This window comes from Blautia wexlerae DSM 19850 (genome assembly GCF_025148125.1).
Classification (GTDB): Bacteria; Bacillota; Clostridia; order Lachnospirales; family Lachnospiraceae; genus Blautia_A; species Blautia_A wexlerae.
This window is the reverse complement of the sequence record NZ_CP102267.1, coordinates 2,868,564-2,926,234: the sequence shown is the minus strand read 5'-3', so window position 1 is coordinate 2,926,234 and position 57,671 is coordinate 2,868,564. Positions and strand designations below refer to the sequence as shown.

General features: G+C 42.4%; 52 protein-coding genes and 1 pseudogene (2 of these 53 cut by a window edge). 50 read left to right on the top strand and 3 right to left on the bottom strand.

Annotation, left to right across the window (positions count from 1 at the left end; all coding sequences use genetic code 11):
• The 8 genes from NQ550_RS13610 to pgeF form a co-directional block, all read left to right on the top strand.
• On the top strand, positions 1-414 hold the 3' portion of the coding sequence (locus tag NQ550_RS13610) for an OmpA family protein (protein ID WP_025577075.1). Its footprint begins 519 nt before the window's first position; 414 of the gene's 933 nt are visible here — the last part of the coding sequence; the start codon falls outside the window, past its left edge; its stop codon occupies positions 412-414.
• 208 nt (positions 415-622) lie between these two features.
• The gene (locus tag NQ550_RS13605; RefSeq protein WP_008703912.1) at positions 623-1,498 is read left to right on the top strand and encodes a methionyl aminopeptidase; all 876 of its coding nucleotides are present in this window, start codon (positions 623-625) and stop codon (positions 1,496-1,498) included.
• Between the two features lie 127 nt (positions 1,499-1,625).
• Entirely contained in the window at positions 1,626-1,973 is a 348-nt protein-coding gene (rplS, locus tag NQ550_RS13600) for a 50S ribosomal protein L19 (RefSeq protein ID WP_008703911.1), read from the top strand.
• 73 nt (positions 1,974-2,046) lie between these two features.
• Entirely contained in the window at positions 2,047-2,652 is a 606-nt protein-coding gene (lepB, locus tag NQ550_RS13595) for a signal peptidase I (RefSeq protein ID WP_025577074.1), read from the top strand.
• Positions 2,653-2,658: 6 nt separating this feature from the next.
• Complete coding sequence (gene ylqF, locus NQ550_RS13590; RefSeq protein ID WP_020994042.1) at positions 2,659-3,504, top strand: ribosome biogenesis GTPase YlqF; 846 nt, start codon at positions 2,659-2,661, stop codon at positions 3,502-3,504.
• On the top strand, positions 3,501-4,256 hold the full coding sequence (locus NQ550_RS13585) for a ribonuclease HII (RefSeq protein WP_008703905.1): 756 nt from the start codon (positions 3,501-3,503) through the stop codon (positions 4,254-4,256). Before ylqF ends, NQ550_RS13585 begins: the two co-directional genes overlap by 4 nt.
• 70 nt (positions 4,257-4,326) lie before the next feature.
• Positions 4,327-4,731 (top strand): YraN family protein, encoded by a 405-nt coding sequence (locus NQ550_RS13580; protein WP_044996115.1) that lies wholly within the window; start codon positions 4,327-4,329, stop codon positions 4,729-4,731.
• 60 nt (positions 4,732-4,791) lie between these two features.
• On the top strand, positions 4,792-5,643 hold the full coding sequence (gene pgeF / locus NQ550_RS13575; RefSeq protein ID WP_008703902.1) for a peptidoglycan editing factor PgeF: 852 nt from the start codon (positions 4,792-4,794) through the stop codon (positions 5,641-5,643).
• 126 nt (positions 5,644-5,769) lie between these two features.
• Here the strand turns inward: pgeF and NQ550_RS13570 are convergent, their stop codons facing one another.
• Positions 5,770-6,939 carry a ribose-phosphate pyrophosphokinase gene (locus NQ550_RS13570; protein ID WP_020994041.1) on the bottom strand — a complete coding sequence of 390 codons (1,170 nt, stop codon included), beginning with the start codon at positions 6,937-6,939 and terminating at the stop codon, positions 5,770-5,772.
• A gap of 315 nt (positions 6,940-7,254) precedes the next feature.
• On the opposite strand from NQ550_RS13570, the gene NQ550_RS13565 reads away from it, so the two are divergent.
• The 4 genes from NQ550_RS13565 to NQ550_RS13550 are packed head-to-tail and all read left to right on the top strand — an operon-like array spanning position 7,255 to position 11,615.
• A complete protein-coding gene (locus NQ550_RS13565; protein WP_025577072.1) occupies positions 7,255-8,637 on the top strand; it encodes a DUF512 domain-containing protein in 1,383 nt (460 codons plus the stop codon).
• Complete coding sequence (gene der / locus NQ550_RS13560) at positions 8,600-9,925, top strand: ribosome biogenesis GTPase Der (protein WP_025577071.1); 1,326 nt, start codon at positions 8,600-8,602, stop codon at positions 9,923-9,925. The genes NQ550_RS13565 and der overlap by 38 nt, the downstream gene beginning before the upstream one ends.
• Positions 9,926-9,927: 2 nt before the next feature.
• Positions 9,928-10,572, top strand: coding sequence for a glycerol-3-phosphate 1-O-acyltransferase PlsY (gene plsY / locus NQ550_RS13555; RefSeq protein ID WP_029676806.1), 645 nt, complete (start codon positions 9,928-9,930; stop codon positions 10,570-10,572).
• 14 nt (positions 10,573-10,586) lie between these two features.
• Positions 10,587-11,615: an NAD(P)H-dependent glycerol-3-phosphate dehydrogenase gene (locus NQ550_RS13550; RefSeq protein WP_025577069.1), complete on the top strand. Its 1,029-nt coding sequence runs from the start codon at positions 10,587-10,589 to the stop codon at positions 11,613-11,615.
• A 195-nt stretch (positions 11,616-11,810) separates the two neighbouring features.
• Here NQ550_RS13550 and NQ550_RS13545 read toward each other — a convergent pair whose 3' ends face one another.
• Complete coding sequence (locus NQ550_RS13545) at positions 11,811-12,638, bottom strand: aldo/keto reductase (protein ID WP_025577068.1); 828 nt, start codon at positions 12,636-12,638, stop codon at positions 11,811-11,813.
• A 345-nt stretch (positions 12,639-12,983) separates the two neighbouring features.
• On the opposite strand from NQ550_RS13545, the gene NQ550_RS13540 reads away from it, so the two are divergent.
• The 28 genes and pseudogenes from NQ550_RS13540 (at position 12,984) to NQ550_RS13405 (ending at position 43,444) form a co-directional block, all read left to right on the top strand.
• Positions 12,984-13,391, top strand: coding sequence for a DUF8180 domain-containing protein (locus NQ550_RS13540; protein ID WP_025577067.1), 408 nt, complete (start codon positions 12,984-12,986; stop codon positions 13,389-13,391).
• A gap of 13 nt (positions 13,392-13,404) precedes the next feature.
• A complete protein-coding gene (locus tag NQ550_RS13535; RefSeq protein WP_008703891.1) occupies positions 13,405-13,587 on the top strand; it encodes a CooT family nickel-binding protein in 183 nt (60 codons plus the stop codon).
• Positions 13,588-13,679: 92 nt separating this feature from the next.
• Positions 13,680-14,450 carry an ATP-binding protein gene (locus NQ550_RS13530; RefSeq protein ID WP_008703890.1) on the top strand — a complete coding sequence of 257 codons (771 nt, stop codon included), beginning with the start codon at positions 13,680-13,682 and terminating at the stop codon, positions 14,448-14,450.
• Positions 14,451-14,733: 283 nt separating this feature from the next.
• Positions 14,734-16,626 (top strand): anaerobic carbon-monoxide dehydrogenase catalytic subunit, encoded by a 1,893-nt coding sequence (gene cooS, locus NQ550_RS13525; protein WP_008703889.1) that lies wholly within the window; start codon positions 14,734-14,736, stop codon positions 16,624-16,626.
• A gap of 43 nt (positions 16,627-16,669) precedes the next feature.
• Positions 16,670-17,434, top strand: a complete 765-nt coding sequence (locus NQ550_RS13520) for an ATP-binding protein (RefSeq protein WP_019161837.1) — start codon at positions 16,670-16,672, stop codon at positions 17,432-17,434.
• 23 nt (positions 17,435-17,457) lie between these two features.
• Positions 17,458-19,584: an acetyl-CoA decarbonylase/synthase complex subunit alpha/beta gene (gene acsB / locus NQ550_RS13515; protein WP_022380764.1), complete on the top strand. Its 2,127-nt coding sequence runs from the start codon at positions 17,458-17,460 to the stop codon at positions 19,582-19,584.
• 124 nt (positions 19,585-19,708) lie between these two features.
• Positions 19,709-21,844 (top strand): acetyl-CoA decarbonylase/synthase complex subunit alpha/beta, encoded by a 2,136-nt coding sequence (acsB, locus tag NQ550_RS13510; protein WP_029676805.1) that lies wholly within the window; start codon positions 19,709-19,711, stop codon positions 21,842-21,844.
• A gap of 76 nt (positions 21,845-21,920) precedes the next feature.
• Positions 21,921-22,865 carry an acetyl-CoA decarbonylase/synthase complex subunit delta gene (gene acsD / locus NQ550_RS13505; protein WP_022380766.1) on the top strand — a complete coding sequence of 315 codons (945 nt, stop codon included), beginning with the start codon at positions 21,921-21,923 and terminating at the stop codon, positions 22,863-22,865.
• Positions 22,866-22,887: 22 nt separating this feature from the next.
• The gene (gene acsC / locus NQ550_RS13500; protein WP_025577065.1) at positions 22,888-24,246 is read left to right on the top strand and encodes an acetyl-CoA decarbonylase/synthase complex subunit gamma; all 1,359 of its coding nucleotides are present in this window, start codon (positions 22,888-22,890) and stop codon (positions 24,244-24,246) included.
• 117 nt (positions 24,247-24,363) lie between these two features.
• Complete coding sequence (gene acsE, locus NQ550_RS13495) at positions 24,364-25,149, top strand: carbon monoxide dehydrogenase/acetyl-CoA synthase methytransferase subunit (RefSeq protein ID WP_022380768.1); 786 nt, start codon at positions 24,364-24,366, stop codon at positions 25,147-25,149.
• A 106-nt stretch (positions 25,150-25,255) separates the two neighbouring features.
• Positions 25,256-27,196 (top strand): corrinoid activation/regeneration protein AcsV, encoded by a 1,941-nt coding sequence (gene acsV / locus NQ550_RS13490; RefSeq protein WP_025577064.1) that lies wholly within the window; start codon positions 25,256-25,258, stop codon positions 27,194-27,196.
• Positions 27,197-27,301: 105 nt separating this feature from the next.
• Positions 27,302-27,970, top strand: a complete 669-nt coding sequence (locus NQ550_RS13485; RefSeq protein WP_025577063.1) for a DUF3786 domain-containing protein — start codon at positions 27,302-27,304, stop codon at positions 27,968-27,970.
• Between the two features lie 88 nt (positions 27,971-28,058).
• Positions 28,059-28,688: a cyclodeaminase/cyclohydrolase family protein gene (locus tag NQ550_RS13480; RefSeq protein ID WP_019161830.1), complete on the top strand. Its 630-nt coding sequence runs from the start codon at positions 28,059-28,061 to the stop codon at positions 28,686-28,688.
• A gap of 171 nt (positions 28,689-28,859) precedes the next feature.
• Entirely contained in the window at positions 28,860-29,714 is an 855-nt protein-coding gene (locus NQ550_RS13475) for a bifunctional 5,10-methylenetetrahydrofolate dehydrogenase/5,10-methenyltetrahydrofolate cyclohydrolase (protein ID WP_008703871.1), read from the top strand.
• Position 29,715: 1 nt separating this feature from the next.
• The gene (locus tag NQ550_RS13470) at positions 29,716-30,564 is read left to right on the top strand and encodes a glucosaminidase domain-containing protein (RefSeq protein ID WP_029676804.1); all 849 of its coding nucleotides are present in this window, start codon (positions 29,716-29,718) and stop codon (positions 30,562-30,564) included.
• A 90-nt stretch (positions 30,565-30,654) separates the two neighbouring features.
• Positions 30,655-31,629 carry an ABC transporter substrate-binding protein gene (locus NQ550_RS13465; protein ID WP_025577061.1) on the top strand — a complete coding sequence of 325 codons (975 nt, stop codon included), beginning with the start codon at positions 30,655-30,657 and terminating at the stop codon, positions 31,627-31,629.
• Positions 31,607-32,395 carry an ABC transporter permease gene (locus tag NQ550_RS13460; RefSeq protein ID WP_008703865.1) on the top strand — a complete coding sequence of 263 codons (789 nt, stop codon included), beginning with the start codon at positions 31,607-31,609 and terminating at the stop codon, positions 32,393-32,395. Before NQ550_RS13465 ends, NQ550_RS13460 begins: the two co-directional genes overlap by 23 nt.
• Positions 32,396-32,466: 71 nt before the next feature.
• On the top strand, positions 32,467-33,054 hold the full coding sequence (locus NQ550_RS13455) for an ATP-binding cassette domain-containing protein (RefSeq protein ID WP_025577060.1): 588 nt from the start codon (positions 32,467-32,469) through the stop codon (positions 33,052-33,054).
• 100 nt (positions 33,055-33,154) lie between these two features.
• The gene (locus NQ550_RS13450; RefSeq protein ID WP_022380776.1) at positions 33,155-34,144 is read left to right on the top strand and encodes a nucleotidyltransferase family protein; all 990 of its coding nucleotides are present in this window, start codon (positions 33,155-33,157) and stop codon (positions 34,142-34,144) included.
• A 137-nt stretch (positions 34,145-34,281) separates the two neighbouring features.
• Positions 34,282-35,802, top strand: coding sequence for a putative basic amino acid antiporter YfcC (gene yfcC / locus NQ550_RS13445; protein ID WP_022380777.1), 1,521 nt, complete (start codon positions 34,282-34,284; stop codon positions 35,800-35,802).
• 32 nt (positions 35,803-35,834) lie between these two features.
• Entirely contained in the window at positions 35,835-36,983 is a 1,149-nt protein-coding gene (iadA, locus tag NQ550_RS13440; RefSeq protein WP_025577058.1) for a beta-aspartyl-peptidase, read from the top strand.
• A gap of 141 nt (positions 36,984-37,124) precedes the next feature.
• A complete protein-coding gene (locus tag NQ550_RS13435) occupies positions 37,125-38,075 on the top strand; it encodes an alpha/beta hydrolase (protein ID WP_020994037.1) in 951 nt (316 codons plus the stop codon).
• On the top strand, positions 38,072-39,889 hold the full coding sequence (locus tag NQ550_RS13430) for a DUF6320 domain-containing protein (RefSeq protein ID WP_025577057.1): 1,818 nt from the start codon (positions 38,072-38,074) through the stop codon (positions 39,887-39,889). Before NQ550_RS13435 ends, NQ550_RS13430 begins: the two co-directional genes overlap by 4 nt.
• Before the next feature lie 106 nt (positions 39,890-39,995).
• Positions 39,996-40,316, top strand: coding sequence for a nucleotide pyrophosphohydrolase (locus NQ550_RS13425; protein ID WP_008703857.1), 321 nt, complete (start codon positions 39,996-39,998; stop codon positions 40,314-40,316).
• A gap of 221 nt (positions 40,317-40,537) precedes the next feature.
• On the top strand, positions 40,538-41,416 hold the full coding sequence (locus NQ550_RS13420) for a LysR family transcriptional regulator (protein WP_008703856.1): 879 nt from the start codon (positions 40,538-40,540) through the stop codon (positions 41,414-41,416).
• A 126-nt stretch (positions 41,417-41,542) separates the two neighbouring features.
• Positions 41,543-42,013: a flavodoxin gene (locus NQ550_RS13415; protein WP_025577056.1), complete on the top strand. Its 471-nt coding sequence runs from the start codon at positions 41,543-41,545 to the stop codon at positions 42,011-42,013.
• Between the two features lie 28 nt (positions 42,014-42,041).
• Positions 42,042-42,539 (top strand): annotated as a pseudogene (locus NQ550_RS13410) (carboxymuconolactone decarboxylase family protein); the annotation flags it as partial.
• A gap of 296 nt (positions 42,540-42,835) precedes the next feature.
• On the top strand, positions 42,836-43,444 hold the full coding sequence (locus NQ550_RS13405; protein ID WP_025577054.1) for a DUF6664 family protein: 609 nt from the start codon (positions 42,836-42,838) through the stop codon (positions 43,442-43,444).
• 51 nt (positions 43,445-43,495) lie between these two features.
• On the opposite strand, the gene NQ550_RS13400 is transcribed toward NQ550_RS13405, so the two are convergent.
• Positions 43,496-43,747 (bottom strand): helix-turn-helix domain-containing protein, encoded by a 252-nt coding sequence (locus NQ550_RS13400; protein WP_019162211.1) that lies wholly within the window; start codon positions 43,745-43,747, stop codon positions 43,496-43,498.
• A gap of 131 nt (positions 43,748-43,878) precedes the next feature.
• Between NQ550_RS13400 and NQ550_RS13395 the strand changes: the two genes are divergently transcribed.
• The 10 genes from NQ550_RS13395 to NQ550_RS13350 all read left to right on the top strand — a co-directional run.
• A complete protein-coding gene (locus NQ550_RS13395; RefSeq protein ID WP_025577053.1) occupies positions 43,879-44,223 on the top strand; it encodes a hypothetical protein in 345 nt (114 codons plus the stop codon).
• A 102-nt stretch (positions 44,224-44,325) separates the two neighbouring features.
• Positions 44,326-45,654 carry a HEPN/Toprim-associated domain-containing protein gene (locus NQ550_RS13390; RefSeq protein WP_172730311.1) on the top strand — a complete coding sequence of 443 codons (1,329 nt, stop codon included), beginning with the start codon at positions 44,326-44,328 and terminating at the stop codon, positions 45,652-45,654.
• Between the two features lie 127 nt (positions 45,655-45,781).
• Complete coding sequence (locus tag NQ550_RS13385; RefSeq protein ID WP_025577051.1) at positions 45,782-46,690, top strand: ParM/StbA family protein; 909 nt, start codon at positions 45,782-45,784, stop codon at positions 46,688-46,690.
• Positions 46,678-46,971 carry a hypothetical protein gene (locus NQ550_RS13380; RefSeq protein ID WP_025577050.1) on the top strand — a complete coding sequence of 98 codons (294 nt, stop codon included), beginning with the start codon at positions 46,678-46,680 and terminating at the stop codon, positions 46,969-46,971. Before NQ550_RS13385 ends, NQ550_RS13380 begins: the two co-directional genes overlap by 13 nt.
• Before the next feature lie 224 nt (positions 46,972-47,195).
• Positions 47,196-47,837, top strand: coding sequence for a hypothetical protein (locus NQ550_RS13375; RefSeq protein WP_330366310.1), 642 nt, complete (start codon positions 47,196-47,198; stop codon positions 47,835-47,837).
• A 75-nt stretch (positions 47,838-47,912) separates the two neighbouring features.
• Positions 47,913-49,214, top strand: a complete 1,302-nt coding sequence (gene dcm, locus NQ550_RS13370; protein ID WP_025577048.1) for a DNA (cytosine-5-)-methyltransferase — start codon at positions 47,913-47,915, stop codon at positions 49,212-49,214.
• Between the two features lie 44 nt (positions 49,215-49,258).
• The gene (locus NQ550_RS13365; protein WP_044996121.1) at positions 49,259-50,170 is read left to right on the top strand and encodes an amidoligase family protein; all 912 of its coding nucleotides are present in this window, start codon (positions 49,259-49,261) and stop codon (positions 50,168-50,170) included.
• 85 nt (positions 50,171-50,255) lie between these two features.
• Positions 50,256-56,600, top strand: coding sequence for an LPXTG cell wall anchor domain-containing protein (locus NQ550_RS13360; RefSeq protein ID WP_025577046.1), 6,345 nt, complete (start codon positions 50,256-50,258; stop codon positions 56,598-56,600).
• A gap of 34 nt (positions 56,601-56,634) precedes the next feature.
• Positions 56,635-57,099 (top strand): gamma-glutamylcyclotransferase family protein, encoded by a 465-nt coding sequence (locus NQ550_RS13355; protein WP_008400055.1) that lies wholly within the window; start codon positions 56,635-56,637, stop codon positions 57,097-57,099.
• Positions 57,096-57,671: the 5' portion of a class B sortase gene (locus NQ550_RS13350; protein ID WP_008400054.1), read on the top strand. The gene runs 240 nt beyond the window's last position; 576 of the gene's 816 nt are visible here — the first part of the coding sequence; its start codon is at positions 57,096-57,098; the stop codon falls past the right edge of the window. The genes NQ550_RS13355 and NQ550_RS13350 overlap by 4 nt, the downstream gene beginning before the upstream one ends.

The window sequence follows — 57,671 nt, the reverse complement described above, 5'->3', positions numbered from 1 at the left end:
GGCAAACAGGAACTTGCAGATATCCTTCCGATTTACTGTAAGGTGCTTCTTCAGAAAGATTATAAGAAGTATCTGGCTGAGATCATCATTGACGGTTATACAGACACAGACGGAGACTATGATTATAATCTGGAGCTTTCTCAGAAACGTTCTCTCGCAGTTGCACAGTATCTGACGGAAATCAGGGAGAACTTCCTGAGTTCTGATGAGGTTTCAGAACTTCAGAATTATCTGACCGTAAATGGTCATGGTTCAGCCAATCCGGTTCTGGATTCCGATGGGAATGTAGATAAGGATGCATCCAGACGAGTGGAAGTAAAGTTTCGTCTGAAAGATGATGAGATGATAAATGAACTTAATCAGATTATGAATACAGATAAGACTTCTGATTCTGAAAAATCCGGTAGCAATTAAACTGCCGGATTTTTCAATTCCGGAGTGTGTTTGAAAAATGCTTTGATGCAGATGCTTTATCTTACAATTCACGAAAGATAACGAGTAATTTTACCAATAACAGTTCACATTTCCGAGAGAAAATGTGGTATGATAAAACAGTACACAGTTTCCTGTAATGGTGATGATGCGCTGTACCCTACATAAGAAAAAAGAAAGAGGAATTATCATGTCTTTGAAAATTGGAAGAAACGATCCATGCTGGTGTGGAAGCGGAAAAAAATATAAAAAATGCCATGAGGCATTTGATGAAAAAATGGAAATAATGAAGCAGAAAGGATATGCAGTGATCGATCATGATCTGATCAAAACACCCGAACAGATCGCGAAAATAAAAGAAAGCTGCAAAATCAATATCGCAGTTCTTGATTATGTGGAAGAGCATATTAAACCAGGTGTATCCACTGAAGAGATTGACAGATGGGTACATGAAGAGACTGTACGGCATGGGGGAATCCCGGCACCGTTAAATTACGAAGGATTTCCAAAGAGCGTGTGTACTTCTGTAAATGAAGTGGTATGCCATGGAATCCCGGATGAAGAGCAGATTCTGAAAGAGGGAGATATTATCAATGTTGATGTATCTACAATATATAATGGTTATTATTCTGACTCGTCCAGAATGTTCTGCATCGGTAAAGTGAGTCCGGAGAAAGAAAAACTTGTCAAGGTCACAAAAGAATGTGTTGAGATTGGTATTTCCCAGGTGAAACCATGGACTCCGATCGGAAATATGGGAAGTGCAGTTCATAAACATGCAGTAGAAAACGGATATTCTGTAGTCAGAGAAATCGGTGGACATGGTGTGGGAGTTGAGTTCCATGAAGATCCATGGGTAAGCTTTGTTTCTGAAGAGAATACAGGTGTCCTGATGGTTCCGGGTATGATGTTTACCATAGAGCCGATGGTAAATATGGGAAGCGATGAAATTTATACGGATGAGATTGACGAGTGGACAGTCCGTACAGAGGACGGACTTCCTTCAGCCCAGTGGGAAGTAACTGTTCTGGTTACGGAAACAGGATGTGAAGTAATCTGCTGGTAAAAAATTTGCAAAAAGTATTGCAATACATCAGGCTATATAGTATAATCACAACTGTTGTGAAAAAAGATGGTCCTCTGTTACAGGATATGTATTAAGAACATCCATATAAGAATAGGAGAAAAATACAATGAACGAAATTATCAAAAACATCGAAGCAGCTCAGTTAAAAGCTGAAGTACCGGCATTCAACACAGGTGATACTGTAAGAGTACACGCACTGATCAAAGAAGGAAACCGTGAACGTGTTCAGGTTTTTGAAGGAACAGTTCTCAAGAAACAGGGCGGAAGCAACAGAGCTACATTTACTGTAAGAAAGAGCTCTAACGGAGTAGGCGTTGAGAAAACATGGCCGCTTCATTCCCCACATGTAGTAAAAGTAGAAGTTATCCGTCGTGGTAAAGTACGTCGTGCGAAACTGAACTACTTAAGAGATCGTGTAGGTAAAGCAGCTAAGGTTAAAGAGCTTGTTAAATAATTTCATGAATTAGCAGAAGAAGGGACAATAACTTGTGTATTGTCCCTCTTTTTCCATCTGTCAGGAGATTTGGATGAATATCAGAAAATGGAAAGATAGTCCGGCACTGAAAGAGACCAGAGATATGCTGGAAACAAAACTTGAAGATAAAAAAGTCCGGGGAATCCTTAACTGGATATTTCAGATAGCGGTAGTGCTCATTTTTGGCATTCTGGCGGGAATTGCGCTGTTTCAATCAGTGACTGTACAGGAGAGTGCCATGGAGCCCACACTGCAGGTTGGAGAACGCTTTTTTGTAAACAGGGCTGTTTATAAAGTATCCTCACCTGAACGGGGAGACATCATTGTATATAAAACCAGTGGAAGTGATGATGCGGCTCTGCATATCGGCCGCGTGGTCGGTCTGCCTGGTGAGACTGTACAGATATCCAACGGAGCAGTATTGGTCAACGGAGAAGTATATAATGAAAATAAGAATTTTCCTGAAATCAGTAATGCGGGATTGGCATCCGACGGAGTGTCTCTGGAAAGCGGTGAGTATTTTGTACTTGGCGATAACAGAAATAACAGTGAGGACAGCCGGTATGGTGATATCGGAAATATCAATAAGAAATATATTGTGGGAAAGGTATGGTTTGTCATTTCCCCGAAAGATAAATTTGGATTTTTGAAAGGTTAGGTGTATATGAACGTACAGTGGTACCCTGGTCATATGACCAAGGCAAAGAGACAGATGCAGGAGGACATTAAGCTGATCGATCTGATCATTGAACTTGTGGATGCCCGCGTACCTCTTTCGAGCAGAAACCCGGATATCGATGAACTGGGAAAAAATAAATCCAGACTGATTCTTCTTAATAAATCAGATCTGGCTGACGAGCGCCAGAATGAAGCCTGGAAAACTTATTTTCAGGCAAAGGGATTTTATGTTGTAAAAGTAGATTCCAGAAATGGTTCCGGAATGAAAGCAATCAATAATGTGATCCAGGAAGCATGTAAGGAAAAGATAGAAAGAGACAGACGCCGCGGTATTAAAAACCGTCCGATCCGCGCTATGGTAGTGGGAATCCCGAATGTAGGAAAATCTACATTTATCAACACCTTTGCAGGACGGGCCTGTGCAAAGACCGGAAACAAGCCGGGAGTTACGAAAGGAAAACAGTGGATCCGTCTGAATAAGGGAGTAGAACTTTTGGACACTCCTGGTATTTTGTGGCCGAAATTTGAAGACCAGCAGGTGGGAATCCGTCTGGCATGTGTAGGTTCTATCAAAGATGACATTCTGAATATGGAGGAACTGGCACTCTGGCTGATCGATTATCTGCGCGAAAATTATAAAGGGATTCTGGCAGAGAGATATCAGATCACAGAGGAGGGAACTTCTGTGGAAGTTCTGGAGGCGATTGCCAGAGCCAGAGGGTGTCTGAAAAAGCAGGAAGAGCTGGACTATGCCAAAGCTTCGCTGATACTGTTTGATGATTTCCGTTCCGGAAAAATGGGGCGGATCACATTGGAGTGGGCGCCATTATGAAAACAATAGCTGAGATTAAAGCCGAGTTTGCTGCAGCAGATATGAGCAGCTACCCGGCTTTATATGAAATTTATAAAGAAGATACAAGAAGTGGTGTGCAAAAGCTGATCGCACAGTGCCGCAAAAAGGAAGCAGCTCTGGAAGCGGAGAAGCAGCGTATTGAAAATATGAAGGTATATGAGCATAAATATGAACATCTTGGTTATTTATGCGGAATTGATGAAGTGGGAAGAGGCCCCCTTGCAGGCCCGGTTGTGGCATGTGCAGTAATTCTGCCACAGGACAGCCGGATCCTTTATCTGAACGATTCCAAGAAACTCAGTGCTTCCAAAAGAGAAGAACTGTATGATGTGATTATGAGGGAAGCGGTTTCAGTAGGAATCGGTATGCGCAGCCCGGAGCGTATTGATGAGATCAATATCCTTCAGGCTACTTATGAGGCAATGCGGGAGGCGGTAAGTAAACTGGAAGTGGTTCCTCAGCTTCTTCTCAATGATGCAGTCACGATTCCTCAGATCACCATTCCACAGGTTCCCATTATTAAGGGAGATGCAAAGAGTGTTTCCATTGCAGCAGCAAGTATTGTTGCAAAAGTGACAAGGGACAGAATGATGGAAGAATATGATAAAGTGTTCCCGGAATATGGCTTTGCATCAAATAAGGGATATGGTTCTGCCGATCATATTGCGGCACTGAAAAAATATGGAGAAACCCCGATCCACAGAAAGACCTTTATTACACATTTCATATAAACAGTCGCAAAAGGGTTACTATCCTTCAGTACACAGCAATACACTGAGTGATGCACAGTAACAACAAAAGATGCCTACATATAATATAAAAAGAAATGGATGGAAGAATTTGCATAAAAATACCCGGTCTACCGGAAGCTGTTACGAACGAAAAGCTGCTGATTATCTGAAACAGCAGGGATTATTTATTCTGAGATATAATTACAGATGCAGATTTGGAGAAATTGATCTGATTGCCAGAGATGGAGAATATCTTGTTTTTGTTGAGGTAAAATACAGGAAAGACAATAGTTCCGGTTATTCGCTGGCTGCAGTAAATCCTGCTAAACAGAAAACCATATGTAAGGTGGCAAGGTATTTTCTTACAGTGGAATATCACAATGTGGATATCCCATGCCGTTTCGATGTGGCAGGAATTGACGGGGATGAAATACACTGGGTTAAGAATGCGTTTGAATATATTACAATCCTCTAATAATTATAGAAACTGCTTTGATGAATAATCTGCCATACAGCAGGAAGGGAATAATGAAATATGAAGATAAAATGGAACAGTGAACAGATTCCAAAGATGAATGTAAAAAACAATAAAGATGTTACATTTCTTACATATCCCGCATATGAAGAAATGAACTGGCTTGTTCATGGATTCAGCACCCGCTTTGGCGGAGTGAGCAGAGGAATCTACAGTTCTATGAACCTGAGTTTTACAAGAGGTGATGAGGAGTCCTGCGTGAAAGAAAATTACAGAAGGATTTCTGATGCTATGGGATTTGATATGAACAGCATCGTTACATCTGATCAGACTCATACCAACAATGTGCGGAAAGTAACAGAGAAAGACCGCGGAAAGGGAATTGTGATCCCGCGTGATTATACAGATACAGATGGAATGATCACAAATGTTCCGGGGCTGGTTCTTGCAACCTTTTATGCGGATTGCGTTCCACTGTATTTTGCTGATCCGGCGAATCACGCAATCGGACTGTCTCATTCGGGATGGAGAGGTACGGTTCAGAAAATCGGTGCAGTTACCATAGAAAAGATGTCTGAAGAGTATGGAAGTAATCCGAAAGATCTGAAAGTGGCCATCGGACCGTCTATCTGTCAGGAGTGTTATGAAGTCAGCGAAGATGTGATTGAAGAATTTGAAAAGGTTTTTGATAAGAAATACCGGAACAAGCTGTTTTACAGAAAAGAAAACGGAAAATATCAGTTAAATCTGTGGATGGCAAACAAGATTATTTTTCTGGAAGCGGGAATCCCGGAAGAAAACATTTCCATGCCAAATCTCTGTACCTGCTGTAATCCTGAGTTTCTCTTTTCTCACAGGGCTTCCCATGGAAAAAGGGGAAATCTTGGGGCTTTTCTTGGCATACGTTCATAAAACCTGAAATTGTTATAAGCACAACAGTGCGAAGTGAGTAATCCTGAATTTGCAGATTAACTGTACAATACGAAAGAGGGGGAGCTGGTTAACAGCTCCCCTTTTCGTATTCATCTGCCGGAAAAACTATCTGGAATTTACTTTTTCCATAAGAGACATAATCTTTTCGTTGCTGGAACGAACCTTCTCAACGGAAACATCATGATTGATGATATCAATGATGCTCGCAAGATATTTGCTCATATTTGCTTCTACATAATATGGTCTTTCGAGAAGTTCCGGAATGCGGTAATTCAGGTTGGTTGTGATCACTCTGTCAAGCCAGCCTTTCTCGTAATATTCATCAAATTTATCCAGACCGTCTGTGAACAGACCGTAGGTAGTGCATACAAATACTCTCTTTGCGTTGCGTTCCTTTAACTGTTTGGCAACATCCAGCATACTTCCGCCGGAGGAAATCATGTCATCGATAACTACAACATCTTTGCCTTCTACGGAATCTCCGAGGAATTCATGTGCAACAATAGGATTCTTTCCATTGACGATTGTAGAGTAATCACGACGTTTGTAGAACATACCCATATCTACCCCAAGGATATTGGAGAAATATACAGCTCTTGACATGGCACCTTCATCAGGGCTGATGATCATCAGATGGTCATTGTCAACACGAAGATCCGGCACACTCTTGATCAGAGCTTTTAAAAACTGATAAGTAGGGAAAAAGTTATCAAAACCATTCAGCGGAATAGAGTTCTGGACACGTGGATCATGGGCATCAAAGGTAATGATATTGGAAACTCCCATATCGCTTAATTCCTTCAGTGCCAGTGCACAGTCCAGAGATTCTCTTTTAGTACGTCTGTGCTGGCGGCCTTCATAAAGGAACGGCATAATTACATTGATACGGTGTGCCTTGCCTGTTGCAGCGGAAATAATTCGTTTAAGATCCTGAAAATGGTTGTCAGGAGACATATGGTTCTCGTGTCCGCATACAGTATAAGATTCACTGTAATTGGTCACATCAACCATAATATAAAGGTCAGTGCCACGAACGGATTCTTTAATATAACCTTTACCTTCACCGGTTCCGAAACGGGGGCATTCACATTCTACAATAAATGATTCTTCGCTGTATCCCTGAGGAATAACACTGAGCTGTTTGCGTTCAACCAGCTCTTTACGGAATTTAACAAGTTTTCTGTCAACTTCTTCTGCAAGTTCTCTGCATCCAAGAGCTGCAATACGGATAGGTGCAACCGGCATGGATTTTTCCAACAATTCTATGTTTGGCATAATACTCCTCCTAAGTAGTGATTTTATACTCAAAAAATAGATTTCAATATAATATATAACATTTGCCCTAAAATACGTCAAGGAATTTATTGATTTTTTCTTTTACAATTGTTATGATATAAAAGATAGTGGATTCTGGGCGCAGGTATATTTTGCCCGGAATTACTGTCATATGATATCAGGAGTAAATGTCAGAAAGTTACTGTGCCTGCACAGTAAATAAATCAGCGGCTCCTGAATGATCGAGAAACAAAATGTGCCGGAAAAGTTTATCCCACACACAATTTCCGGTTACATTCCAATGGAGTAAAATTCATGAAAAAAAATTTACACATAATATCCAGGGTTCTTCCGGACAGTATCGGAGAAGAACTGGAACTGGAACCGGGAGATGCGTTGCTTTCCATTAACGGCCAGCCGGTAGAGGATGTGTTTGATTATCGTTATTTGATGAATGACGAATTTGTTACGCTCCTTATCCGAAAGAAGAATGGCGAGGAATGGGAACTGGAAGTAGAAAAGGAATATGAAGATGATCTTGGCGTGGAGTTTGAGAACAGTCTTATGGATGAGTACCGCTCCTGTTCCAATCACTGTATTTTCTGCTTTATAGACCAGATGCCGCCTGGTATGAGAGAAACTTTATATTTTAAAGATGACGATTCCAGACTGTCATTCTTGCAGGGAAACTATGTTACCCTTACCAATATGAGTGACTATGATCTGGATCGTATTATCAAGTTTCATCTTTCCCCGATCAATGTATCGTTTCAGACTATGAATCCTAAGCTTCGCTGTAAAATGCTCCATAATCGATTTGCCGGAGATGCCCTTGCAAAAGTTGACAGGCTTTATAAAGGTGATGTGACCATGAACGGGCAGATTGTGCTCTGCAAGGGGATTAATGACAGGGATGAACTGGAATACAGTCTGGAAAAACTGTCGGAATATGCGCCTGTACTGCAGAGTGTTTCAATCGTACCTGTAGGCCTTTCCAGGTATCGAAAAGGTCTGTATCCACTGGAATCTTTTGATAAAGAGGATGCAAGGTATCTGATCAGTCAGGTAGAGCGGTGGCAGAAGATCATGGTGAAGAAGCATGGTATTCATTTTGTACATGCTTCGGATGAATGGTATATTCTTGCAGGATATGAACTTCCTGAGGAGGGCAGATATGACGGATACCTTCAGCTGGAGAATGGTGTTGGTATGATGCGTCTGCTTGAAACAGAGGTAAAAGAGAGACTTGAGCAGCTTGAAGGCGATGACAGAGAGGTAAATGCCACTGTTGCAACAGGACGGCTGGCAGCGCCTTATATAGGTAAAATGATAAAACTGGTACAGAAGAAATTTCCGAATGTCCAGGCTGAAGTATATGCAGTAAAGAATAATTTCTTTGGAGAGAAAATCACAGTTTCTGGTCTGATCACAGCTACTGATCTTATGGATCAGCTTGCGCAGAGAAATCTGGGAGAAAAAGTACTGATCCCATGCAATATGCTCAGAAGCGGCGAGGATGTTTTTCTGGATGACCTGACGGTGGAAGATGTCAGACAGGCTCTTAAGACGGAAGTTGTAGTGGTAGATGAACCGGGTGCTGACCTGGTAAACTGTCTGATCGAAGCACCAGACCATAAAAAGATAAGAAGGAGACAGATATATGAGCAAACCGGTAGTAGCGATAGTGGGCAGGCCTAATGTAGGTAAATCCACATTGTTTAATGCGCTGGCAGGTGAGAAGATTTCTATTGTAAAAGATACACCCGGCGTTACAAGAGACAGAATTTATGCAGATGTGACATGGCTGGACAAGACATTTACCATGATCGATACAGGCGGTATTGAGCCGGACAGCAGTGACATCATCCTTTCTCAGATGAGAGAGCAGGCACAGATTGCCATTGATACGGCAGATGTTATCATCTTTATCACAGACGTTCATCAGGGACTGGTGGATTCCGATGCGAAGGTGGCAGATATGCTCCGACGCAGTGGCAAACCGGTTGTCCTTGTTGTGAATAAGGTAGACAGTATCCAGAAATTTATGATGGATGTTTATGAGTTCTATAACCTTGGTATCGGTGAACCGATTCCGATTTCTGCGGCAAACCGTATGGGGCTGGGTGATATGCTGGATGAAGTGGCAAAACATTTCCCTGAGGATGCAGATACAGAAGAAGATGATGAAATCCCGAGAATTGCCATTGTGGGAAAACCAAACGTAGGAAAATCGTCACTGGTAAACAAACTTCTGGGAGAAGACCGTGTGATTGTTTCTGATATTGCCGGAACTACAAGAGATGCGGTAGATACCAGAGTAAAATGGCAGGGAAAGGATTATATCTTTATTGATACTGCCGGACTTCGCCGTAAGGGAAAAGTTAAAGAGGAGATTGAGAGATACAGTGTGATCCGTACAGTGACTGCAGTAGAACGTGCAGATATTGTCATTGTAATGATCGATGCATCAGAGGGTGTTACAGAACAGGATGCCAAGATCGCAGGGATTGCCCACGAAAGAGGAAAGGGTGTTATCATTGCAGTAAATAAATGGGATGCCATTGAAAAGAATGATAAGACTATTTATAAGCACACAAACAGAATCCGCGAGGTTCTGGCATATATGCCATATGCGGAGCTGGTATTTATTTCTGCAAAAACAGGACTCAGGATTTCCAGAATGTTTGAAACGATCGATGCGGTTATCGAAAACCAGACACTGCGTATCCAGACGGGTGTCCTGAATGAAATCCTTTCTGAGGCAGTGGCAATGCAGCAGCCTCCGTCTGACAAGGGAAAACGTTTGAAGATTTACTATATGACACAGGTGGCTGTCAAACCGCCTACATTTGTTATCTTTGTAAATGACAAAGAACTGATGCATTTCTCTTATACCAGATATCTGGAGAACAAGATCAGGGATGCCTTTGGATTTGCGGGAACATCACTGAAATTCATTATTCGTGAACGAGGTGAAAAAGAATAATCATGGAACGCCTGATTTGTATTGCAATTGGATATGCATGCGGACTTTTTCAGACCGCATACATTTTAGGAAAGATTTATCATATTGATATACGCAAACAGGGAAGCGGAAATCTGGGTTCTACAAATGTACTGCGTACACTTGGCAAAAAGGCCGGGGCATTGAATCTGTTGTGTGACTGTCTGAAGTGTATTGCGGCCATCCTGATCGTAAGGGCAATATTCGGAAATTCTTATGGAGATATTCTGCCGCTGCTGAGCCTTTATGCAGCAGCTGGGTGTATTCTGGGGCATAATTTTCCGTTTTATCTTAATTTTAAGGGCGGGAAGGGCGTAGCTGCATCTGTAGGACTTGTGATTGCTTTTGACTGGCGGATTTTTGTGATCTGTGCAATTGTATTTTTCGGACTGTTTTTCCTGACACACTATGTTTCTCTGTGTTCAGTAAGTGCATATCTGGCTGCATTTATCAGTATGATCGTATTTGGACAGATGGGGTCTTATCATATGGATTCTTATCATATGATCGAGCTTTATATTGTTATGGGACTCTTGACAGTACTGGCATTTTACAGACATAAAAAGAACATAAAACGGCTTCTTGACGGGACAGAAAGTAAAATTTATTTAAGCAAAAAAAATAAATAAAAAGAGGTATTTATATGGCAAAGATAAGTGTGCTTGGTGCGGGAAGCTGGGGAACTGCCCTGTCTATCCTTCTTTACAATAATGGACACGAGGTGATTCTCTGGTCGGCGCTTGGGGAGGAGATAACAACATTAAGAGAAAAGCGGGAACACGTGAGCAAACTTCCGGGAGTAAAGATTCCTGAACCAATTGATATCACAATAGATCTTGAGAGAAGCCTGCGGGATACAGATGTGGCAATTCTGGCAGTTCCTTCGCCTTATACCAGAAGTACCTGCAAGCGTATGGCGCCTTTTGTAAAAAACGGACAGAAAATTGTAAATGTTGCCAAAGGTGTGGAGGAAAAAACTCTTCTTACTTTAAGCGAGATCATTGAACAGGAACTTCCACAGGCAAATGTGTCTGTGCTTTCCGGACCAAGCCATGCAGAAGAGGTTGGAAAAGGACTTCCGACTACCTGTGTGGTAAGTTCTCACCAGAGAGAGACAGCAGAATATCTGCAGGGAATCTTTATGAGCCCTGTTTTCAGAGTTTATACCACGCCGGATATGCTGGGAGTGGAGCTTGGCGCAGCGTTAAAGAATGTGATCGCACTGGCGGCCGGAACCGCAGATGGTCTGGGATACGGCGATAATACCAAAGCAGCCCTGATCACAAGAGGAATTGCAGAAATTTCACGTCTGGGTGTTAAAATGGGAGCACGTATGGAAACCTTTTATGGTCTGTCCGGAATCGGAGATCTGATCGTTACCTGTGCCAGTGTCCACAGCCGTAACCGGAAAGCCGGATATCTGATGGGAAAAGGATATACCATGGAGCAGGCGATGGCTGAAGTGAAAATGATCGTGGAAGGTGTCTATTCCGCAAAAGCAGCAAAAGAACTGGCTGAGAAATATGATGTGGAAATGCCGATCATCACAGAAATAAACAAAGTCCTGTTCGAAGGAAAAAGTGCAGCGGAAGCGGTGATTGACCTTATGGTAAGAGATAAGAAAGTGGAGACGCCGATGCTTCCATGGGAAGACGGACAGAAAACTAACTGAGATGTTATAGAAAAACTGTAACTGTTCAGTACCTCGCGGGATAGCTGACTGCTGAATGGTTACGAAAAACTTTCGAATGCATCATTTACGGGAAATTCTATAGACAGAGATGATAAATATGCAAAAAAGCAGATGTTATATAAATACATCTGCTTTTTACATTTGAATGATAAAATATTTTTTAACTACTCTTTATCAGAATGCAATGTCCCTTAAATCCTCGGGAACATGTGAACTGTGGAAATTTTCGTTCAGAGTATCGATCAGATCCATATCCTCCTGTTCGATTGTGAAATCAAAAATATTGCCGTTACTTCTGATGCGGTCAGGATGTACGGATTTCGGGATTACTGATATTCCCTTCTGGGTAGCCCAGCGCAGACCAATCTGAGCAGGAGTATGGGCATATTTAGTTCCGAGTACACACATAACATCATTATCAAGATATGCACCCCTTGCAAGCGGGGCATATGCCTGTACTTGGATTCCTTTATTCTGGCAATAATCAATCAGCTCTTTCGGATAGCAGAGAGGATGGCATTCAATCTGATTTACAGCAGGTATGATTCCGGAATTGGCTTCCAGTTCTTCCAGATGACGGATTTCAAAATTACTGACACCAATAGAAAGAGCCCGCCCGGATTTCTGGATTTCCTCCAGTACTTTCCAGGTGCTGAGATAACATCCCGGAACCGGCCAGTGGATCAGATACAAATCCACATAATCCAGTTTGAGCCGGTCCAGGCTTCTTTCAAAAGCACCCTGAATGTCTCCCAGACGCTGTGCGGTATTCCATACTTTTGTAGTAATAAAAAGTTCATTTCGCGGTATTCCACAGCTGGCGATTCCCCGTCCTACATTTTCTTCGTTTTTATATACGGAGGCTGTATCAATCAGACGGTATCCTGATTCAACAGCAGAAATAATAGCATTTTCGGCCTCATTTTCCCCGGTGGCTTTGTATACTCCCAGTCCGAGTAAAGGCATCTCTCTGTTTGTATTCAGAAAAACAGTATTATCCAAAACAATTCCTCCAATTCCTATATACACTTTAGGCAAGCTGCTTTGCCCGATAATCTTGTCCAAGTATAACATAAAAATGTGTCAGAAGTACATAAAAATTATTAAGTTTTTGCAAGAATACATTGTTAACAATATAACATAAGGGTTAAAGTATTAACAGTTCTTGTGAAAAAAGCTATTTCAAAGCATATATTTCAAAATTTTTTTAGTGATTATTTATGCTAAATGGCTTGCGGAAACGAAAAAAAAGATGTATAATATCAGTAAATTGATAATTTATTGTCATAAAAAAAGACTGAATTTTATAAATTCAGTGTATTTTTCAATAGAAGGGAGCATTTAACCATGCATTTAATCAAAGATGAAAATGGGAATCTTGTCCAGCATGGGCATGGACACACCCATGAACACACCCATGAACATACCCATGAAGATGGTATGACTCATACTCATGAGCATACTCATGGCGAAGGTCATGATCATGGACATTCTCATGCAGATCATGCCTGTGATACTGCTCATTGCGGATCCTGCAGTGAAGGTGACTGTAAGAATGAGACACTGGCTCTTCTGACATATATGCTTCAGCACAATGAGCATCATGCTCAGGAACTGGATCAGATGGCTGATAACCTTGCCAAGATGGGAATGGATGCAGCATGTAAGACTATTAAGGAAGCTGTTGCAGATTTTCAGAAAGGCAATATGAGACTTGGACTTGCCTTAACACTTGTTAAAGAAGAGATGAAATAGGAGGCGACATCACATGTGTCTGGCAACTGTATATAAAGAAAGTGACGATTCTGTTATTTTTAAAAATGTTTCCCGTATAGATGTGGATGGGAATAAATTGATTCTCCGTGATATTATGGGAGATGAGAGAGTGGTCGAGGGAACTATTTTAATGGTTGACCTTGCCAACAGTATTGTGAAACTGAAATGTGACTGATATTAAGATAGGGACAAAACTCCTTTTGACCTTAACATCATTTTTTATTTATAGAAAGAATACTAAGACAGATTTAGGAGGCACCTGGTTTTATGGCACACGTAATTGCTGTCGCAGGAAAAGGCGGCGTGGGAAAAACAACATTATGCGGAATGCTGATCCAGTACTTGTGTGAAAAGGGTAAAGGGCCGATTCTTGCAGTAGATGCTGATGCAAACTCAAACCTCAATGAGGTTCTTGGCGTAAAGGTAGAGACAACTCTTGGCGATGTGCGTGAAGAAATTGCACGTGCAGAGCTTGCAAAAGAGAATCCAATTCCTACCGGAATGTCTAAGGCTGATTACGCGGAAATGCGTTTTGAAGATGCGCTTGTAGAAGATGATGATTTTGATCTTCTTGTCATGGGCAGAACTCAGGGAAAAGGCTGTTACTGTTATGTTAATGGTCTTCTTCAGACTCAGCTTGCAAAATACCAGAATAATTATCCGTATATTGTTGTAGATAATGAAGCCGGAATGGAACATATCAGCAGAGGTGTTCTTCCGAGTATGCAGACTGCCATTCTGGTCAGCGATTGCTCCAGAAGAGGCGTACAGGCAGTAGGCAGGATTGCAGAACTCATTAAAGAATGTGATATGCATCCTGATACAGTTGGTCTGATCATTAACCGAGCTCCGAAAGGAGAATTGAATAAGGGAATTCAGGAAGAGATTGCAAATCAGGGACTGACACTTCTTGGTGTTGTTCCACAGGATGAAACAGTTTATGAATATGACTGTGAAGGACGTCCTACAAGCACACTTCCGGAAGACAACCCTGTCAAGACTGCACTTCGTGCAATCGTTGATAATTTAAAATTATAAGATACACCCCTTGTCGGATGAGAATCCGATGAGGGATGTTTGTGCGCATAGGAAATCTATATATGCAGAGATAAATACAAGTTTACATCTTTATTTTTTAAGTTAAATAACCCATGGGAGGGGATGGGATAGGTTATCACAGTTATTAGGTTGTCACAGTTATCTTTAACGGAGCCAATTCTTCAGATATAGATAACCGGGATTTCCTGCCTGTGGGATTATTAATAAAATAAAAATGTGTATCTTAAAGGAATACACAAACCAGAATTAAAGGAGGTCTATAATGAGTGAATTCAAATTAACTACAGTGGAAGAGTTTGAAGAGGCTACTGCCAGACTTTTGGAGACAGGTGCAAAGGTTGGAGCTGACGCATGGCAGTTCCGTGTAAAAAACCAGACTCCACATTGTAAATTCGGTGAGCAGGGTGTCTGCTGTCGTATCTGTGCGATGGGACCATGTCGTATTACCCCTAAAGCACCAAGAGGTATCTGCGGATGTGACGTTCATGGTATCGTAGGAAGAAACTTCCTGAAATTTACAGCAGGTGGTGCAGCTACTCACTCTGATCACGGTCGTGAAATCTGCCACACATTATATTGTGCAAAAGACGGCGGAAACTATCAGGTAAAAGATCCTGAGAAACTGATCCGTATCGCAAAAGAATGGGGCGTAGAGACAGAAGGAAAAGATATCTATGATCTGGCTCATGAAATGGCTGAGACAGGATTGATGGAATATGGTAAACCATTTGGATATCAGAGATTCCTTGACAGAATGCCTGCAGGACAGAAAGAGAAACTGATTGAAAATGAAATTGCACCACGTGCGATCGACCGTGAGGTTTCCACTTCTTTACATATGGCTCATATGGGATGTTCTTCTCTTCCGGAAGCTCTTGTAAAACAGTCTATCCGCTGCGGTATGGCTGATGGATGGGGCGGTTCCATGATGGGAACAGAGTTCTCTGATGTTTTATTCGGAACTCCGAAGCCAATTGACACTGAAGCTAACCTTGGTGTAATGGTTGAAGAGAATGTAAACATCGTTGTACACGGACATGATCCGAGTCTTTCCGAGATGATTTGTGAATATGCAGACAGCAAAGAAATGATCGATTATGCAAAATCTGTAGGAGCAAAAGGAATCACTGTTTCCGGTGTATGCTGTACTTCAAACGAAGTAGCTATGCGTCGCGGTGTTCCGATGGCCGGTAACTTCCTGCAGCAGGAGAATGTAGTACTGACAGGTGCCTGCGAAGCGATCGTAGTAGATGTTCAGTGTATCTTCCCTGCATTAGGACCTTTAAGCAAATGCTTCCATACTAAATTTATCACAACTTCTCCGATCGCTCAGATGCCTGATGCTGAATTTATCAGATTCAATGCTGAGACAGCAGGAGAGAATGCAAAAGCAATCGTCAAGATGGCTATTGACAACTTCAAGAACAGAAAACCTGAACTTGTACATATCCCACAGCTGAAACAGAAAGCTACAGTTGGTTATTCCGTAGAAGCAATCGTTAAGGTTCTTGACGGTGTTACAAACTCTCAGGTTGATGAGACAGGAACAACAAAACCATTACTTGAGTGCATCACTTCCGGTGTTATCCGTGGTGCTGTTGCTATGGTTGGATGTAACAATCCTAAGATCCGTCCTGACTATGCACATATTGAACTGATGAAGAAATGTATCGCCAATGATATTGTTGTCATTGCTTCCGGATGTTCTGCGCAGGCAGCTGCAAAAGCAGGTCTTATGGACAAATCTGCAAAAGATCTCTGCGGTGCAGGTCTGAAACGTGTCTGTGAACTGGCTGATATCCCACCGGTACTCCACATGGGATCATGCGTAGATATTTCCCGTATGATGATCCTTGCTGCTGAACTTGCAAAAGATGCAGGTCTTCAGATCAATCAGCTTCCTGTAGTTGGATGTGCTCCTGAGTGGATGTCTGAAAAAGCTGTATCCATCGGTAACTATGTAGTAGGTACCGGTATTGATACATTCCTTGGTGTTGATCCATATGTTTCCGGTTCTTCAGAAATGGGAGAGCTTCTTACAGAGGGAACAAGAAAATGGACAGGAGCTGCTTATACAGTAGAAACAGATATTGAGAAATTAGTTGATCTGATGATCGAAAGAATCGAAGAGAAGAGAACAGCATTAGGAATCTAATCTGCTGTAATCTTAAAATGTAATAAAAGGTGGATGACGTAAAATGAAAATAGCAGTTACAGGAAAAGGCGGCGTAGGCAAAACCACTTTTGCAGCAACGCTGGCCAGGTTGTATGCAGCAGAGGGCAGACCGGTACTTGCAGCAGATGTGGATCCGGATGCGAATCTTGGTCTTGCATTAGGCTTTGATGAAGAAACTCTGGATTCTATTGTACCGATTTCAAAGATGCGTAAGCTGGTGGAAGAACGTACAGGGGCTACAGCAGGAAATCAGTTCTATCATCTGAATCCGAAAGTAGACGATATTCCGGAGAAATATGGTAAGGTCTGTAATGGCGTACGGCTCCTTGTCCTGGGAACTGTCGAGACAGGCGGCGGCGGATGTGTATGCCCGGAACATGTAATGTTAAAGCGCATTATCAATAATCTGGTACTTAGAAGAGAAGATGTAGTAATTCTTGATATGGAAGCCGGCCTGGAACATCTCGGCAGAGGAACCACAGAAGGAGTTGACGCATTTATCGTAGTGATCGAACCAGGTGCAAGGAGTGTGCAGACATATAAAAATGTAAAGCGCCTGGCAAAAGATTTAGGAGTGTCTCAGGTAAAGGTTGTCGCAAACAAAGTGCGCAATGAAGATGACGAAAACTTTATCAGAGAACGGATTCCACAGGAAGATCTTTTAGGTATGATTCATTACAACACAGAGGTAATTGATGCAGACAGACAGGGAAAATCCCCATATGACTTCAGCAAGACAGTTACCGATGAGATCATTAAAATAAAAGAAAAGATAGATCGTCAGTAATCATATATTAGGAGGTAGAACAAGTGACTTTATTTGAAAGTGTTTTTGCGGGAAACGACGCGGTTTATGGACTTACAGAGGGTGCCATCAACCAGGCAATTGAAAAATACGGCGCTGACAAAGCAGTCAGCTTCCCTGATACAGCATATTCTTTACCATGCTACTATGCAGTAACAGGAACAAAGGTTGGAACTCTTGCAGAGTTAAAAGATGCTCTTGCAGTAGTAAAAACTCTTATGACAAGAGAGAAAAGAACAAATGACGTATTTATGTCAGGCGTTGCTACAGCTCTCTGCGCAGAATTTATCGAAGTTCTGAAATATATTGACGGAGCAGTTCCTTATGAAGCTCCTTGCTACGGACATCTTGCAGATGCAGTGATCCGTGAACTTGGTGTACCGCTTGTAACAGGCGATATCCCTGGTGTAGCAGTTATCCTTGGAAAAGCTCCTTCCGCTCAGGAAGCAGCAGACCTTGTTAAATCGTATCAGTCTCAGGGTATCCTGATCACTCTGGTTGGTGACGTTATTGACCAGTTAGAGGAAGTTGGATACAAGACAGGTGCTAACGTACGTGTTATCCCGCTTGGAAAAGACGTTACAGCAGTTATCCATGTAGTATCTGTAGCACTTCGTGCAGCTCTTATCTTCGGTAACGTAAAACCAGGTGATGCTGCAACTCTGATGGATTACACAATGAAACGTGTACCTGCATTTGTTAATGCATTTGCACCGTTAAATGATGTGATCGTAGCTTGTGGTGCAGGCGCTATCGCTCTTGGATTCCCGGTTATCACAAACCAGGAAGATGTTGCAAGAGTACCGAAGAGCCTGATCTGCCAGAAAGACATCTCCAAATGGAATGCGACTTCTCTGGAAGCACGTGACATCAAGATTAAAATTACAAACATCGATATCCCGGTTGCTTTTGCATCTGCATTCGAAGGTGAGATTATCCGTCGTAAAGACATGCAGGTTGAGTTCGATGGTTCCCGTGTAGACTGTGCAGAGCTTGTACATACATGTGATGCAAGTGAAGTAGAAGACCATAAGATTACAGTTGTTGGTCCGGAAGTAGATGACATGGAACTTGGCAGCAAGAACAGCATTGCATATGTTGTTAAAGTTGCAGGTAAAAACATGCAGCCTGACTTTGAACCTGTTATCGAGCGTAAGTTCCATAACTACATCAACTGTATCGAAGGTGTATACCATACAGGACAGAGAGATATGCAGAGAATCCGTATCAGCAAAGATGCATTTGCTGCAGGCTTCAAGATCAAACATATCGGTGAAGTTCTCTATACACAGGTTAAGAATGAATTTGACGCAGTTGTTGATAAATGTGAAGTTACTATTTATACAGATCCTGCTGAGTGTACAAGAATCCGTCATGAAGTTGCTATCCCGATCTTCGAGAAACGTGATGACCGTCTGAATACTCTGACAGACGAATCTGTAGATGTATATTACAGCTGTATCCTCTGCCAGGCATTCTCCCCGTCTCACGTATGTGTTGTTACACCTGAGAGACTTGGACTTTGCGGTGCCGTTTCATGGCTGGATGCAAAAGCTACCAACGAGCTGGATCCAAACGGACCTTGCCAGGTAATTACAAAAGAAAGACCTATTGATGAGAACCTTGGTTCTTATGAAGATGTAGATGAAGCTGTTAAGAAATTATCCCAGGGTGCATTAGAGCACGTTACACTGTACTCTATCATGCAGGATCCTATGACATCATGCGGATGCTTCGAGTGTATCTGCGGTATCGAGCCATTCTCCAATGGTGTTGTTATCGCTAACCGTGAGTATGCAGGCATGACACCTCTTGGAATGACATTCTCAGAAATGGCATCCATGACAGGTGGTGGTGTTCAGACACCTGGTTTCATGGGACATGGTAAACATTTCATCAGCTCCAAGAAGTTCATGAAGGCAGAAGGCGGTATTGAACGTATCGTATGGATGCCGAAAGAACTGAAAGAGTTTGTTGCTGAACGTCTTAATAAGACAGCAAATGAACTCTATGGTATTGAAAACTTTACAGATATGATCGGTGATGAAACAATCGCTACTGATCCGGAGACACTGGTTGGATTCCTTACAGAAAAAGGCCATCCGGCATTAGCTCTTGATCCGATGATGTAAAGATTGGTGGTTTTGCCCGGAGGCGTGGATGGGCAATGCGGAAGCCACTAAACGTCTCCTGGGTTTAAACGCCTAAAGCGTTATATAGATAAAACCATAGTATTATTCTAAATACGAAATGGAGATGTGCAAATTGTTAATCGACAGAATCTTTAACGGAAATGATGCAGTCTACGGGTTAACCTGTCAGGCTGTAGAGGAAGCCATTGCACAGCACGGCGCAGACAAGGCAGTTGAATTTCCTCATACTGCCTACTGTCTGCCATGTTACTATGCAGTAACAGGAGTCAAGGTGAAGACCCTTGGCGAAATGAAAGAAGCACTTGGTGTGATTAAATCTCTTATGACAAGAGAGCATCAGTTAGATGACGCTTTGATGTCCGGAGTCGCTACCGCACTTTGTGCAGAGTTCATAGAAGTACTGAAGTATCTGGATGGAGCGGAGCCATACAGTGAACCGTACTATGGACACCTTCCGGATTCCATAATCCGTGAACTTGGTGTACCTCTTGTAACCGGTGATATTCCTGGTGTAGCTGTTATTATTGGATCCGCACCTACCGCACAGGAAGGTGTAGATCTGGTAAAGAGTTATCAGGCACAGGGAATTCTTGTTACACTGGTTGGAGGAATTATTGACCAGGCGCAGGAACTTGGATTGAAAATGGGCTATAATGTTCGAATCGTACCACTTGGAAAAGATATTACTTCTGTAATCCATGTAGTATCCGTGGCACTTCGTGCAGCTCTGATCTTCGGAAACGTTACTCCTGGAGATGCAGCCGCTCTGATCAAGTATACATCAGAGAGAGTACCGGCATTTGTCAATGCGTTTAAACCGATCGATGATGTGATTCTGGCTGCTGGTGCAGGAGCAATCAAACTTGGATTCCCTGTGATTTCCAATGAAGATGAAAACATTACAGAAGTTCCGGGTGCGCTGATCGCATGCCCGAATGTTGCTGATTTTAATAAGGTTTCTCTGGAAGCCAGAAATATTAAGATCAAAATTACCAATATTGATATTCCTGTTGCGTTTGCGTCTGCATTCGAAGGCGAGATTATCCGTCGTAAAGATATGCAGGTTGAGTTCGACGGTTCCCGTGTGGATTGTGCAGAACTTGTGCAGACAAGAAGCATGGATGAGGTAGAGGACCACAAGATTACAGTTGTAGGACCAGATGTAGATGAAATGGAATTGGGAAGCAAGAATCCGATCGCTTACGTGGTAGAAGTAGCGGGAAAGAGAATGCAGCCTGATTTTGAACCTGTAATTGAGCGTAAATTCCACAATTACATTAACTGTATTGAGGGAGTTTATCATACAGGACAGAGAGATATGCAGAGAATCCGTATCGGTAAGGAAGCTTACAATGCAGGATTCCGTATCAGACATATCGGTGAGGTTCTGTATACACAGGTAAAAAATGAGTTTGAAGCTGTAGTTGATAAATGTCAGGTAACCGTTTATACTGATCCGGCTGAGTGTACAAGAATCCGTCATGAGGTAGCAATCCCTGTATTCGATAAACGTGATGCACGTCTTGAAAATCTTACAGATGAAACTGTAGACGTATATTACAGCTGTATCCTTTGTCAGGCTTTTTCACCGTCTCATGTATGTGTTGTTACACCAGAGAGACTTGGACTTTGCGGAGCCGTTTCATGGCTGGATGCAAAAGCAACAAATGAACTGGATCCAAACGGACCTTGTCAGATCATTACAAAGGAAAGACCAATTGATGAGAACCTTGGTTCTTATGAGGATGTTGATGAAGCTGTACAAAAATTCTCACAAGGAGCTCTCGAACACGTTACGCTTTATTCCATTATGCAGGATCCTATGACTTCCTGTGGATGCTTCGAGTGTATCTGTGGTATTGAGCCGTTTTCTAATGGTGTAGTAATCGCCAACCGTGAATATGCAGGAATGACACCTCTCGGAATGACATTCTCAGAGATGGCATCTATGACTGGCGGCGGTGTTCAGACACCAGGATTCATGGGACATGGTAAACACTTTATTTCATCCAAGAAGTTCATGAAGGCAGAAGGCGGTATTGAACGTATCGTATGGATGCCTAAGGAATTAAAAGAGACAGTTGCGGAGCGTTTGAATAAGACAGCAAAGGAACTGTATGGTATTGACAACTTTACTGATATGATTGGTGACGAGACAAATACAACAGATCCAGAAGAGCTTGTTGCATTTTTAACAGAACATAATCATCCAGCCTTGTCAATGGACCCGATGATGTAGTATACTATATGAGATGATGTGATTTGTCTGCGTAGAGGCAAGTACATAGTAATTTTTTTAAGGAGGCCAAATAGAAATGCCGTTTAATCAGAAACTTCAGAAATTTAATGCAAAGATTAATACAGTCACAATTGGTAGCGGAGATAAGACTGTAACAATCGGCGGAGACTCTACTTATCCATTTTATTCTTTTGATGCACCATCAGAAAACGCACCTAAGATCGGTGTTGAAATCTCTGATATGGGTCTTGAGAATATTGTATCCGAAGGTATCAAAGCATACTATGACGGAGCATCCACAATCGGAGAAATGGCTAAAAAAGCAGCAGCTATGGAAGGTGCTGACTTTGTAGCTCTGATTCTTGAGGGTGGAGATCCGAACGGTGTAAACAAATCTGTTGATGAACTTATCGCAGTTGTTAAAGAAGTTGCAGATGCAATTGATGCACCATTAGTAGTTGAAGGATGCAAGAATGTAGAGAAAGACGCAGAACTCCTTCCTAAGGTAGCAGAAGCTCTTCAGGGAAGAAACGTACTGATTCTTTCAGAAAAAGAAGAAAACTACAAAGCAATCGGTGCTGCAGCAGGACTTGCTTACGATCAGATCGTAGGTGCAGAATCTGCCGTAGATATCAACCTTGCTAAACAGCTTAACGTTGTAACTACTCAGTTAGGCGTTAATGCACAGAAAATTGTTATGAATATCGGTAGTGCTGCTGCCGGATATGGATATGAATATGTTGTATCCACTATGGACCGTATTAAAGGTGCAGCTTTATCTCAGAATGATAACATGCTGCAGATGCCTATCATTACACCGGTATCCGCTGAAACATGGGGCGTAAAAGAAGCAACAGCTTCTGAGAAAGATATGCCTGAATGGGGACCGGAAGAAGAGCGTGGAATCGATATGGAAGTTATGACAGCTGCTGCTGACCTTGCAGCCGGATCTGATGCAGTCATCTTAAGACATCCGGAAGCTGTTGCAGCTATTTCCAGAATGATCAAAGCACTTGCGTAATTGAATAGGAGGAACAAATAAAATGGCACTGAATGGTATTCAGATTTTTAAATTAACACCAAAGAAAAACTGTAAGGAATGCGGATGCCCAACTTGTATGGCTTTCTCTATGAAAGTTGCTCAGGGCGCTATGAAAATCGAACAATGTCCGCATATGTCTGATGAAGCTTTAGCATCTCTTTCCGAGGCTACTGCTCCGCCAATGAAGACAATCAAAATTGGTACTGGTGCAGAAGAGCACACTCTGGGTGGAGAAACAGTATTATTCAGACATGAAAAAACATTTGTAAGCAAGCCAAGATATGCAGTAGCTCTGTGCACATGCATGGATGACGCTGCAGTAGAGGCAAAACTTGCAGAAATCCCGAAGGTAGATTATGACCGTATCGGCGAAAGAATGTATGCTGAACTTGTATATGTAAACTGTGGTGAAGGCGCAGATGCAGCTAAATATACTGCACTTGTAGAAAAAGCAGCAGGTCTTGGCAGAACTTTAGTTCTTGACTGTAAAGATCCTGAAATCGCTAAAGCAGCTCTTGCAGTATGCAAAGACAGCAAACCGGTCTTAAACGGTGCTGATGCTTCCAACTATGAAGCAATGAACGCAGTTGCTACAGAAGCAGGTGTTGTTCTCGGTGTATCCGGTAAAGACTTAAATGAATTATATGATACAACAGCAGCTCTTGAAAAACTTGGAAACAAGAATCTTGTTCTTGATACAACAGGCGCTGACATTAAAGAAACCTTTGCAAACACTGTACAGGTTCGTCGTGCAGCTCTGAAAGATCAGGACAGAACATTTGGTTATCCATCTATCGTAAACCTTGTTAAGATCGCAAAAGGTGACCTTCACTTACAGGCAGCTTTAGCATCTATGTTTACAATGAAATATGGTTCCATCATCGTTATGGAGCAGATGACATATGCAGAGGCTCTTCCATTATATGGTCTGCGTCAGAACGTTTACACTGACCCGCAGAAGCCAATGAAAGTTGAGCCAGGCATCTATCCGTTAAATGGTGCTGATGAGAATGCAGTAGTAGTTACTACTGTAGACTTTGCTCTTACATATTTCGTAGTATCCGGCGAGCTGGAGCGTTCCGGTGTTCCGCTTAACCTGGTAATCAATGATGCAGGCGGACTTTCCGTACTGACATCATGGGCAGCTGGTAAATTCTCCGGTAACAGTATTTCTTCTTATATCAAAGAGAATGTTGAACCGAAGGTTAAATCCAGAAAACTGATCATTCCTGGTAAAGTAGCGGTTCTGAAGGGTGATCTGGAAGCAAAACTTCCTGGATGGGAAATCATCGTTGGACCAAGAGAAGCTGTACAGCTTGTTAAATTCTTAAAGGATCTGCAGGCAGACGGCCAGATCTAATGACCGTAAACATCTGGTCGGTTTTGTACCGGCCGGAGTATAAAGAAAAATGTATGCAGAGGGATCTGCAATTGTCAGATTTCTCTGTATAAATAAATATAAAAGGAGAACAGGGTTATGGCAAAATTCGTAACAATTGGAGAAAGACTTTCCACTACTGCACCGGCAGTAAACAAAGCATTTACAGAAAGAGATCCTGAACCGATCATCAAAAGAGCAAAACAGCAGCTGGATGCTGGTGCTACTTACCTCGATGTAAATATCGGACCTGCAGAAAATGATGGCGAAGACTTAATGAAATGGGCTGTTCAGCTCCTTCAGTCTGAGTTTGATAATGTTCCGCTTGCACTGGATACAACAAACCAGAAAGCTATCGAAGCTGGTATTTCTGTATACAACAGAGCAAAAGGAAAACCAATCGTTAACTCTGCAGACGCAGGTGACAGAATTTCCAATATCGACCTTGCAGCAGCAAATGATGCAATCTGTATCGCACTTTGCTCCTCTGGTATGGTAGCAGCTGACAATGATGAGCGTATGATGCACTGCCAGAACATGCTTGAAAGAGGTATGGCTCAGGGCATGGATACAGAAGATCTGTGGTTTGACCCGTTATTCCTCGTTGTAAAAGGAATGCAGGACAAACAGATGGAAGTTCTTGAAGCTATCAAGATGTTCTCTGAAATGGGACTGAACTCTACAGGTGGTCTTTCTAACAACAGTAACGGTATGCCAAAACATATCCGTCCGATCATGGACTCTGCTCTTGTAGCAATGGCTATGATGAATGGTCTTACATCAGCAATCGTTAACCCTAACGACCTTCGTCTGATGGAAACTATCAAATCCTGTGATGTATTCAAAGGCAATACACTGTATGCAGATTCCTATCTGGAAATCTAATCAGTTTCATACGAATTGAATACATAATTATGGGGGCTGAAGGCTTCGGTCTTCGGCCCTTGTTTTATTACAGGCTATTAACGATTATGAGAAAGGTGGTTGCCGAATGTTTAAGGTAACATTTTCATTCGAAGATGGCAGTGTGGTAGAAGCGTTTGCCAATGCGGGGGACAATTTACTTGAGGTAGCTCGTGGAGCCAATGTGGCGATCGATGCACCATGTTCTGGAAACGGAGCCTGCGGAAAATGCCGTGTCCAGTTAAAGAGCGGAGAACTGGAGAGCAAAAAGACATTACATATTTCTGACGAAGAATATCAGGAAGGATGGCGCCTTGCATGCTGCAGCAAGATCAGTGCAGATGTAAATGTGCTGGTACCTGATATTGCATCTGCCTATAAGAGCAGAATGAAAGTAGCTGATTTAAGCTCTAAAGAGGAAATAGCCATTTTTGAAAATGCCAAAAGAGATGTAGAACTTGCAGGTATCGAATTGAAAAACAGTCTGGAGGTTGTGGATGTCACAATGGATCCTCCGTCTCTGGATGACACAATGCCGGATAACGAGAGACTTACAAGAGCACTGCGGAAGTATCTGAATATCAGCAGAGTCAGAATCCCTTATGCAGTTCTGAAAAAGCTTCCGGATGTATTGAGAGAGAGTAATTTTTCAGTAAAATGTGTGATCCGCGCTACTTCTGACGATATGTTTGTGTATGATATCTTCGGTAAAGACGAAGATGTAGTAATCGGTGGTCTGGCAATCGATATTGGTACAACAACTGTTTCCGCTGTACTGATCAATATGGAAAACGGTGAAATTCTGGCAAAGAGTTCTGCCGGAAACGGACAGATCCGTTTTGGTGCAGACGTTATTAACCGAATTGTAGAATCACAGAAACCGGGCGGCCAGCAAAAGCTGCAGGATGCTGTGATCAAAGAAACCATCAATCCGATGATCAACGAGATGTGCAAAAGTGCCAAATTCCCGAAAAACCGCATATACAGAATGTGCGTGGCATCTAATACAACTATGAATCATCTGTTTGCAGGAATTAATTCTGATCCATTACGTACAGAACCATATATCCCTGCATTCTTTAAGACCAATTCCCTCTTTGCTTCTGATGTGGGAATTGATATTAATAAAGACGCTCATATTATTATGGCGCCGAATATCGGAAGCTATGTAGGCGGCGATATTACAGCCGGAACCCTGGTCAGCCAGATCTGGAACAGGCCGGAGTTTTCACTGTTTATCGACCTTGGTACAAACGGAGAGCTTGTATTTGGAAACTCAGACTTTATGATGAGCTGTGCATGTTCTGCAGGTCCTGCCTTTGAAGGTGGTGACATCAGCTGTGGTATGCGTGCCACAGACGGAGCCATCGAAGCATGTACCATTGACAAAGAGACTATGGAGCCTACCTACAAGATCGTAGGTGATCCGGGAACCAAACCTGTAGGTTTGTGTGGTTCCGGTATCATCGATGTGATCAGTGAACTTTATATCTGCGGAATTATCAACCCGAAGGGTAAATTTATCCGCGAAGGAAAGAGAATCAAACATGACAAATATGGAATGGGCAGTTATATCCTTGCATTTGAGGAAGAGGCAGGTTCTGTAAAGGATGTTGAGATCACAGAAGTTGATATTGATAACTTTATTCGTGCAAAAGGTGCAATCTTCTCAGCAATCCGCACAATGCTGACTTCTCTGGACTTCGATGTGAGCATGATCGATGATGTGTATGTTGCAGGTGGTATCGGAAGCGGTATCAACATGCAGAATGCAGTCAACATTGGTATGTTCCCGGATATCCCCATCGAGAAATTCCACTACATTGGTAACTCATCTCTGACAGGTGCCTATCTGATGCTTCTGTCAACACCTGCAGAGAAGAAGACTTATGAACTTGCTTCCAATATGACATATATGGAACTTTCTACAGTGCCAATCTATATGGATGAATTTGTAGGTGCATGTTTCATTCCTCATACAGATACAAGTATGTTCCCAACTGTAATGGAAGAGATTCAGAACCGCTGATGAATTTCAGTAATTTCTATATGAGAAATTATGAATATCTAGAGAAATAAAATAACAGGACAGGTCTTTGGATCCCTTTGATCTGTCCTGTTTATGGAGATTTATATGGCATTTAGTTTAAATGACTTAAATTATGAAAAAGACAGTAAGGAAAGAATGCCGTGGGAGCATTACACTCAGGAGTTTGCAGCTGCAGACCCGAAGGAGATCGCTTCCAGATTGTCTATTCCTTACGATGAAGAAACCCAAAAACTGACTTTAACTTTTCTTGGAACACAGTATCAGATCACATGGCCGGATTTTGAAGTAACACATACTCCGGATGATAAAGGCTTTTATCCACTGGAGAACATGATCTATGCCAGGATCCTGACCATCCGTTTTCTTTTAAACGGTGTGAAATCTGAGAGCTCCGGAAAATTTAAAACATACCGTGAGATGCCATGGGGAGAAGTATATTTAAGACAGTTTGACGGCAGATGTATCAAACGTCTGGCATTTTCCTATGGAAATCGTCTGGGAGATTTTAAGGCGATCATGGAGCATATCAGTGCCATCCCTGTAAAGCATGGAGATATTGCCTATGAAGTAGAAATTTTTCCGGAATATAAAATACAGATGATCCTCTGGGAGGGCGATGAGGAATTTCCGCCGTCTTCACAGATTCTCTTTTCTGACAACTTCCCTGTCTCTTTCCAGGCAGAGGATATGGCAGTTATGGGAGATGTGATCATTGGTTCTCTGAAAGCATATCTGAAATGCGTTCAGAAATGACAAATGATATCAGGATTATGGAAACAGCAGAATAATCCGCAAATATCAGAGTCAAATAAGTAAATATAAACAGAAAGAGGGAGAAAAAATGGGATTTTCAACAAGTACATGTACAGAATTCGTTGAAGTTCTGGCATCTAAGGCTCCGGTTCCGGGCGGCGGCGGTGCGTCTGCATTAGTTGGTGCAGTAGGAACTGCTCTTGGAAATATGGTAGGAAGCCTTACTGTAGGCAAGAAGAAATATGCGGATGTGGAAGAAGAAATGTATGAATTAAAAGCAAAATGTGATCAGCTTCAGAAGGATTTCCTTCGTCTGATCGAGCGTGATGCAGAAGTATTCGAGCCATTATCCAAAGCATATGGAATGCCAAAAGAGACAGAGGAAGAAAAAGCTGAGAAAGCAAGAGTAATGGAAATCGTATTAAAAGATGCCTGCTCTGTACCAATGGAGATCATGGAGAAATGCTGTGAAGCAATTGAACTGATCGTAGAATTCGGTGCAAAAGGCTCTAAGCTTGCCATCAGTGATGCAGGCGTTGGTGCAGCTTTCTGTAAAGCAGCATTACAGGGTGCCAGCCTGAACGTATACATCAACACAAAATCCATGGCTGACAGAGAGTATGCAGAAGAATTAAACAGAAAAGCAGATGCGATGCTTGAGAAATATACAAAGATCGCAGATGACACATTTAACAGCGTACTTGGCAGACTGAAATAATAGTAAATAAAATAGAAATTTCTGTATTGTTTTCCGTCTCTTTTAATAAAGTGTAAAGTTATTTATTAGATGTAATTTTTTACAGAGTGCATATGATTTATGAGGCGGTTATGCTGAAATCATTCAGATACAGTATAGAATAATAACGTATAATTTCGGAGGGAACGACAAATGGCTAAGCAGTTATTAGGTAAAGAAGTAACAGCAGCATTAAACGAGAAAATCAAAGCAAACGTAGCAGAGCTTCAGGGAAAAGGAGTAAATCCTACCCTCTGCATCATCCGTGTTGGTGAAAACCCAAGTGATATCTCCTATGAAAGAGGAGCAACAAAACGCTGCGAAACTTTAGGCGTTGCATGTGAGAAAATCTTACTTCCGGAAGATGTTTCCCAGGAAGAACTTCTTGCAACAATCGATAAAGTAAACAAAGATGACAGCATTCACGGCGTATTATTATTCCGTCCGCTTCCAAAACATCTGGATCAGGCAGTGATCGAGAATGCACTTGCTCCTGAAAAAGACGTTGACTGTATGACAGACCTTTCCATGTCCGGTGTATTCACAGGCAAGAAGATTGGTTTCCCGCCATGTACACCACAGGCTTGTATGGAAATCCTTGATCATTACGGAATCGACTGCACAGGCAAAAAGGCAGTAGTAATCGGAAGAAGCCTTGTTGTTGGTAAACCTGCAGCAATGATGCTGGTTAAAAAGAACGCAACTGTTACGATCTGCCACACAAGAACTGTAGATATGCCGTCTGTAGCACGTGAAGCAGATATCATTATTGTAGCAGCAGGCCGCGCCGGTGTTGTTGGTGCTGAATATGTAAAAGAAGGCCAGACAATCATCGATGTAGGTATCAACGTAAATGCAGAAGGCAAACTTTGTGGTGATGTTGATTACGCAGCAGTAGAGCCTATCGTAGATGCTATTACACCTGTACCTGGCGGTGTTGGAAGTGTTACAACTTCTGTACTGGTTGGTCATGTAGTAGAAGCTGCAATGAGAAAGGTAAACGCATAAGATGAAAAAAGTGCCGGGAAAATATTTCTGGCTGTTTATGACAATAACAGGTGCCCTGATGTTCGGGGCACCTGCTTTGGTAAGTGCCAGTGAAGGGACAGCGTCCACTGATACAGAAAACAGCGTAGCAGACAATGCTGCAGATACCCCAGATGACGACACAATAGCAAAAACAACTGATAGTACAGAAAAAAACAGTCAGGAAACTGATCATTCAGGAGAGGGACAGATCTCCAAACCCAAATATCTCGAAAATGCAGAAAATAACGGAGAAGAAATTATCTCTGATGAAGACCCGACAGATAATACTTATGGATACTACACGATCATGGGTGGAACAACTGTTTCCGTCGATGAAATGTGTTCATTATACAACAGTCAGGGATGCACTTACCCATCTGAAGAACTCAGTGGCGGCGGAGCATCTGATATAGATACCTTTTGCAATATTATTGTAGAGGAGGCAAATGCCGAGAATGTACGTGGTGAAGTAGTTTTTGCGCAGGCAATGCTGGAAACCGGATGGCTGAGTTTCGGTGGTGATGCGGGAATCGACCAGTTCAATTTCGCAGGTCTTGGAACAACCGGAGGTGGAGTCAAAGGAATCGCATTTCCGGATGTAAGAACAGGAATACGTGCTCAGGTTCAGCATCTCAAAGCCTACGCCTCCACAGATTCCCTGAATCAGGAATGTGTAGATGAACGCTTCGATTACGTGACAAGAGAGACTGCACCTTACGTGGAATGGCTGGGAATCCAGGAAAATCCTTATGGCGGCGGCTGGGCAGCAGGAAAAGATTATGGAAGTAAATTAAGAAAAATACTGGCAGATTTGAAATCAGGGACATAAAGACAGAGTTTTGCGCCTTATTTGTATTATTTTTCTGAATTTCTGTAAATGATTTTTAAATTCTTAAATAAAGAAAGGATGTTGAGTAAAATGAAAAGAAAATTGATGATTTGTGCAATGGCTTTGTGTATCTGTGCAGGACTGGCCGGTAACACTGGAGAGGTCAGCGTATGGGCATCCGAAGGATCATCTTCGGATGCTGTCCGGATAGGCGCCCTGAAAGGTCCGACAGCAATGGGAATGGCGCAGCTTCTTGATGAAGACGGATACGATTTTACGATTGCTGCATCTCCGGATGAGATTGTTCCGATGGTAGTACAGGACAAGCTTGATATTGCAGCTGTTCCGGCAAATCTGGCAGCAACGTTGTATCAGAAGACAGATAAGGATGTCAGTGTTCTGGCGGTCAATACGTTGGGTGTTCTCTATCTTGTGGAGAATGGAGACAGTGTAAAATCTGTGGAGGATCTTAAGGGAAAGACTATTTATGCCAGTGGGAAGGGTGCAACTCCGGAATATGCCCTGAACTCTGTTCTTAAAGCGAATGGAATCGACCCTGAAAAAGATGTGACTGTTGAATTTAAATCTGAGCATGCAGAGGTAGTTTCCGCACTTGTGCAGGATCAGACAGCAGTCGGACTTCTTCCGCAGCCTTTTGTAACTACAGCGCTGATGAAAAACGATAAGCTGAAGGTTGCCCTGGATCTGAACAAACTGTGGGAAGATTCCATGGATGACGGAAGCAAACTTGTGACAGGAGTTGTGATCGCAAACAATGAGTTTGTTCAGGATCATGCAGATAAAGTAAATGATTTTATGGATGCTTATAAAGAATCTGTAGATTTTGTCAACAGTGACACAGAAGCTGCGGCCCAGATCATAGGAGATCATGATATTATTGCAAAAGAAGTTGCACAGAAAGCAATCCCTGACTGCAGTATTGTGTTTATTGAAGGTGATGAGATGAAAACCATGCTTTCGGGATATCTGGCAACCCTGGATGATCAGAATCCTGAGATTATAGGAGGACAGTTGCCGGATGATGCATTCTATTACAAACGATAGAGCAAAAACTGACAATGGAACGAAATATACAGGAATTCGCATATTAGCAGTACTTTTCTGGATTGCAATCTGGCAGTTTGCGAGTATGTATCTGAAACAGGAGATCCTTCTGGCATCTCCTGTTTCTGTTATCCGAAAGCTTTTTGAACTGATTTTCAGCGGAAATTTCTGGCAGTCTGTCGGATTTAGTTTTGTACGCATTGTGACAGGATTTCTTCTGGCTGTGCTTCTGGGAATCTTTCTGGCAGTGTGGGCATATTGGTCAAAAACAGTGGAAATCCTGACAGCACCTGTGATCGCAGTGGTCAAATCTACACCTGTGGCATCTTTTATTATTTTGTGCTTGATATGGATTCCTTCGAAAAATCTGTCAGTTTTTATTTCCTTTCTTATGGTTCTGCCGGTGATATATACAAATATCCTTGAGGGAATACGACAGACGGACAGGAAGATACTGGAAATGGCAAAAGTATTTCGTGTGAATCTCAGAAGACAGATCAGGTATATTTATGTATCGCAGGTACTGCCTTATTTTCTCTCAGCATGCAGGCTTTCTCTTGGAATGTGCTGGAAGGCAGGAGTGGCAGCAGAGGTTATCGGAGTACCTTCAGGTTCTATTGGTGAGAAACTGTATAATGCAAAAATATATCTGAATACTCCGGATCTTTTTGCGTGGACAATTGTGATAATTGTGATCAGTTTTGTATTTGAAAAGTGTTTTCTTGGAATTGTAAGCAGAGTAGTTTATATGATAGAACATAGATAACGGAAATTTTGATTTATGAGAATCCTCTTAAATGCATTATTTATGAGGTCTGTTACAGGCGGAGAAGAGATATGGATATAAAGGTAGATCATATTAGTAAAGCATACGGAGAACAGCAGGTACTGCAAGATTTGTCCTGTGTTTTTCCGGAAGGGAAAACCACTTGTATCAGAGGAAGATCCGGATGTGGCAAAACAACACTGATACGGCTTCTTCTGAGACTGGATATTCCGGATAAGGGGAAAATAGAAGGGGTAAGTGACAGGAAACTCAGTGCAGTATTTCAGGAAGATCGTCTGTGTGAAAATCTGAGCGCTGCTTCTAATATAAGACTGGTATGTACAGAAACAATAACAGACAGAGAACTGGAGGAGGCGTATAAAGCAGTTGCGCTTACTGAGATATGGCAGAAACCGGTTCGTGAACTGAGTGGAGGAATGCGTAGGAGAGTATCTATCCTGAGGGCATTGCTGGCTGAATCAGACTGTGTGATCATGGATGAACCTCTCAGAGGTCTTGATGAAAAAACCAGAGCAAAAACAATTGATTATATTTTGAAAAAGACGGAGGGAAAGACGTTGATCTTTGTTACTCATGAAGAAAAAGAAGCAGTTTGGTTAAAGGCTGACAGAACAGTAGATATATTGACAAAGCATTAAAATTAATGAAAAACTAAATTTCGGTTATAGATTATAGCGTGTTTGAAAAATCATTTCTACAATCTTCAAACACGCTATAACTCCAAAAGAGGAAAAACTTATGATTACATTAAATGATTATCTGTATTCAGGAGATACGGTTTTAAAAATTTTACAGAAATATACCCGGGATCTGAGAAAAGAAGCGAAACTTACTCATAATGAGATTGATATGATGCATGTGAATTTCCTGATTCAGATCACAGAGCTTTTAGAACACAATGATTTCCTTACGGCCCAGTCCCAGAAGATCCGGGAATTTTATAAATATATGGCTCATGAATATCCGTTTCTTGCGTTTACATTTAAAGGAAGGATCAAATCGCTGATCCGGGCAGAAGAGAAATTTAACGGCTATATTGTGGAATATATTTACGATTATTATACAAAACATGGAACCTATCCTCCTGTATCGGAACTGAAAAATAAACTCAGTTGTTTTCGGGATTTTATTGCATACAGAATTGTGTTGTGTATGCCCAAGTGTCATCTGAAACCAGGAGAAGATCAGGAAACGGCGTCGATCCGCTATCTTTATGAGATTGCCAATGTTCTTCCCGGGTTCCTGGAAGAACGAGGGTTTACGGTGGAGTCTGCCTATGGAGTAAAGAAAAGTACGTCGCCGCTTCTTAATGAAGATGTGAAGATGTATTATCGGGATTATATCTGTGGAACCAGCGGGGAAGGATATCAGTCATTACATATCACAGTTTATGATAACAGTTCCCGTTCTTTCATGGAGGTGCAGCTGCGTACCCAGAAAATGGATGACACTGCGGAAATTGGTCCGGCGAATCATCTGGGATATGAGAAGAGACAGCAGGATGAGCGTGCAAGACGTGATGCTATTCCAGAAGGCGAGAGCGTTTATTTCGATGAAGCCTATGAACGGGGCATGCGTCTTTTGCAGCTGGAACTGGCAGATCTGGATGTAAATATGTTTTCCGCAGTAGATAACAGTCTGATCAATGATGGGTGCGGACTGTTCAGGGGAAGACTGATATTACCTTATGAACATTTGTCAAGATTTCAGAATGATGTGATTGATTGAATAAAACACCTATCTTTTGATGTATAAAAATACAGGGAAATGACAAAAATTGATAAAATATGTAAATTTTTAGTTATATTTTAGGCATTCTATGGTACACTGATATAGTATATCAAAAATGGGAGGGAAACTCGAAAATGAGCAAAAAAGAAGGAAAAGGGTTAAAGTCTTTTAACAAGGGGTTTCAAGTGCCTGACACCTACATTATTATCTTTTTAGTAGTTGTTGTCGCTGCACTTCTGACTTTCCTTGTACCAAAGGGATTTTACGAAACACAGGATATTTCGTATATGATCAATGGTGTTGAGAAAACCCGTACAGTAATCAAAGACGGAAGTTTCCAGTATCTGACAGATGATGCAGGAAATGTAGTAACAGAAGGAGTAGCACTCTTTAGTGGAGATGGTGGAACAGGATTCTTCAACTATATGTATAACGGAATCGTAAGCAGTTCTGCAATCGAGATTATCGCATTTCTTATGGTAGTAGGCGGTGCATTCGGTATCATGATCCGTACAGGAGCGATTGAATCCGGATTGATTGGATTGATCCGTAAGGCAAAGGGAGCAGAAAAACTGCTGATTCCGATACTTTTCGTATTGTTTTCTCTTGGTGGAGCAGTTTTTGGAATGGGAGAAGAAGCACTTCCGTTTACTATGATTCTTTGTCCGTTGTTTGTAGCAGTTGGATACGATTCAGTTATTGCAGTTCTTGTTACTTATGTTGCAACACAGATTGGTTTCGGTTCATCATGGATGAATCCATTCTCTGTAGGTATTGCACAGGGAATTGCAGGTATTGACGTATTCTCCGGAGCAGGATTCCGTATGGTAATGTGGGTAGTATTTACAGCACTCGGCTGTGGAATGACTATGTTCTATGCATCAAAGATCAAAAAGACTCCGACAATCTCAATCGCATATAAGACCGATGCATATTTCCGTGAGCAGAATGAAAAAACAGGAATTGACGAAGGACATTCATTTGGTCTTGGACATATTTTAGTTCTTCTGACACTGGCTGCTACAGTAGTATGGGTAGTTTGGGGAGTTATGACTCAAGGATACTACATGCCGGAGATTGCTACACAGTTCTTCATTATGGGAATTGTTTCCGGTGTGATTGGAGTTATCTTTAAACTGAACGATATGAAACTGAATGATATCGCAACATCATTTAAAGATGGAGCAAAAGACCTGATAGGTGCTGCACTTGTTGTTGCTATGGCACAGGGTATCATGCAGGTTCTTGGTGGATCTGATCCGACAACACCTACGGTTATTAATACAATTATGTATAATATTTCAAATGCACTGTCTGGAGTTTCCGGAGCAGTTGCAGCAGTACTTATGTATCTGTTCCAGTCCGTATTCAACTTCTTCGTTGTATCCGGAACAGGACAGGCTGCGATCACAATGCCGATCATGGCTCCACTGTCAGACCTGTTAGGTGTTTCACGTCAGACAGCTGTAGTTGCATTCCAGCTTGGTGATGCATTTACAAACCTGATTGTTCCTACATCAGGATGTTTGATCGGATCCCTTGCAATTGCAAAGATTGAGTGGTCTAACTGGATTAAATTCATGTGGAAATTCCTTGGTGTATTAATGATTGGTGCAATCATTACAATTCTTATTGCAGTTGGAATTGGATTCTAAAACATACATTTGATAATTGAGAGAGATTTATGATGAAATTAATTCAGAATATTGATGTCTATGCCCCACAGCATCTGGGGAAAAAAGATGTACTTACAATCAATGATAAGATTGTCAAGATTAAAGATGCAGGTTCTATATCCGCAGAAGGATTTCTTTCTGAGACAGAAATAATCAATGGAGAGGGGTTACTTTTAACTCCGGGATTCATTGACTGTCATGTTCATGTACTTGGAGGCGGTGGCGAAGGTGGATTCGCCAATCGTACTCCGGAAGCAACTATGGAAGGACTTACGAAGTTTGGAGTAACAACAGTTGTTGGCTGCCTTGGAACGGATGGAATCGGTCGTGATATGTGTGCACTGGTTGCAAAGACAAAAGGATTGAATGAGCAGGGAATGTCTGCATACTGTTATACAGGCAGTTATCAGATTCCGGTTCACACGTTGACGGACAGTATTGTCAAAGATATTATGATGATTCAGGAAATCATTGGAACCGGAGAAATCGCGATTTCTGATCATCGTTCTTCACAGCCGACTTTTGAGGAATTTGCGCGTGTCGTTGCGGATACAAGACTTGGCGGTGTTCTTTCTGGGAAAGCAGGTATTGTAAATGTTCATCTTGGCGACAGTCCGAGATGCTTAGATCTTATTGAACGAGTGGTAGATGAGACAGAGATACCGGCTTCTCAAATACTGCCAACACATATCAATCGAAATGAGATGCTTTTTGGCAAGTCGATTGAGTATGCGCTGAAAGGCGGAGCAGTAGACTTTACCGGAAATGAAGATATTGACTATTGGGAAACTATCTGTGATGAGGTACGTGTATGTAATGGTATCAAACGGATGCTGGATGCAGGAGTAAATCCTGACCGCATGACAATTTCTTCTGATGGACAGGGAAGCCTTCCGATGTACAGTAGTGATGGCGAATTCCTTGGAATGGGCGTTGGACAGTCCAGCTGCCTTCTGAAGGAAGTAAAGGAATGTGTATTTAAAACAGAAATTCCTTTAGAAATAGCTATTTCTACAATTACATCTAATCCAGCAGATATTCTTCGCCTCAAAGGAAAAGGTAAGGTTGAAGAAGGCTATGATGCTGACCTTTGTATTCTTGACCAGGAACTTCAGCTTGTTGAAGTAATTGCAAAAGGGAATACAGTTTATACAAAATAAAGTATATTGATGTTAAAAGCACCAGTCATTCAGTTGGCTGGTGCTTTTTGCAATATTAAATTCACTTTGATAAGCACTTTATGATATAATGGGCTCGTAGTCTTTTACAGATATAAGAACGGGTATAAGGAGAATATAGTATTGATTAATCAGACAGCGAAGAAGATTTTGAAAGCTCTGTCTTTTGATGGTGTGGAAGTAGAAGCATTTCGTCATATGGCGGATTTAAAACGATTGGATCCGATGAAGATTTTTTATAAAAAAATAGATGAGAAAATATATAACGGGAGTCATGCAGTCCCGATTCGTATTTTCTTTCCAACTGAAAAAAGTTTTCGTGAGAGTGAAGAAAAGAAACATAATATTCAAGATAAAAAGATGCTTTTGTTTATACATGGCGGCGGCTGGGTTACAGAGAGTATCGATAATTATGAAAGAATTTGTGCCCGGCTTGCTAATGCAACCGGACAATATGTAGTTGCAGTTGAATATCGACTGGCACCGGAAGATAAATTCCCGGCAGGTCTGGAAGATTGTTATGCCGTTGCGAAAACATTATATTCCGGAGATTTTATGCTCAACATAAAACCCGAAAATATTACATTGATCGGAGATAGTGCCGGAGGGAATCTTTGTGCAGCATTATCTTTGATGGCTAGAGATTGTGGAGAATTTATGCCAAAAAGACAGATACTGATCTATCCGGCTACATATAATGATTATACAGAAAATTCACCATTTCCATCTGTTAAGGAAAATGGAACAGATTATCTTTTGACAGCTGGGAAGATGCAGGATTATATTGATCTTTATGCGAGAAATAAAGAGGATAAGAAGAATCCTTATTTTGCACCATACATAGCAGAAGATTTAGCGAATCAACCTGATACATTGATTCTTACATGTGAATTTGATCCACTTCGAGATGAAGGGGAAGCATATGGGAAGCGCTTAAAAGAGGCTGGAAATTATGTGGAGATACATCGGATCAAAGATGCATTACATGGATATTTTGCGTTGGGGATCAAGCAGCTTCATGTACAGGAAAGTTTTACCTATATCAATGAATTTCTGAAAGAGGAAACACTGTGAGTAAGAAAAAAGCACGTTGGAGAAAACTAGATAATGCAGCAAAATTATATTCTGCTGCCAGTAATAAAAAAGATACGAGAGTGTTTCGTTTTTACTGCGAATTGAAAGAAGAAGTAAATCCTGACGTTTTGCAGGAAGCATTGAATCAGACAATAGAAATATTTCCTACGTTTTTAATGGTGCTTCGCAAAGGATTATTCTGGCATTATCTTGAGCCATGTAATTTACGACCGATTGTAAAGGAAGAGTACAAAGAGCCTTGTAGTAGACTCTATATAAAGGATAAGAAGACACTGCTTTTTGAAGTAACCTATTATAAAAAACGAATCAACTTCGAAGTATTCCATGTATTGACAGATGGCACAGGAGCGACAGAATTTTTAAAAGAACTGGTAAAAAATTATCTCTATCTTATTCACAAAGTAAATGGATTAGAAGCAGTTTCATTGTTACCAGAAGATATGACGGTACAAGATCAAGAAGTTGATAGTTTTTTGAAATATTATTCAAAAGATCAGAAACGACCGAAAAAAAGAAAACTACATGCTTTCCAGATACGGAAAAGAAAGAAAGATGGAAATCATCTGCACGTCCATGAATCTGTTGTTTCAGTTCAGGCAGTATTGAAGCGGAGCAGGGAACTCGGAGTATCTATGACAGTCTTTTTGACAGCATTATTTATGATGGCAATAAATGAAGAAATGTCTAAAATGCAAAAGAAAAAGCCGGTCGTGTTAATGGTTCCGGTTAACTTAAGAAAGTTTTTCCCGTCTTTATCGATGCTGAATTTTTTTAATTGGATCGAGCCGGGATATAATTTTACTACACAAGATCAAAGTTTTGAGGCAATACTGAAATATACGAAAGAATTTTTTGAGACAGAACTGACAAAAGAAAAGATGTCAGCACATATCAGCGAGTTGCTTGCTTTGGAACTGCATCCGATTCTGAGGCTTGCACCTTTGGAATTGAAAAATCTATGTATTCAGGCCGGGGCAAAATATTCAGAGAAGAACACGACAGCAATCTTCTCTAATATGAGTGCGGTTAAAATGCATGCGAGTTATGTGCCTTATATTGAACGATTTGGTGTGTACACAAACACTCCTAAGTTTGAATTGTGTTTGTGTTCTTTTCAGGATAAATTATCATTTGCATTTACATCCAGATACGACACAGTGAACATTGAACGTAATTTTTATCGCTTGTTAAAAGAACAGGGAATTGCATCTGAAAAAGTAAAACCTGAATTTCCAAAGACAGATGAGCCAAGCGAACAGGAAATGAAAGTCTATAAAATTTATAGCTTTCTGTGTATTGCAATTGTTGCAGCAATGCTTGTTACGGAGTATAATTTCCATCCTAGAATTCGCTGGACCTTATTCACAGCCGGAGGCGTTGTGACAATGTGGATTGCCTCATCGATTGGATTTTTTAAACGCTATAATCTGCTGAAAAATGCGATGTGGCAGCTTTTTATCGGTACTATTATCTGCTTTATATGGGATGCACTGACCGGTTGGCACAGTTGGTCTGTAGATTTTGTGCTGCCGATCATGAGTGTATCTACACTTACAGCGATGTTTGTAATCGCTAAGGTGCGGAAATGTCCTGTGCGAGAGTATCTTATTTACGAAATTATGGCTGCCGGATACGGATTGATTCTTCCGGGAATCTTACTCTTATGCAAAGTGGTGAAAAATCCAACAGTAAGTATGTTTGGAGCGTTAATATGTTTCCTGTTTCTTGTAGCAGTGATATTGTTTAAAGGAAGAGAATTTAAAGAAGAGATGCAGAAAAATCTGCATGTATAAAATAGTGTTGATGAAACATTAGAGCGTGTCTGAAAATGCTGAACTGAATAATTTCACTTTGTCAGAAAGCATTGTTAGAAGTAGCAAAATAAAGGAGTATTTAATTATGAAGTATGAAACAATAGACAGAATTAGAAAATTTACAGAAGATCGAAACTGGGATCAGTTTCATTCGCCGGCAAATCTTGCAAAATCAATCGTAATTGAGGCAGCAGAGTTATTAGAGTGTTTTCAGTGGTCTGATGAAGAATATGATCTGCAACATGTCAAGGAGGAATTGGCGGATGTTTTGGTTTATAGTCAGAATCTGTTAGACAAACTGGAACTGGATGCAGATGAAATCATAAATATGAAGATGTCGCAGAATGAAGCAAAGTATCCGGTAGATAAGGCAAAAGGGAGTGCGGCCAAGTACGATCAGCTATAATAGTGGAAAAGGAAGAGGCGTTATAAGAACAATGATAAAAATACTATTTATATGCCACGGTACTCTTTGAAAGCTTCGCCCAAAAGCCAGTAAAATCACAGTCTGAAGGGCATAGGCGGTTAGAAAATAACCCAAAAATAACCCACGGTATTTTGTGCAGATATGTCTGGGATGCAATATGATAGAATGGTTACAAGAAAAATTTGTAGGAATATAAAGATATGGAATTAAGATTATTACGCTATTTTTTAACAGTAGCAAAAGAACAGAGCTTTACAAAAGCAGCAGAACAATTGCATATTACCCAGCCAACGCTATCCAGACAAATGGCGGCATTTGAAGAGGACCTGGGAATAACATTATTTATTCGAAACGGGAAGAAAATATCGCTCACTGATGAAGGAATTTTATTAAAAAGGCGTGCCTTGGAGATTCTTAATCTTGAGGAAAGGACGCTTGAGGAACTGAAAGGAAAAGAAGAGGTTGTAGAGAGCACGATAACCATTGGATGCGGTGAATTTGCAGCAGTGGAGACATTGGCGAAGATATGTAAAACATATAAAGAAAAATATCCGCTGGTTCAGATTGTATTGCATACTGCAACAGCAGATGCAGTGTATGAGATGATGAACAAAGGACTTGTAGATATTGCATTATTCATGGAGCCGGTGGACACCGAAGGGCTGGATTATATCCGGATCACAGATTGCGATCACTGGTGTGTCGGAATGCGGCCGGATGATCCGCTGGCAGAAAAAGAGTTTATAAAAAAAGAAGATCTTATTGGAAAGCCCTTGATCCTGCCGGAAAGAATGAACGTTCAAAGTGAACTTGCCAACTGGTTTGGGAAAGACTTTTCAAAATTACAGATTGCTTTTACGAGTAATCTTGGAACGAATGCCGGAGTTATGGCGGCAAATGGACTGGGGTATCCAATTTCAATTGAGGGTGCTGCAAAGTATTGGCGAGAGGATATTCTTGTACAGCGAAGAATTTCTCCTGAAATCAAGACTAGTACGGTGATTGCCTGGCGACGGAATATCCCATATTCTTTGGCAGTCCGTAAAATGATCGAGGAGATTAATGCTTTTCAGGCATAAAACAAAATTCAATATAAGCATTAGACATAATGAAGCGATAGAGCTTAAAATAGATGTGTAAGATGAATGTAAATCTTATACATCTATTTTTTTGTGAAAAATACGTATAGAAAGGGGCTTTTTATTATGAGTAAAAAATTAGTGGCATTTTTCAGTGCAAGCGGAACAACAAAAAAAGTAGCACAGATGATCGCAGAGGAAGCAAAAGCGGATTTGTTTGAGATTGAGCCGAAAGTTCCATATACAAAGCTTGATCTTGACTGGATGAATAAAAAATCCAGAAGCAGTGTGGAAATGAGTGATAAAAAATATAGACCGGCGATTATGAAAAAAGAGATGGATATGAGTTCTTATGACGAGATCCTTCTGGGATTCCCAATCTGGTGGTATGTGGCTCCGACAATCATCAATACATTTTTAGAAGCTTACGATTTCAGTGGTAAAAAGATTGTGCTTTTTGCAACATCCGGAGGAAGTGGATTTGGGAACACTGTGAAAGAATTGCAGTCATCTGCATCAGACGCAGTTATTACAGAAGGCAGACTGTTAAATTGTGGAACGAAACAGGAAATCACTGAATGGGTAAACTCTTTATAAATAACAGCGTTATGGAGGTATACAGAATATGGGAAAAATAGTACAGACAGCAGGGAGAAATACACTTGGTGAATTCGCACCGGAATTTGCACATTTTAACGATGATGTACTTTTCGGCGAAAACTGGAATAATCAGGACATCGACGTAAAAACAAGAAGCATTATTACAGTGGTTGCTCTGATGGCTTCCGGAATTACGGATTCTTCTTTAAGATATCATCTTCAAAATGCAAAAAATCATGGTGTGACACAAAAAGAGATTGCTGCAGTGATCACACATGCCGCATTCTATGCAGGTTGGCCAAAAGCATGGGCTGTTTTCAATCTTGCAAAGGAAGTGTGGGAAACAGGCGAAGGAGATTTGCCATACGAAGAGGAAGCGATGCGGGCGCATGCAAAAGAGATGGTATTTCCAATTGGTGCACCAAACGATGGCTTTGCACAGTATTTTTCGGGCAGGAGTTTTCTTGCACCGATTTCTACTTCTCAGGTTGGAATTTTCAATGTGACATTCGAACCAGGATGCAGTAAACTGGATTATGTAGCATAAGAGTGTATAGCGTGTCTGTAGTCTGATTTTTGCCATAAATAAGTACAGGATACACAGAGAATAGAAAAGAATGTGTATTCAGTTAAATAAGAAATAGATAGCTGGTATGAGAGAACAAGGAGTCTTTCATACCAGTTTTTTTGTGGGAAAAGGGATAGGTTGCACAGGATCTGCCAGGAGATTTCAGTAGGTTTGATGAATAGCTTTCTTCCAGAAGTGTGGTATAGTCTTGTGCTTGGAACAGGAAAACTACACAGAAGGGAGACACCGATATGACAACACAGCCAGATATTATCTGGAATGAGCAGTGCCTGGGGATACGGATAGGAGAACAGGTATGCACCTATCTGAAAAAGCATGATGCGGAATACCAGAGACTGCAAAAGAAAATACTGGAACTTACAGAGAAGTATCCAGTGATAGAAACATTTATGGAGACGAATCAGTCAATCAGCCTAACGGAAGAAGAGCATAAGGCAGTACATCGATATTTCCAACTGGAGAGCGAAAAGGAAATGATAGAAGAAGAGTACCATTTTTATATGGGACAGGCTCAAATGATTTCTTATGGAGCTATGCTGGGGAAAATAAAAAAAGCAATACTGGGAAAGGATGACGGTGACACACAGAAACTGCTGGAATTGCTGCTGGATACCTGGATTGATGAGGTCGAAGAACAGCTGAAAGAAAATATAGCGTACCAGGGAATGCTGGAAAAAATATCAAAATATGAAGAACAGGTTCAGACAATGGGATTAGCAAAAGAAAAGCGAAAAACGATAGACGCATATGTTACTGAAGTCAGTGAAAGATGGATATTATATGCGGAATCTTTATATCAGGCCGGTATGCAGAAAATCTTAGAACTACTGAATCTGTAATAAGGACGGATAAAATGGGGAAGCACGATTGAACTTCCCCATTTGTCACTTCTATTCGTCTTTGCCATCAATGAGAAATATGTATGAAACCTGAAAGATTTCAGCAATGGCTTTTAATTCAAGATCAGTGACATAACGCTTGTTTGTTTCGATTCTGGTGATTACATTTTTATCCATATCGTAACCAGCTAACTGGAGTTTATAGGCAAGATCACGCTGAGACATATTGTGAGTCCTGCGAAGCTCAATCAACCGTTGGCTGATCAGATTCTTCTCACCAGACTGTGTCCTTGGCTTTGGCATTTTAAATCTCTTCCTCTCTGGTAAAAGGATGGCTTGTCTCACTTTTTGCACCATCTGTATTGATTTTAACGATTGGACAAGGTAGAATCGGTTGTAAAAGTGAGACAAAATAGAAGAGAAGGGAGAAATATATGGAGCAGGCAAAGATAGAACAGCTTGCATTTTTATATCTATGCAGCGAGCATGATAAAAGGTTATTGCTGAAAAAAGAAAAAATGCCGTTAGCTGATTTTGACAGGTTGACCTACTTGATTTACCATTTTGGTTTTAAGGAATACCATATAAAAGTGTGGATGGAATTTGCAGGAGAGTTCAAAAAGGAATGGGATTGTCTGGAAGCACTTCAGGAAATGGGGGGCTGTGTTGGAAACATAGGAAATACAGAATCAGAAATTAGCTTGCATAAAATGTGGATGCAGAATTTTTGTAAAAATGCACCCAAAGAAAGCAGAGAATGGATTCAAAAATTGAATTAAAATATGCAGTAGAACATTTTTGTGATATCATTATCAATAGAGCAGATTTGTATTTTATGAATTTGTAAAAGAATAATGAAGCGAAAAGGTGTGAAGCTAATTATGAGTGAATATGCAGATATAGTAATTGGAAATTTATCATTACATTGGTTTAGAAACTATTTGGATAGCAAAATCGTTAGTCTGTTTTTTTCAAAAAATGACCTTATTGTAGTAAATAATTGTAATATAGACGATGATGATAAAGATGCCGGAACATACACTAAATATATGTATAGGACGACTGTTCGGCGTGCAAAAGAACGCTTAGATGCACAGGGATTTGGACTTAATAATTTTGAAAAAATATTTAATGATGAAATGGTTCAAGTAGTAGACTACTCATCTTTTTTGTATCATTTACAGGGAGATTATGATGAAGAGGACAAGAATAATGAAATTCGGATTAAGAAAAATGTTTCATTAAAAAAATGGAAAAATGCAATGAAAAAAATTGTTTCTTATGAACTTGCAAATGGAAACATACAATTTGGAGGAACACTTTCAGAGGTTAATATTACAACAGAGTGTGACAAAGTTATATTTTATTCTTTGAAAGATGAGGATAGCGAATCATTTTATGCTTTAAATCCTGAAATAATCAATTATAAATATGTATACAGACTTATACTAGAATATTGTGCAAATGATATGGAGATAATATTGGATTTCTCAAATTTGGATAATTGGGCAGATGATTGTATTCCCAAAGCACTAGCAGCGACAGAGAACGTTTCAAAAACAATTGTTCTTGTTGAAGGGTCAAGCGATAAAGATATTTTAGAATTTGCGATGTCACAGTTATATCCTCATCTTTCAGATTTATTTTATTTTATGGATTTCAGTGATGAATCTGGTGGAAAAAGAGATGGAGGAACATCATATGTAATAAAAAATCTTAAAACTTTTTATTTTTCAAAAATTAGAGCAAATTTTATTGCAATTTTTGATAATGATGCAGAGGGATATTCTAGTAAATGCTCATTATTAAATGAAATAAAAAACTGGCCGGCAAATTTTAGAATATTATTATATCCAGAAATTACAATGTTTCATAAATACCCAACTATTGCACCTAATGGGAAAATTGTGCCTGATGACATTAACAAGAAAGCTGCTTCTATTGAATTGTATTTGCCAGATTCCATTATAAAAACTGGTGGGAACTATTATCCAATTGAATGGGAATCGAGAAAACGAATACGAAATAAAAATAATGTTGAAGAAGCATTATATCAAGGAGTGATTTCTTATAAAGATGATATAAAGCATAAGTTTCATGAAATGCGTAATAAAATTGAGAGAGGTGATGAAGTTTTTAAAACAGAAGAATGGAAAAATATGAAAAAATTACTAGAAACAATAGTATTCGCTTTTAATAACGAACAATAAATAGCAACGTAAACTAATGCAAATATCATGGGCAGGGCTCTTCGGGGTTCTGCCCTTTTTCTTTTTCCAGACCAAAAGACCACCTGCTGGAAAAGAACAAGAAAAACCTGAAAGGATGTGGTGACTTATCATTATAGGAATCGATCATGGATATTATGCCATCAAAACTCCCCATGTGTGTTTCCCGACTGGACTGACCGGGTACGATTATGAGCCGTATACCATGCAGAATGTCCTGCAGTACAATGGGAAATTTTATGTGTGTGGAACTGGGCGGCAGACGCTGGTGAGAAGCAAGACTTCCAATGACAATTATTATCTTTTGACAATGGCAGCCATTGCACAGGAGATCCGCTACCGCCGGGGAGAGAGGAAAACAGATGTGGTTCTGGCAGCCGGCCTCCCACTGGCAAGTTTTGGCAGGGAGAAAAAAGGTTTCCGGGAATATCTGTTTCGGAAAGAGCAGCCTCTGCGTTTCCGGTACGAGGATGAGAGCTATGAGATCCGGATTCAGGATGTAAAACTGTTCCCACAGGGATACTCTGCCCTGGCTCTTCACCCGGAATGTGTTCGGGACGAGCCTTCTGTTCTTCTCGCAGACATCGGTGGCTGGACCGTAGACCTGATGCGGCTGGACAACAGTGTTCCAAACGCCGCTACCTGCCGCAGCCTGGAGCTTGGTGTGATCCGGTGCGTGGATGAGATCACCGAGCAGGTACGCAGAAATACCGGACTGTCTGTAACGGACATTCAGATCGAACGTGTTCTGAACGGCCAGAGCTGCAGCATGGACCTGTCCGCAAAAGAAATTATTGTCCGGCAGGGAAGGCTCTACACGGAGAAAATACTGTCTGCAATTATGGAATCCGGGTTCGATCTGAAAGCAATTCCGTCCGTGATCATGGGCGGCGGAGCCAGCATTCTGAAACGGCACGTGACACCGCAGGACGGGTTGTGTCGGCAGATTTACCTGACGGACGTACACGCCAACGCTTCCGGCTATGAGCGGATTGTGGGGCAGATGTGCGCGAAGTAAAGAGGCCCGTTTTCTCGTTTCGCCTGAACCTTGATAACCCGGATCACCAAAAGGCATGGAAGATTCTGCAAAGTGTTCCGGATGGGCAGAAGAGCAGCTATCTGGTTCAGGTGATCTTAAAAGATCAGGAAAACAACCAGCTGGAGGAAAGCATCCGGCAGGCAATCCGGGAAGAACTGGCAGGTGTTTCCATTTCAGGCTCCGGGGAAAGTGTTTCAAATAAGGAAGAAATCCCATCCCAGATGCTGGATTTTCTCTCCGGATTAGAGAATGCATTCTGAAAAAGTCAAGTCTTTTCCGGTGATAAAATAGCCAAAATTCAAGCAGTCAAATTAGTATAAATCACGGTTTTTGAAAGGGGTGATGCCTATTGAATGTTATTAGATCTGCATCCTTTGGGGGCTTTTGAAAGCCTCATATTCGTTGGGTATTGTGAATAGCTTTCTGTCATGTTTTAGGGTATGTTGTGTGTAGAAAAAAAGAAAGGAGAACAAACGCAGTGGAGATGAAAAACATATGCGGAAAGATTCCGGTAGAGCTGCATGAGAGGCTAAAGCTGGAGGTCGAAGAGTTAGGAATCAGCATACCAAAATACCTTGAAATGGTAATCGAAGAACACATGACAAGAAAAGGAGAAAAGACGAACATGGCAGAGTTAAGAACCGTAGCAGTACAGGTAACCGAGGATTTATTTTCCAGACTGAAAGCAGTTCTCGCCAAAAACGGCATGAAACAGAAAGACTTCCTGATTGGACTGATCGAAGAGGCACTCGAAAAAGAGGAAGCCAAATGGAAATCGGAAACAGAAGAAACGGAAGAGCCGGAAGAAGAACCAGCAGAAACGGAAATGGAAGAAGCTGGGGCAGAGGAAACGGAACCTGCGGAGCCAGAGCCGGATGAAGAGCCAACAAAGCCTGAGCTGGAAGAAGCTGGAACAGAGGAAAATCTGACAGAATCGGAAGCAGAAGAGCCGGAGCCAACAGAGCCGGAACCGGAAGAATCGGAAGCCGAGGAAGAGCCGACAGAACCGAAAACAGAAGATCCAGAGAAAACAGAGCCAGCAGAAGTAGACGAAGAAGAATCAGCCGAAACAGAACTGGAAACGGAAGAGCCGGAAGCAACAGATCCAGAGGAAGCAGAAGAATAGACATCAAAAAACAGAAAACAAGAGATTGAGACGGTGCAGAGAAATCTGCACTGTTTTTTTCGCAGCGAAGGGAGGCTGATAGTCGGAACAATTCGATTTTTTGACCTTTTCAGCGGAATCGGAGGATTCCGAGAAGGACTGCACAGAGCAGGGGGCTTCACCTGTGTCGGACACTGTGAAGCAGACGCGTATGCAGACCACAACTACCGGGTGCTGTTTGATACGGAAGGAGAGTGGTTCTGTAATGACGCAAGAAATATTGAAACAAAACGAATGCCGGACTTTGATCTTTTATGCGCGGGATTTCCTTGCCAGGCATTCTCTATCGCTGGACGAAGGGAAGGATTTGCCGATGCAAGAGGAACCCTTTTCTTTGAAGTTGCCAGACTGGTTGCAGACAAACGACCTGCGTATTTTCTCCTTGAAAACGTACCCGGTCTGCTTTCGCATGACAAAGGGCGGACGTTTCACACCATCCTCAGTACGCTATCTGAACTGGGGTATCATGTCGAATGGAAAGTGCTTAACAGCAAGGATTTCGGAGTCCCCCAGTCAAGGAAGCGGGTGTATATTGTCGGATATCTTGATGGAAGATGTGCCGGAAAAATATTACCTTTCCCAAAAGCAAATGGAACAGCTCTTATACAAGTCCATGCTGGCAAACAGGGAGAAAGAGTCTACGCAGAAGAAGGACTGAGCTGCACGCTGACCAGCGGGGCTGGTGGTATGGGCGGCAAGACCGGATTATACGAAGTCGGTATCCCAATCAAGGAAAACACCCGAAAAGGATACAAGATGGCTTATGAGGGTGATAGCATCGACCTCGGCTATCCGGGTATCAACAGCCGCAGGGGAAGAGTCGGGCATGAAATCGCCCATACCCTCACGACCGGAAACCAGCAGGGAACACTGCATTTTGTAGATATCTCCCCTCCGCCGCTGGTGACAGACGTTGCAAGATGTCTGAATACCAGACAGGATTCCAGCATCCATAACCACAGAGGCGAAAGTTCCGGGGTGCTGGTGGAAGAAACGCCAAGGGCAGTGCTGACACCAGCCAGGGAAAAAGTCCGCCAGAATGGAAGAAGAATGAAAGAACCGGAAGAGCCAATGTTCACCATTACGGCAACTGACCGTCATGGAGTGATTTACCACGGCAGAATCCGCAGGCTGACGCCAAGGGAGTGTCTACGGCTGCAGGGATACTGGGATGGTCAGATTTCCAAGATGGAAAAAGAAACATCGGATAACCAGCTTTACAAGCAGGCCGGGAACGGTGTCACCGTCAATGTCATCGAAGCAATAGGCAGAAACCTGAAAGCCGTGGATGAAGAGATCCGAAACAGCTCACCTGTTCCAGAAGCGAAGGGTGGGTGAAGCAGATCGACTTAAAAAACCAGTATTTCGGTACAGAGATTGAGATGACAGGCATCAGCCGTTACAAGGCGGCTGCCGCTGTTGGAAGAATGTTCGGAACAGAGCCATATTCCATCCGCTCTTACAGCTCATGGTGTGTGAAAGACCCGGATGGAAAGGTCTGGAAGTTTTCCTATGATTCCAGTATCCGTTGTCAGTACAAATCTCACGGAAGATGTCTGAATGCTGACAGCGACTATGCCACGGAAATGGTATCCCCGAAATTGGAATATTCGGAAATGGGGAAACTCCAGGAAGTGGTGCGGTGTGTCAAAAACGCAGGTGCTTTTGTCAATTCATCCTGTGGCATGCATGTCCATGTGGACGCATCCAATCATACACCAAGGAGTCTGAAAAATGCACTGACGATCATGTACTGCAAAGAGGATATTCTGTTCAAAGCCTTAAATGTACAGACCAGAAGGGAAGATGAGTATTGCCAGAAAGTCCGTCCTATGGTATTGGAGAAGATCCGCCGGATGCCAAACAGCACCATCACGATGGAAAAATTCAAAAGGGCATGGTATGAGGGAAATGACGGAAGCTCCGAGCATTACAACTGGACAAGGTATTATGCATTAAACCTACACGCTGTTTTTTCCAAGGGAACACTGGAATGGCGTTGTTTTGAAAGCACCCTCCATGCAGGAAAAGTCCGGTCAAACATTACGCTGGCACTGGCCATATCCGCACAGGCGATCAACCAATCCTGTACCCATGCCAAAAAGACGGAGATCGGGGATAACCCGGCATTTACATTCCGTACCTTTCTACTTCGTCTCGGATTGATCGGGGACGAGTATAAAAATGTGCGGAAGCATCTGCTTGCCAATCTGGACGGGGATAAGGCATGGCGGTATGACAAAAGCACCTATGCCTGTCTGCAGAATCCAAGACGGACAGAAGATGCAAGATAACAGAATAACGAGAACAGACCGGCCGGGTGGAAACATCCGGCTGTTCTTATGAAAAATGAAGAAAAAGAAGAAAGAGGTAGAAAACATGAAGAATAAATATCGATTCAGGCGAATCCTTTCCGGGGTGATGGCCGCAGTTACCATCTTATCTACAGTCATTTCACCACTGACCGTTTATGCTTCAGAAGAGCCAAAAGCGGCAGAACCGCCAGCTTATGAATCTGTAAAGGATCTGCTGGATGAAGAGGAAGTGGTAAAAGCCACCGATCTGGAGCTGGAAGCCGGACAGGAGTTTGATGCTTCCAGTGACCGCACCAATCTGGAAATCAAGGATGAAAGCAAGGTCAAGGTGACATTCCAGAAAGCAGAGAATGACGCCGGGGAGAGCTTCAGCACCAGCCATGCAGACACTTACCATGCCGTTTATTATGTGGAGCCAGTCAACCAGAACCATCCGGTTTACCAGATTGGAAGAAACCTGATCGTAAAAGAGCCTGTGACAGCGGCTCAGAGTGAACCGCAGACAGAACAGGCAGTCACAGAAGAGGATACCGGTTCTGATGATGAGGAAGCTGCCTCGCAGGAAGAAACTGAGACTGAGCCTGTAGAGACAGAAATCGTTGAACCGGAGACAGCTGAATCTGAAACAGAGGAAGCGGAGACAGAAGAACCGGAAGAAACCGAATCCGAATTTCAGGGTGGACTTTCTGAATCTGAGTTTGATGCCGCATTAGAGGAAGCCGAAACAGAAAATACAACCGATAAAGAATCCGGGCTGACACTCAGCGATGTTCTGGAGCAGGCAGGGGAACAGGATATTGACCTTATGGCAATGGAAGATGGGGAAACCGTTTCTTTCACCGCAGTCAATACCAGTACAAGAGCAACACAGGATGTAGATGTGACAAGAGGGACTGCATACTATTATGCAGACTACGGTCTGGGTTCTTATGTAACCTATAAATATACCGTAAAATTTGGAAACGTGTCTGCAACTGCCTACTGTGTCCAGCCGTCAAAAGCAGGACCTGGGGATGGTGTTTATAAGATCACCAAACTGGGTGACAGCAAAGCACTGGCAAAAGTATGCTACTACGGCACAAAAGCATCCGGCGAAAATGGATTTTTCTCAGAGAAACATCCTGATTTTTCCGCTGGAAAACAGTTTATCATTGTCCATCTGGCTGCGTCTTATGCCAATAACAGTAGTGACGCTTTTTCCGGTACGAATGCAACCGGACAGGCTCTGGCAATGGAACTCTACAATTATTGCATGAGCCAGCCGGAGATACCGGAAGTGGACATGAGTTTCTCCAATGCAGATGTTACCGCATATATCAGCGGCAACAGCCAGAGAACAGAAGAGATCACCTTTAAGGCATCCGAACTGCAGACCATCACCATGAAACTGCCTTCCGGTGTCAAACTGCATAATGTGACAACGGGAAAAACAAGCAGTGCAGGTGCATCCGTGGAGATCTGCGGCGGTACCAAATTCTACTTATCTGCACCGCTGACACAGGCAGTGGATGTCAAAGGGGAATGGTCTGTTACCATGAAGGGAAGCATCATCAAAGACTATTCCGCTTACAAGATCACAACCGGAAGCGAGACACAGGACCTTGCCCTGGTATTTGGCGAGGGCGTGACCGATGAGAAGTATGTAGATTTTAAAGTGTCATGGGTAAAACAGGCAACTCTGGAGATCGTAAAGAAGGACCGCAAGAGCAACAAAGCCATCGCAGGTGCAGTTTATGGCGTTTACAGTGACAAGGATGGAAAGAACCTGATCACAAAGATGCCGGCCACAGATGCCAACGGAGCTTCCAGCGTTACGATCACCAAAACACAGGATACCGTATACCTGAAAGAGATCTCCGTACCAAACGGATATCTGCTGGATACCAAAGCCTACGATGTGAAACTGGTCATCGGAGATACTGTAAAACAAACCGTTACCGATGCAGAGCAGATGGCAAGCCTGACTGTTTATAAATTAGGAGAAGTCCTGACCGGAGCAAAGGTAACTGATGATGGTGTTTCCTTTGTTTATACCGAGCAGAAACAGAAGAGTGCGGTTTACAATGTTTATGCCGCAGCGGATATTGTATCCGCAGACGGAACCGTCATTTATAAAAAAGACGCACTGGTCAAAGCCGGACTTACTACCGGGGATGACGGAAGTGTCACACTGGATAATCTATATCTGGGAAAATATGTGGTAAAAGAAATGCAGGCACCACAAAATCTGGTATGCACAGGCGAAAGCCAGGAAATCACCCTTTCCTATGCCGGAAGCAATGTGGAGAAGGTCATGGGAAGCGTGACATTCAAAAATGACCGCCAAAAAGCAAGCGTAAGCGTATACAAACAGGATAAGGAAACCAGGAAATACCTTCCGGGCGGCACTTATGGCCTGTATGCCGGAAACGACATCAAAGCAGCGGACGGAACCGTTGTGGTCAAAAAAGATACCCTCATTGAGAAGGTAGTGACCGGAACAGACGGAAAAGCCGTATATCAGGCAGACCTGCCGATCGCTAACAGCTACTACATGAAAGAGGTTTCTGCACCGGCCGGATATACCAGAAACAGTGAGGATGTGTACTCTTTTACGTTCCAGTACACCACAGACAAAGAGGCAACCGTTTCTTTCAGCCACACGTTCCAGAACGAGCGTGTCAATGCGAAGATCAAACTGGTAAAAGAGGATTCCGAAACCGGAAAGACCGCACAGGGAGATGCAACCCTTGAGGGTGCGGTTTACGGACTGTATGCCCGTGAGGATATCGTTCATCCGGATGGACAGACAGGTGTCCTTTACCCGGCAGGAACGCAGATTGCAACCCTGACTACGGATGCCGAGGGAAATGCAGAAATCGCAGATCTCTATCTCGGAAAGTATTACGTGAAAGAATTGACGCCGCCTGTTGGATATCTGGCAGACCCGGAAGAACATGATCTGGAGTGTAATGACGAGGGAGATCTGGTTCAGACGGTAGAACGTACCGCAACTTCTCTGGAAGATGTGATCAAACAGCCGTTCCAGGTCATTAAAGCAGCCAACAATGGTAAGACCGATGCCGATCTGTTAAAAGGTGTGGGATTCAGTGCATATCTGGAGAGCAGCCTGAAGAAAAATAAGGACGGTTCCTATGACTTTGCATCTGCAACTCCGATTGTACTGACCGCAGACGGACAGACAGAAATGTTCACGGATGAGCGTGGATATGCATGCTCCATTCCGCTTGCATACGGAACCTACATTGTAAGGGAGACCACCACACCGCACAACTTCAAACCAGTCGATGACTTTAAGGTTGTGATCTCGGAAAACAATCCGGATCAGCCGCAGGTATGGCGTGTGCTTCTGGACGAAGAGTTTGAAGCAAAATTAAAGATCGTCAAAAAAGATGACGAGACAAAGAAATCTGTCCTGGTTCCGAATACTGAGTTTAAAGTATACGATCTGGATAACAAGAAATATGTGGAACAGGTGACCACGTACCCATCTACTATGGTACATAAATCTTATTTTACGGATGAGAATGGATACCTGATCCTGCCACAGAATCTGGCTTGTGGAAATTACCGCATCGAAGAAGTGACTGCACCGGATGGATACACCCACAGTGCCAATACCGTGGAAATCAAGGTAGACAGCGATACTGCATACCAGGAAGATCCGGTCAGCGGTGACCTGATCATCGAGGTGGAATTCGAGAACCACCCGGCAAAAGGCAGACTGACCATCCACAAGGAAGGAGAAGTAGTCAAAGGTTTTGACAAGGATTTCACCTATGAGGAAGCCAGCCTTGCAGGAGCCGTGTTTGAGGTTTATGCCGCAGAAGATATCTATACCGCAGACCATCAGAAAGATGAGAACGGCAACCGTTATCTGGAATATGCCAAAGACACACTGGTGGCAACGGTGACAACCGATGAAACCGGAAGTGCCGTAGTAGAGAACCTTCCGCTCGGCAAATACCGTGTAGAAGAGAAAAAAACGCCGGAGGGCTACACCTGGAATGCCAAAGGCGAAGAAGTAACTTTTACCTATGCCGGACAGGATACCCCAGTCGTAGACGAAGAAGTGACTTTTACCAATGAACGCCAGAAAGTAAGCATCACCGTGGAAAAACAGGATGCAGAAACAGGAAGCACGGTAGCTGGAGCTACATTCGGTCTTTACAATAAGAACGAGATCAAATCCGGTGACAAGATTATTGTGAAAGCAGATACCTTATTACAGGAGATCACAAGCGATGAAAAAGGACAGGCACACTTCACCCTGGACCTGCCGCTTGGAACTTATTATGTGAAAGAAATTTCTGCACCGGATGGTTTTGTATCTTCTGACGAGATACTGGAATTTGATGCCACCTATCAGGGGCAGGACATTCCGACCATCAAGCTGAAATCTGTGAAGAAGAACCAGCCGACCACCATCGAGGTGACAAAATCCGACCTGACCACAGGCGTAGAGCTGAACGGAGCATCCCTTTCTGTTCTGGACAAGGATGGAAATGTGATCGACAGCTGGACTTCCGTAAAGGATGAGCCTCATGTGATCAAATACCTGACCGTTGGAAAAACTTATACCCTCCGTGAATCTCTTGCACCGCTTGGTTATTTAAAGACCACGGATGTGGAATTCACCGTTCAGGATACCGCAAAAGTACAGAAAGTGGAAATGAAAGACGATGTGCCGAAAGCCCTGCTGATCGTAAACAAGAAGGGTGAATTCCTTGATAAGATCACCCTGCTGGACAATGTCAAAGGCGTTGTAGAGCATCTGTTTGAGTACATCACAGGAAGCCTGTCAGACGTTACCTTTGAGATTTACGCTGCAGAGGATATCAAAGCAGCCGATGGTGTAAGCCCGGATTATTATGCTAAGGACGAGCTGGTGGCAACCGTGACTACTGATGCAAACGGTGTTGCAGAAGTATCTGACCTTCCGGTTGGAAAATACTATGTCAAAGAGGTGGGCACAGCATATGGTTATGTGCTGGATGAAGAACCACGATATGTAGATCTTTCCTACCGTGACCAGGATACCCCGGTTGTCGTATACGATGAGGACTGGCAGAACAACCGTCAGAAAGTAAAAGTGAACGTCCTGAAGAAAGAAAAGGATACCGACCGTGTATTAAAAGGCGGCATCTTTGGACTGTACACCAGAAACGACATCCTGTCCGCATCTGGAAAGGTGCTGATGGAAGCAGATACCCTGATCGAGTTAAAAACAACAGATGCAGATGGAAAGATTTCCTTTATTGCAGACCTGCCGATCGACGGAACCTATTATGTGAAGGAGCTGTATGCACCGGATGGATTTGTCACCACCGGAGAAGAGCAGGAATTTGTTTTTGAGTACCAGGGGGATAAAGAAGCAGAAGCATCCTATGAATTTGTATTTGAAGATGAGCCGACAACCGTGGAGCTTTCCAAAACCGATCTGACCACGGGCGAGGAACTGCCGGGAGCCAGATTACAGCTGACGGATGAAAACGGGGCTGTTGTTGAGGAATGGACATCCACCAAGGAGCCGCACATCATCAAAGAACTGGTTGTAGGAAAATCTTACACCCTGACAGAAAACAAGCCGGCCGATGGATATGCCACTGCGGAAAGCATCACATTCACCGTAGAGAATACTGCGGAGATCCAGAAACAGGTAATGGAAGATGACGTGACCAAAGTGAAGATCAGCAAAACGGATATTACCGGAGATAATGAGATCGAAGGAGCCAAACTGACCATCACAGATGAAAATGGCAACATCGTAGAAACCTGGACTTCCGGTAAAGAGCCGCATTATATCGAAAAACTTCCGATTGGTAAATACACCCTGAAAGAAGAGCAGGCTCCAAACGGTTATGTCGTTGCAGAGGAGATCACCTTCGAGGTGGCAGATACCGCAGAGATCCAGAAGGTAGCCATGAAAGATGACACCGCAAAGGGACGCCTGATCATTGAGAAAACAGATAAGGATGCCGGAGCAGCACTGAAAGATGCAGAATTTGAACTGAGGGATGCGGATGGCAAAGTGGTAGAAACCCTGACCACTGATGAAAACGGCCATGCAACCAGCGGACTGCTTGCAATCGGAACTTATAAGGACGGCAAATTTGATAAGGCAGCCACCTATTATCTGGTTGAGACCAAAGCACCGGAGGGCTATCAGCTGGATGAGACCAAACATGAGGTGACATTTACCTATGTAGATGACAAAACTCCAGTGATCGAAGTCATCCAGAAAGTGACGAACGAGAAGCTGCCGGAGGATACCCCGTTTGTAAGCAACCCGAAAACAGGCGATGACACCAACCTCTGGATTCCGGCCCTGTGCCTGATTCTTTCCGCAGGCGGTCTGATCGGCATGGGTGTGGCATCCAGAAGAAAGAAGAAAAAAGGGGGCAGATAGGCTGAAACAATTATATTTTGCGTATGGAAGCAACATGGATCTGGACCAGATGGCATATCGGTGCCCAAAGGCGGAGGTGGTAGAAATCGTCCGCCTGGAGGGGTATCGGCTGACCTTTGCAGCCGCAGGAAGCGGCCTTGCCACCATCTTCCCGGAAGAGGGAAGCCATGTGGACGGCGTCCTCTGGTCACTGACCGGGGACTGTGAAAAGAGCCTGGATCTTTATGAAGGCTATCCTGATTTTTACGACAAGCAGGAGATCACTGTCAAGAACAAAGATGGAAGAGAGATCAAAGCCATTGTCTATATCATGACAAAAGATTACATGCAGAACTTTAATCCGCCCGGACGGTCGTACCTGACTGGGATCTTAAAGGGCTGCAGACAGAACCAAATCCCGACAGAGCCGATCCTGAAAGCAGCAAGGAAACCGCCTGTGCCGGGAAAGACGCAGAAGAGTCAGCCAAAGAAGCAGAGAAAAGCCGGACAGGAACGATGAAGAAAAAACCAAAGACAGGAATCTTACAGAGGTTTTTCAAGATCATCTGCCTTGCAGTGACGCTGACAAGTGCCGGGTTTCTGATTTACCACATGGTATATCTTCCAATGGAGAACAAAAAGCTGATGGCAGAGCTGAAAGGGAATTTCCCGGAGCCGGAAGCTCCGGGAGCCTCAGGCTCTGAAAAGAAAGACCAACCAGCTGGAAGAAAATGCCCGGTGGCTGCGGTAGACCTTGTTTCTCTTCGGGAACAATACCCGGATGTGCAGGGATGGCTGACAATACCGGATACCGGGATTGATTACCCGGTGCTTCAGTCCGAACAGGAGAATGGGGAGTTTTACCTGAAACGGAATTACAAAAAGGAATATGACATCAACGGAAGCCTGTTTTTACAGGCAGACTGTAAAGTGTCTGAAAGTCGGAACCTTATCATTTACGGTCACAACATGAACAGTGGGGCAATGTTCGGAAATCTGGACTTATATGCAGATGAAACGTACTATCAGGAGCATCCCTTTGCTTATCTTCAGACAGAGGATAGCATTCAGGAATACCGAATTGTCACGGTG

Excerpts from the sequence above, each read along its gene's own strand:
- NQ550_RS13605 (WP_008703912.1), top strand. The coding sequence starts at position 623 with ATGTCTTTGAAAATTGGAAGAAACGATCCATGCTGGTGTGGAAGCGGA.
- rplS (WP_008703911.1), top strand. The coding sequence starts at position 1,626 with ATGAACGAAATTATCAAAAACATCGAAGCAGCTCAGTTAAAAGCTGAA.
- lepB (WP_025577074.1), top strand. The coding sequence starts at position 2,047 with ATGAATATCAGAAAATGGAAAGATAGTCCGGCACTGAAAGAGACCAGA.
- ylqF (WP_020994042.1), top strand. The coding sequence starts at position 2,659 with ATGAACGTACAGTGGTACCCTGGTCATATGACCAAGGCAAAGAGACAG.
- NQ550_RS13585 (WP_008703905.1), top strand. The coding sequence starts at position 3,501 with ATGAAAACAATAGCTGAGATTAAAGCCGAGTTTGCTGCAGCAGATATG.
- NQ550_RS13580 (WP_044996115.1), top strand. The coding sequence starts at position 4,327 with ATGCCTACATATAATATAAAAAGAAATGGATGGAAGAATTTGCATAAA.
- pgeF (WP_008703902.1), top strand. The coding sequence starts at position 4,792 with ATGAAGATAAAATGGAACAGTGAACAGATTCCAAAGATGAATGTAAAA.
- NQ550_RS13570 (WP_020994041.1), bottom strand. The coding sequence starts at position 6,939 with ATGCCAAACATAGAATTGTTGGAAAAATCCATGCCGGTTGCACCTATC.
- NQ550_RS13565 (WP_025577072.1), top strand. The coding sequence starts at position 7,255 with ATGAAAAAAAATTTACACATAATATCCAGGGTTCTTCCGGACAGTATC.
- der (WP_025577071.1), top strand. The coding sequence starts at position 8,600 with ATGAGCAAACCGGTAGTAGCGATAGTGGGCAGGCCTAATGTAGGTAAA.
- plsY (WP_029676806.1), top strand. The coding sequence starts at position 9,928 with ATGGAACGCCTGATTTGTATTGCAATTGGATATGCATGCGGACTTTTT.
- NQ550_RS13550 (WP_025577069.1), top strand. The coding sequence starts at position 10,587 with ATGGCAAAGATAAGTGTGCTTGGTGCGGGAAGCTGGGGAACTGCCCTG.
- NQ550_RS13540 (WP_025577067.1), top strand. The coding sequence starts at position 12,984 with ATGCATTTAATCAAAGATGAAAATGGGAATCTTGTCCAGCATGGGCAT.
- NQ550_RS13535 (WP_008703891.1), top strand. The coding sequence starts at position 13,405 with ATGTGTCTGGCAACTGTATATAAAGAAAGTGACGATTCTGTTATTTTT.
- NQ550_RS13530 (WP_008703890.1), top strand. The coding sequence starts at position 13,680 with ATGGCACACGTAATTGCTGTCGCAGGAAAAGGCGGCGTGGGAAAAACA.
- cooS (WP_008703889.1), top strand. The coding sequence starts at position 14,734 with ATGAGTGAATTCAAATTAACTACAGTGGAAGAGTTTGAAGAGGCTACT.
- NQ550_RS13520 (WP_019161837.1), top strand. The coding sequence starts at position 16,670 with ATGAAAATAGCAGTTACAGGAAAAGGCGGCGTAGGCAAAACCACTTTT.
- acsB (WP_029676805.1), top strand. The coding sequence starts at position 19,709 with ATGTGCAAATTGTTAATCGACAGAATCTTTAACGGAAATGATGCAGTC.
- acsD (WP_022380766.1), top strand. The coding sequence starts at position 21,921 with ATGCCGTTTAATCAGAAACTTCAGAAATTTAATGCAAAGATTAATACA.
- acsC (WP_025577065.1), top strand. The coding sequence starts at position 22,888 with ATGGCACTGAATGGTATTCAGATTTTTAAATTAACACCAAAGAAAAAC.
- acsE (WP_022380768.1), top strand. The coding sequence starts at position 24,364 with ATGGCAAAATTCGTAACAATTGGAGAAAGACTTTCCACTACTGCACCG.
- acsV (WP_025577064.1), top strand. The coding sequence starts at position 25,256 with ATGTTTAAGGTAACATTTTCATTCGAAGATGGCAGTGTGGTAGAAGCG.
- NQ550_RS13485 (WP_025577063.1), top strand. The coding sequence starts at position 27,302 with ATGGCATTTAGTTTAAATGACTTAAATTATGAAAAAGACAGTAAGGAA.
- NQ550_RS13480 (WP_019161830.1), top strand. The coding sequence starts at position 28,059 with ATGGGATTTTCAACAAGTACATGTACAGAATTCGTTGAAGTTCTGGCA.
- NQ550_RS13475 (WP_008703871.1), top strand. The coding sequence starts at position 28,860 with ATGGCTAAGCAGTTATTAGGTAAAGAAGTAACAGCAGCATTAAACGAG.
- NQ550_RS13470 (WP_029676804.1), top strand. The coding sequence starts at position 29,716 with ATGAAAAAAGTGCCGGGAAAATATTTCTGGCTGTTTATGACAATAACA.
- NQ550_RS13465 (WP_025577061.1), top strand. The coding sequence starts at position 30,655 with ATGAAAAGAAAATTGATGATTTGTGCAATGGCTTTGTGTATCTGTGCA.
- NQ550_RS13460 (WP_008703865.1), top strand. The coding sequence starts at position 31,607 with ATGCATTCTATTACAAACGATAGAGCAAAAACTGACAATGGAACGAAA.
- NQ550_RS13455 (WP_025577060.1), top strand. The coding sequence starts at position 32,467 with ATGGATATAAAGGTAGATCATATTAGTAAAGCATACGGAGAACAGCAG.
- NQ550_RS13450 (WP_022380776.1), top strand. The coding sequence starts at position 33,155 with ATGATTACATTAAATGATTATCTGTATTCAGGAGATACGGTTTTAAAA.
- yfcC (WP_022380777.1), top strand. The coding sequence starts at position 34,282 with ATGAGCAAAAAAGAAGGAAAAGGGTTAAAGTCTTTTAACAAGGGGTTT.
- iadA (WP_025577058.1), top strand. The coding sequence starts at position 35,835 with ATGAAATTAATTCAGAATATTGATGTCTATGCCCCACAGCATCTGGGG.
- NQ550_RS13425 (WP_008703857.1), top strand. The coding sequence starts at position 39,996 with ATGAAGTATGAAACAATAGACAGAATTAGAAAATTTACAGAAGATCGA.
- NQ550_RS13420 (WP_008703856.1), top strand. The coding sequence starts at position 40,538 with ATGGAATTAAGATTATTACGCTATTTTTTAACAGTAGCAAAAGAACAG.
- NQ550_RS13415 (WP_025577056.1), top strand. The coding sequence starts at position 41,543 with ATGAGTAAAAAATTAGTGGCATTTTTCAGTGCAAGCGGAACAACAAAA.
- NQ550_RS13405 (WP_025577054.1), top strand. The coding sequence starts at position 42,836 with ATGACAACACAGCCAGATATTATCTGGAATGAGCAGTGCCTGGGGATA.
- NQ550_RS13400 (WP_019162211.1), bottom strand. The coding sequence starts at position 43,747 with ATGCCAAAGCCAAGGACACAGTCTGGTGAGAAGAATCTGATCAGCCAA.
- NQ550_RS13395 (WP_025577053.1), top strand. The coding sequence starts at position 43,879 with ATGGAGCAGGCAAAGATAGAACAGCTTGCATTTTTATATCTATGCAGC.
- NQ550_RS13390 (WP_172730311.1), top strand. The coding sequence starts at position 44,326 with ATGAGTGAATATGCAGATATAGTAATTGGAAATTTATCATTACATTGG.
- NQ550_RS13375 (WP_330366310.1), top strand. The coding sequence starts at position 47,196 with ATGAAAAACATATGCGGAAAGATTCCGGTAGAGCTGCATGAGAGGCTA.
- NQ550_RS13365 (WP_044996121.1), top strand. The coding sequence starts at position 49,259 with ATGACAGGCATCAGCCGTTACAAGGCGGCTGCCGCTGTTGGAAGAATG.
- NQ550_RS13360 (WP_025577046.1), top strand. The coding sequence starts at position 50,256 with ATGAAGAATAAATATCGATTCAGGCGAATCCTTTCCGGGGTGATGGCC.
- NQ550_RS13355 (WP_008400055.1), top strand. The coding sequence starts at position 56,635 with ATGGATCTGGACCAGATGGCATATCGGTGCCCAAAGGCGGAGGTGGTA.